Annotated in this window: 46 protein-coding genes, 2 tRNA genes and 1 other RNA gene (1 of these 49 only partly in view); 20 read left to right on the top strand and 29 right to left on the bottom strand. The window is 57.5% G+C overall.

Translation table 11 applies throughout. The features are described 5' to 3' along the window. The 11 genes from infB to rlmE form a co-directional block, all read right to left on the bottom strand. Window positions 1-2,096: the 5' portion of a translation initiation factor IF-2 gene (gene infB, locus CD175_RS25375; RefSeq protein ID WP_007973110.1), read on the bottom strand. 430 nt of this gene lie to the left of the window's left edge; 2,096 of the gene's 2,526 nt are visible here — the first part of the coding sequence; it begins with the start codon at window positions 2,094-2,096; its stop codon lies off the left edge, out of view. A 27-nt stretch (window positions 2,097-2,123) separates the two neighbouring features. Then, window positions 2,124-3,605 carry a transcription termination factor NusA gene (gene nusA / locus CD175_RS25370; RefSeq protein ID WP_007973112.1) on the bottom strand — a complete coding sequence of 494 codons (1,482 nt, stop codon included), beginning with the start codon at window positions 3,603-3,605 and terminating at the stop codon, window positions 2,124-2,126. Window positions 3,606-3,664: 59 nt separating this feature from the next. Continuing rightward, window positions 3,665-4,123 (bottom strand): ribosome maturation factor RimP, encoded by a 459-nt coding sequence (rimP, locus tag CD175_RS25365; RefSeq protein WP_007973115.1) that lies wholly within the window; start codon window positions 4,121-4,123, stop codon window positions 3,665-3,667. Window positions 4,124-4,261: 138 nt separating this feature from the next. Continuing rightward, window positions 4,262-4,338: transfer RNA gene (locus tag CD175_RS25360), tRNA-Met, on the bottom strand. 97 nt (window positions 4,339-4,435) lie between these two features. Next, window positions 4,436-4,521: transfer RNA gene (locus CD175_RS25355), tRNA-Leu, on the bottom strand. Between the two features lie 22 nt (window positions 4,522-4,543). Next, on the bottom strand, window positions 4,544-4,927 hold the full coding sequence (gene secG / locus CD175_RS25350) for a preprotein translocase subunit SecG (RefSeq protein ID WP_104450890.1): 384 nt from the start codon (window positions 4,925-4,927) through the stop codon (window positions 4,544-4,546). A gap of 4 nt (window positions 4,928-4,931) precedes the next feature. Then, window positions 4,932-5,687: a triose-phosphate isomerase gene (gene tpiA / locus CD175_RS25345; protein ID WP_095965943.1), complete on the bottom strand. Its 756-nt coding sequence runs from the start codon at window positions 5,685-5,687 to the stop codon at window positions 4,932-4,934. Window positions 5,688-5,753: 66 nt separating this feature from the next. Continuing rightward, window positions 5,754-7,091: a phosphoglucosamine mutase gene (gene glmM, locus CD175_RS25340; RefSeq protein WP_104450889.1), complete on the bottom strand. Its 1,338-nt coding sequence runs from the start codon at window positions 7,089-7,091 to the stop codon at window positions 5,754-5,756. A 16-nt stretch (window positions 7,092-7,107) separates the two neighbouring features. Next, the gene (folP, locus tag CD175_RS25335) at window positions 7,108-7,959 is read right to left on the bottom strand and encodes a dihydropteroate synthase (protein ID WP_102698876.1); all 852 of its coding nucleotides are present in this window, start codon (window positions 7,957-7,959) and stop codon (window positions 7,108-7,110) included. A gap of 8 nt (window positions 7,960-7,967) precedes the next feature. Next, the gene (ftsH, locus tag CD175_RS25330) at window positions 7,968-9,878 is read right to left on the bottom strand and encodes an ATP-dependent zinc metalloprotease FtsH (RefSeq protein ID WP_015093436.1); all 1,911 of its coding nucleotides are present in this window, start codon (window positions 9,876-9,878) and stop codon (window positions 7,968-7,970) included. 199 nt (window positions 9,879-10,077) lie between these two features. After that, a complete protein-coding gene (gene rlmE / locus CD175_RS25325) occupies window positions 10,078-10,710 on the bottom strand; it encodes a 23S rRNA (uridine(2552)-2'-O)-methyltransferase RlmE (RefSeq protein ID WP_007988685.1) in 633 nt (210 codons plus the stop codon). A 105-nt stretch (window positions 10,711-10,815) separates the two neighbouring features. On the opposite strand from rlmE, the gene CD175_RS25320 reads away from it, so the two are divergent. Next, window positions 10,816-11,124 (top strand): YhbY family RNA-binding protein, encoded by a 309-nt coding sequence (locus tag CD175_RS25320; RefSeq protein ID WP_007942889.1) that lies wholly within the window; start codon window positions 10,816-10,818, stop codon window positions 11,122-11,124. Between the two features lie 9 nt (window positions 11,125-11,133). On the opposite strand, the gene CD175_RS25315 is transcribed toward CD175_RS25320, so the two are convergent. From CD175_RS25315 to grpE, 8 genes are all read right to left on the bottom strand, one after another. Then, the gene (locus CD175_RS25315; protein WP_104451051.1) at window positions 11,134-11,538 is read right to left on the bottom strand and encodes an MFS transporter; all 405 of its coding nucleotides are present in this window, start codon (window positions 11,536-11,538) and stop codon (window positions 11,134-11,136) included. Window positions 11,539-11,566: 28 nt separating this feature from the next. After that, window positions 11,567-12,043, bottom strand: coding sequence for a transcription elongation factor GreA (gene greA / locus CD175_RS25310; RefSeq protein ID WP_032829443.1), 477 nt, complete (start codon window positions 12,041-12,043; stop codon window positions 11,567-11,569). A gap of 2 nt (window positions 12,044-12,045) precedes the next feature. Further along, a complete protein-coding gene (gene carB / locus CD175_RS25305; RefSeq protein ID WP_102698878.1) occupies window positions 12,046-15,267 on the bottom strand; it encodes a carbamoyl-phosphate synthase large subunit in 3,222 nt (1,073 codons plus the stop codon). A 117-nt stretch (window positions 15,268-15,384) separates the two neighbouring features. Next, entirely contained in the window at window positions 15,385-16,521 is a 1,137-nt protein-coding gene (carA, locus tag CD175_RS25300; protein WP_095965946.1) for a glutamine-hydrolyzing carbamoyl-phosphate synthase small subunit, read from the bottom strand. Window positions 16,522-16,780: 259 nt separating this feature from the next. Continuing rightward, a complete protein-coding gene (dapB, locus tag CD175_RS25295; protein ID WP_104450888.1) occupies window positions 16,781-17,584 on the bottom strand; it encodes a 4-hydroxy-tetrahydrodipicolinate reductase in 804 nt (267 codons plus the stop codon). 10 nt (window positions 17,585-17,594) lie between these two features. Further along, complete coding sequence (dnaJ, locus tag CD175_RS25290) at window positions 17,595-18,719, bottom strand: molecular chaperone DnaJ (protein WP_104450887.1); 1,125 nt, start codon at window positions 18,717-18,719, stop codon at window positions 17,595-17,597. A gap of 296 nt (window positions 18,720-19,015) precedes the next feature. Beyond that, window positions 19,016-20,932 carry a molecular chaperone DnaK gene (gene dnaK, locus CD175_RS25285; protein WP_104450886.1) on the bottom strand — a complete coding sequence of 639 codons (1,917 nt, stop codon included), beginning with the start codon at window positions 20,930-20,932 and terminating at the stop codon, window positions 19,016-19,018. A 102-nt stretch (window positions 20,933-21,034) separates the two neighbouring features. Next, window positions 21,035-21,601 (bottom strand): nucleotide exchange factor GrpE, encoded by a 567-nt coding sequence (gene grpE / locus CD175_RS25280; protein ID WP_007973134.1) that lies wholly within the window; start codon window positions 21,599-21,601, stop codon window positions 21,035-21,037. Window positions 21,602-21,841: 240 nt separating this feature from the next. Between grpE and recN the strand changes: the two genes are divergently transcribed. Next, window positions 21,842-23,515, top strand: a complete 1,674-nt coding sequence (recN, locus tag CD175_RS25275) for a DNA repair protein RecN (RefSeq protein WP_104450885.1) — start codon at window positions 21,842-21,844, stop codon at window positions 23,513-23,515. A 191-nt stretch (window positions 23,516-23,706) separates the two neighbouring features. On the opposite strand, the gene fur is transcribed toward recN, so the two are convergent. After that, on the bottom strand, window positions 23,707-24,111 hold the full coding sequence (fur, locus tag CD175_RS25270) for a ferric iron uptake transcriptional regulator (protein WP_003197684.1): 405 nt from the start codon (window positions 24,109-24,111) through the stop codon (window positions 23,707-23,709). 97 nt (window positions 24,112-24,208) lie between these two features. Here fur and CD175_RS25265 point away from each other — a divergent pair, with 97 nt between their 5' ends. Continuing rightward, window positions 24,209-24,736, top strand: a complete 528-nt coding sequence (locus CD175_RS25265) for an outer membrane protein assembly factor BamE (protein WP_007973139.1) — start codon at window positions 24,209-24,211, stop codon at window positions 24,734-24,736. A gap of 61 nt (window positions 24,737-24,797) precedes the next feature. On the opposite strand, the gene CD175_RS25260 is transcribed toward CD175_RS25265, so the two are convergent. The 3 genes from CD175_RS25260 to CD175_RS25250 are packed head-to-tail and all read right to left on the bottom strand — an operon-like array spanning window position 24,798 to window position 26,950. Next, window positions 24,798-25,112 carry an RnfH family protein gene (locus CD175_RS25260; protein ID WP_104450884.1) on the bottom strand — a complete coding sequence of 105 codons (315 nt, stop codon included), beginning with the start codon at window positions 25,110-25,112 and terminating at the stop codon, window positions 24,798-24,800. Continuing rightward, window positions 25,105-25,539 carry a type II toxin-antitoxin system RatA family toxin gene (locus CD175_RS25255; RefSeq protein ID WP_104450883.1) on the bottom strand — a complete coding sequence of 145 codons (435 nt, stop codon included), beginning with the start codon at window positions 25,537-25,539 and terminating at the stop codon, window positions 25,105-25,107. Before CD175_RS25255 ends, CD175_RS25260 begins: the two co-directional genes overlap by 8 nt. A gap of 7 nt (window positions 25,540-25,546) precedes the next feature. Continuing rightward, window positions 25,547-26,950, bottom strand: a complete 1,404-nt coding sequence (locus CD175_RS25250) for a sodium-dependent transporter (protein WP_104450882.1) — start codon at window positions 26,948-26,950, stop codon at window positions 25,547-25,549. Window positions 26,951-27,068: 118 nt separating this feature from the next. On the opposite strand from CD175_RS25250, the gene smpB reads away from it, so the two are divergent. After that, complete coding sequence (gene smpB, locus CD175_RS25245; protein ID WP_104450881.1) at window positions 27,069-27,551, top strand: SsrA-binding protein SmpB; 483 nt, start codon at window positions 27,069-27,071, stop codon at window positions 27,549-27,551. A gap of 119 nt (window positions 27,552-27,670) precedes the next feature. Here the strand turns inward: smpB and CD175_RS25240 are convergent, their stop codons facing one another. Then, window positions 27,671-28,438, bottom strand: a complete 768-nt coding sequence (locus CD175_RS25240; protein ID WP_015093426.1) for a GntR family transcriptional regulator — start codon at window positions 28,436-28,438, stop codon at window positions 27,671-27,673. Between the two features lie 261 nt (window positions 28,439-28,699). Between CD175_RS25240 and CD175_RS25235 the strand changes: the two genes are divergently transcribed. From CD175_RS25235 to CD175_RS25160, 15 genes are all read left to right on the top strand, one after another. After that, window positions 28,700-30,394, top strand: coding sequence for a lactate permease LctP family transporter (locus CD175_RS25235; RefSeq protein ID WP_104450880.1), 1,695 nt, complete (start codon window positions 28,700-28,702; stop codon window positions 30,392-30,394). 151 nt (window positions 30,395-30,545) lie between these two features. Then, on the top strand, window positions 30,546-31,370 hold the full coding sequence (locus CD175_RS25230; RefSeq protein WP_104450879.1) for a (Fe-S)-binding protein: 825 nt from the start codon (window positions 30,546-30,548) through the stop codon (window positions 31,368-31,370). Further along, window positions 31,367-32,821, top strand: coding sequence for a LutB/LldF family L-lactate oxidation iron-sulfur protein (locus CD175_RS25225; RefSeq protein WP_104450878.1), 1,455 nt, complete (start codon window positions 31,367-31,369; stop codon window positions 32,819-32,821). The genes CD175_RS25230 and CD175_RS25225 overlap by 4 nt, the downstream gene beginning before the upstream one ends. Then, complete coding sequence (locus CD175_RS25220) at window positions 32,821-33,492, top strand: LutC/YkgG family protein (RefSeq protein ID WP_104450877.1); 672 nt, start codon at window positions 32,821-32,823, stop codon at window positions 33,490-33,492. The genes CD175_RS25225 and CD175_RS25220 overlap by 1 nt, the downstream gene beginning before the upstream one ends. Next, window positions 33,489-36,299, top strand: coding sequence for an FAD-binding and (Fe-S)-binding domain-containing protein (locus CD175_RS25215; protein ID WP_104450876.1), 2,811 nt, complete (start codon window positions 33,489-33,491; stop codon window positions 36,297-36,299). Before CD175_RS25220 ends, CD175_RS25215 begins: the two co-directional genes overlap by 4 nt. Before the next feature lie 189 nt (window positions 36,300-36,488). Beyond that, the gene (locus CD175_RS25210; RefSeq protein ID WP_104450875.1) at window positions 36,489-36,764 is read left to right on the top strand and encodes a PA2433 domain-containing protein; all 276 of its coding nucleotides are present in this window, start codon (window positions 36,489-36,491) and stop codon (window positions 36,762-36,764) included. A 173-nt stretch (window positions 36,765-36,937) separates the two neighbouring features. After that, window positions 36,938-37,216, top strand: coding sequence for a PA2433 domain-containing protein (locus CD175_RS25205; RefSeq protein ID WP_104450874.1), 279 nt, complete (start codon window positions 36,938-36,940; stop codon window positions 37,214-37,216). Window positions 37,217-37,310: 94 nt separating this feature from the next. Beyond that, window positions 37,311-37,704: a transfer-messenger RNA gene (gene ssrA / locus CD175_RS25200) on the top strand. A 187-nt stretch (window positions 37,705-37,891) separates the two neighbouring features. Then, the gene (locus CD175_RS25195; protein ID WP_104450873.1) at window positions 37,892-39,148 is read left to right on the top strand and encodes an integrase domain-containing protein; all 1,257 of its coding nucleotides are present in this window, start codon (window positions 37,892-37,894) and stop codon (window positions 39,146-39,148) included. 732 nt (window positions 39,149-39,880) lie between these two features. Further along, window positions 39,881-42,895, top strand: a complete 3,015-nt coding sequence (locus CD175_RS25190; protein WP_104450872.1) for an RNA-directed DNA polymerase — start codon at window positions 39,881-39,883, stop codon at window positions 42,893-42,895. 906 nt (window positions 42,896-43,801) lie between these two features. Next, window positions 43,802-45,202 (top strand): YfjI family protein, encoded by a 1,401-nt coding sequence (locus CD175_RS25180; RefSeq protein WP_104450871.1) that lies wholly within the window; start codon window positions 43,802-43,804, stop codon window positions 45,200-45,202. Beyond that, window positions 45,186-45,545 (top strand): hypothetical protein, encoded by a 360-nt coding sequence (locus CD175_RS25175; protein WP_104450870.1) that lies wholly within the window; start codon window positions 45,186-45,188, stop codon window positions 45,543-45,545. The genes CD175_RS25180 and CD175_RS25175 overlap by 17 nt, the downstream gene beginning before the upstream one ends. Then, window positions 45,523-46,503 (top strand): integrase domain-containing protein, encoded by a 981-nt coding sequence (locus tag CD175_RS25170; protein ID WP_104451050.1) that lies wholly within the window; start codon window positions 45,523-45,525, stop codon window positions 46,501-46,503. The genes CD175_RS25175 and CD175_RS25170 overlap by 23 nt, the downstream gene beginning before the upstream one ends. Continuing rightward, complete coding sequence (locus CD175_RS25165; protein WP_092407946.1) at window positions 46,500-46,781, top strand: hypothetical protein; 282 nt, start codon at window positions 46,500-46,502, stop codon at window positions 46,779-46,781. Before CD175_RS25170 ends, CD175_RS25165 begins: the two co-directional genes overlap by 4 nt. Window positions 46,782-46,922: 141 nt before the next feature. Beyond that, window positions 46,923-48,713 (top strand): TIGR04141 family sporadically distributed protein, encoded by a 1,791-nt coding sequence (locus CD175_RS25160; RefSeq protein ID WP_104450869.1) that lies wholly within the window; start codon window positions 46,923-46,925, stop codon window positions 48,711-48,713. 279 nt (window positions 48,714-48,992) lie between these two features. Here the strand turns inward: CD175_RS25160 and CD175_RS25150 are convergent, their stop codons facing one another. From CD175_RS25150 to CD175_RS25130, 5 genes are all read right to left on the bottom strand, one after another. Further along, entirely contained in the window at window positions 48,993-52,043 is a 3,051-nt protein-coding gene (locus CD175_RS25150) for a type I restriction endonuclease subunit R (RefSeq protein ID WP_104450867.1), read from the bottom strand. A gap of 2 nt (window positions 52,044-52,045) precedes the next feature. Further along, window positions 52,046-54,811, bottom strand: a complete 2,766-nt coding sequence (locus CD175_RS25145; RefSeq protein ID WP_104450866.1) for an N-6 DNA methylase — start codon at window positions 54,809-54,811, stop codon at window positions 52,046-52,048. Beyond that, window positions 54,804-54,983 (bottom strand): hypothetical protein, encoded by a 180-nt coding sequence (locus CD175_RS25140; RefSeq protein WP_240629027.1) that lies wholly within the window; start codon window positions 54,981-54,983, stop codon window positions 54,804-54,806. Before CD175_RS25140 ends, CD175_RS25145 begins: the two co-directional genes overlap by 8 nt. Beyond that, on the bottom strand, window positions 54,980-56,479 hold the full coding sequence (locus CD175_RS25135; RefSeq protein WP_092407956.1) for a type I restriction-modification system subunit M: 1,500 nt from the start codon (window positions 56,477-56,479) through the stop codon (window positions 54,980-54,982). Before CD175_RS25135 ends, CD175_RS25140 begins: the two co-directional genes overlap by 4 nt. Before the next feature lie 152 nt (window positions 56,480-56,631). Beyond that, complete coding sequence (locus CD175_RS25130) at window positions 56,632-56,847, bottom strand: hypothetical protein (RefSeq protein WP_104450865.1); 216 nt, start codon at window positions 56,845-56,847, stop codon at window positions 56,632-56,634. Window positions 56,848-56,961: 114 nt separating this feature from the next. Here CD175_RS25130 and CD175_RS25125 point away from each other — a divergent pair, with 114 nt between their 5' ends. Next, window positions 56,962-57,423 (top strand): isochorismatase family protein, encoded by a 462-nt coding sequence (locus tag CD175_RS25125; protein ID WP_104450864.1) that lies wholly within the window; start codon window positions 56,962-56,964, stop codon window positions 57,421-57,423. The last annotated feature ends 248 nt before the right edge of the window (window positions 57,424-57,671 follow it).

Here is a 57,671-nt window from a genome sequence, read left to right as displayed (position 1 = left end):
TTGAAGCCGAACAGTACAGCGTTGGAGGCCAGTGCCAGGTTGGCATCGGATTCGGTGATACCACCGACGCCGCCACCGACCACACGCACTTGCACTTCGTCGTTACCCAGGCCGTTCAAGGCGCCGTTCAACGCTTCCAGCGAACCACGGACGTCGGATTTGAGGACGATGTTGAGCGTCTTCTTCTCTTCCTGACCCATGCTTTCGAAGATGTTTTCCAGCTTGCCGGCGTGAGCGCGAGCCAGTTTGACTTCGCGGAACTTGCCTTGACGGAACAGAGCCACTTCACGGGCTTTCTTCTCGTCGGCAACCACGCTCATCTCGTCGCCAGCGTCCGGGGTACCGTCCAGGCCGAGGATCTCGACAGGGATGGCCGGACCGGCTTCCTTGATTGGCTTACCGTTCTCGTCGAGCATGGCACGCACGCGGCCATAGTTCGAACCGACCAGGACCATGTCGCCCTGACGCAGGGTACCGTCTTGAACCAGCACGGTAGCCACCGGGCCACGGCCCTTGTCCAGGCGGGATTCAACCACGACACCACGGCCAGGAGCCGATGGGGTTGCAGTCAGTTCCAGGACTTCGGCTTGCAGCAGAACGGCTTCGAGCAGTTCGTCTACACCGGTACCCATCTTCGCCGAAACCGGTACGAATGGAGTGTCGCCACCCCACTCTTCCGAGGTCACGCCGTGTACCGACAGTTCGCTACGGATGCGATCGAGGTCAGCACCTGGCTTGTCGATCTTGTTCACCGCGACAACCAGCGGAACGCCAGCAGCCTGGGCGTGCTGAACAGCTTCGATGGTTTGCGGCATTACGCCGTCGTCCGCTGCAACCACCAGGATCACGATGTCGGTCGCCTTGGCACCACGGGCACGCATCGCGGTAAACGCGGCGTGACCAGGGGTGTCGAGGAACGTCACCATGCCACGGTCGGTCTCAACGTGGTACGCACCGATGTGCTGGGTGATACCACCGGCTTCGCCAGCAGCAACCTTGGCACGACGGATGTAGTCGAGCAGGGAAGTCTTACCGTGGTCAACGTGGCCCATTACGGTCACGACGGGGGCACGGGAAACTGCTTCGCCTTCAAACTTCAGGGACTCGGCCAGGGAATCTTCCAGGGCGGTGTCGCTGACCAGGGTCACTTTGTGGCCCAGCTCTTCGGCAACCAGCTGGGCAGTTTCCTGATCCAGTACCTGGTTGATGGTCGCTGGAGTACCCAGTTTGAACATGAACTTGATGATTTCAGCAGCCTTGACCGACATCTGCTGGGCCAGATCGCCCACAGTGATGGTCTCGCCGATCTTCACTTCGCGCACGACAGGGCCGGTTGGGCTCTGGAAACCGTGGGCGTTGCGCTTCTTCAGCTTGGCCTTGCCGCGACCACCACGACGGAAGCCATCGCTTTCTTCGTCGGTGGTACGTGGGGCAACGCGTGGCGCTGGCGCCTTTTCCTTGACCGAAGCACGATGCGGAGCGTTTTTGCGCTCGCCATCGCCGCCACCGCGACGATTGTTGTCGTCGGCACGTGGCTTGTCCGGACGGCGTTGCTCGTCACGCTTGCGAGTGTCTGCCGCAGGTGCCGGAGCGGCTGCCACTACCGGTGCGCTTTCACGCACTGGCTCGGCTACCACAGCAGGCGCTGCAACAGGTTCGGCTGGAGCGGTCGGCGCAGCAGCAGGCTGGCGACGCGCTTCTTCTTCGGCGCGACGCTTGGCTTCTTCTTCAGCCTTCTGACGTGCAGCATTTTCTACTGCGCGACGTTCATCCAGTTCACGCTTGCGCTCGGCTTCGATTTCTTCCGGGCTGCGCTGTACGAAGACTTTCTTCTTGCGTACTTCAACGCTGATGCTTTTGCTGCCAGCAACCCGCAGGGTGCTGGTGGTTTTACGCTGCAGCGTAATCTTGCGTGGTTCTTCCACTTTCGCCTTGTGGCTGCTTTTCAAGTGAGTCAGCAACGATTGCTTCTCACTGTCAGTCACACTTTCTTCGGCGGCGGTGTGCGGCAGACCTGCCTCACGCATCTGCTGCAACAGGCGCTCTACCGGTGTTTTGACCTCATCGGCCAGTTGTTTCACCGTGACTTGCGTCATGCACTTCTCTCCTCAGGCCGCGCCTAATTACTCGAACCAGTGGGCTCGGGCGGCCATGATCAACTTGCCGGCACGATCATCGTCAATGCCGTCGATGTCGAGCAGGTCGTCAATAGACTGCTCGGCCAGGTCTTCGCGGGTAACTACGCCGCGCACCGCCAGTTCCATCGCCAAATCCTTGTCCATACCCTCAAGCGAGAGCAGGTCTTCGGCCGGATGGGCGTCTGCCAGCTTTTCCTCAGTAGCGATGGCTTTGGTCAACAAGCGATCCTTGGCACGAGCGCGAAGCTCGTTGACGATTTCCTCGTCAAAGCCGTCGATGTTGAGCATTTCTTCCAGCGGTACGTAGGCAATCTCTTCCAGGCTGGTGAAGCCTTCATCTACCAGCACCTGAGCCAGTTCTTCGTCGACTTCCAGCTCGTCGATGAAGTTGCGCAGGATGTCGCCGGTTTCTGCTTGCTGCTTAGCCTGGATGTCCGATTCGGTCATCACGTTCAGGGTCCAGCCAGTCAACTGGCTGGCCAGACGCACGTTCTGACCACCGCGACCAATGGCCTGAGCCAGATTGTCTGCGCCAACGGCGATGTCCATTGCGTGGGCATCTTCGTCAACGATAATTGCCGCAACCTCGGCCGGGGACATGGCGTTGATCACGAACTGAGCCGGGTTGTCGTCCCACAGAACGATGTCAACACGCTCACCACCCAACTCACCCGACACTGCCTGGACGCGCGAACCGCGCATACCGATGCAAGCGCCTTGCGGGTCGATGCGTTTGTCCTTGGAGCGGACGGCGATCTTGGCGCGGGATCCCGGATCACGGGACGCAGCCATCACTTCGATCAGGCCTTCGGCAATTTCCGGCACTTCGATGCGGAACAACTCGATCAGCATTTCCGGCGCGGTACGCGACAGGATCAGCTGCGGGCCGCGGTTCTCGGTGCGGATTTCCTTGAGCAGCGCACGCAGACGCACGCCAACCCGGAAAGTTTCGCGAGAAATGATGTCTTCACGGGCCAGCAACGCTTCAGCGTTGTTGCCCAGATCAACGATCACGTTGTCGCGGGTGACTTTTTTCACGGTGCCGGAGATGATTTCACCCAGGCGCTCGCGATAAGCGTCAACAACCTGAGCGCGCTCGGCTTCGCGAACTTTCTGCACGATGACTTGCTTGGCAGTCTGTGCAGCAATGCGGCCGAATTCGATGGACTCGATTTTCTCTTCGACAACGTCACCGACCTTGGCGCCAGGATGCGTTTCAGCAACCTTGCTCGGCCAGGTTTCGATGGCCGGATCGTCCAGGTCTGCCTCTTCGACGACCGTCCAGCGACGGAAAGTCTCGTAGGCACCCGTGTGGCGGTTGATTTCCACACGCAGATCAACTTCGTCTTCGAAACGCTTTTTGGTCGCAGTGGCCAGGGCCAGCTCCAGCGCTTCAAAAATCACGTTTGCCGGTACACCCTTTTCGTTGGATACCGACTCAACAACCAGCAGTACTTCTTTGCTCATCGTACGCCTCGCCTTTCGCAAGCCATTGGATCCGCGGGATCCGCAGTATCTGGCACGCCTCAGTCAAAACTGGGAATAATGTTGGCCTTGTCGATCATATCGATCGGCAACAGGAACTCATGGTCTTCTACCTGCACCACGACATCCTGTTCTTCTACGCCGCGCAGAAGGCCCTGAAAGTTGCGTCGTCCTTCAAAAGGCGAGCGCAGCTTGATCTTCACTTGTTCACCGGCAAATTTTGCAAACTGCTCAAGAGTGAACAGAGGGCGTTCCATGCCAGGCGAGGAAACTTCAAGGGTGTATTCAACGGAAATTGGATCTTCAACGTCCAACACACCGCTGATCTGACGGCTGACGATGGCACAATCGTCCACCAGCACGCCGCCTTCTTTATCGATATAAACGCGCAACATCGAGTGACGACCCTGAGCCGAAAACTCGATACCCCAGCATTCATAGCCTAGGGCCACGACCACCGGGGCCAGCAAGGCCTGCAACTCTTCTAGCTTGCTCGACACCTGAACCCCCTAGTGCATGTATGTGCATGCTATGCAAAATAAAAAAATGGGCGAAACGCCCATCCTTGAAACGCCGTCGAACAGCGGCGTAGAAAGTGTCCAGCTAACAAAAAGCCCCTTAAAAGGGGCTCCTTAAACTGGTTGCGGGGGCCGGATTTGAACCGACGACCTTCGGGTTATGAGCCCGACGAGCTACCAGACTGCTCCACCCCGCGACAAAGCTGGGGCGGAAGTATACGACCGATCCCCTACAGGGTCAATGTAACCTTCCACCTGCAAGAAAGCCCGCAACAGCGGGCTCTCCTGACTAATTGGTACCGAGAAGGGGACTCGAACCCCTACACCCTATGGGCACAACCACCTCAAGGTTGCGTGTCTACCAATTCCACCACCTCGGCAATACTACGTTTGAAACCCTTCTTACTTCTGCTTTTGAGCTGGAGGTACGTCAGTCGCTGGAGTAGCCGACTTTTGCTCTTGAAGCACCGGGACATCATCAGAAGCCGGTTGTTGCTTTGGAACTTCCAGTACCGCTGGATTTGGGAGACCTACTTGAGTCAGCTGGTGAGCCTTCTCTTTAGCAAAGTAACCTAACCCCAAGCTGGTTATGAAGAAACCTGCGGCAAGTATAGCAGTAAACTTACTAAGAAAGGTAGAGGAACCTTGGCTTCCGAACACAGTATTTGAAGCACCTGCTCCGAAAGACGCGCCAGCGTCCGCACCTTTACCCTGCTGCAGCAAAACCAGAGCTACTACGCCCAATGCACCCAGCAGATGAAAAACGACTACGACTGTTTCCAGCATTTTTTCAGTTTCCCGCGGCGCGACAAATCGCACCGAACTCATCTGCATTCAGGGAAGCCCCACCAATGAGGCCCCCATCGATATCCGGCATGCCGAACAGTTCGACCGCATTGGCCGCCTTCACGCTGCCGCCGTATAGAAGCCGCACACCTTGTGCGACTTCAGAATTCTCTGCCGCCAACTGGGCGCGAATGGCTGCATGCACATCCTGCGCCTGTTGTGGCGTTGCAGTCAGCCCGGTGCCAATGGCCCAGACCGGCTCGTAAGCGATCACTGCCTTGGCAAAGGCACCGACACCCAGCTCCTCAATGATACTGCCCAGCTGACGCGAGACAACCTCAAGAGTCTTTCCGGCTTCACGCTGCTCAAGGGTTTCCCCTATGCACAACACCGGAATCAAGCCACATGCCTGTGCCGCTGCGAACTTGCGGATCAGCATTCCGTCCTGCTCGCCCATGATCTGGCGGCGTTCGGAGTGCCCGACAAGCACCAGGGAACAACCTGCATCCACCAACTGACTCGGTGCAACTTCACCGGTCAACGCACCTTGCCCGGACTCCACTGCAGAATTCTGCGCGCCGACCGAAATCGACTTTCCTTTCAAGCCATCAATCACTTGATTGATATGCAGGAAAGGCGGGAATACCGCGACATCAACACCGCTCGGCAAGGCCAAGTCACGAAGGCCGTTGATCAGCTCAGCGACGCTGGCGCGGGTACCGTGCATCTTCCAGTTACCAGCTACCATAGGGCGACGCATGCTGTACCTCGTCGGTCAAAGTGGGCGCAGATGTTACCCAACACAATCAAGGCTGGCAAGCCGAATTCAGGCAGAAACTTCAGTAACCAGTTTTGCCAGCTCTTCGGCATAGGCGCGAACCAGGGTTTCGTCTTCGCCTTCGACCATCACACGCACCAACGGCTCGGTTCCGGACTTGCGCAACAGCACACGCCCCCGACCTGCCATGGCCTTGGTCACACGCTCGCTGGCTTCCTTGACCGATGGATGATCGAGAGGGCTTGCGCCGCCGCCGAAACGCACATTGATCAACACCTGAGGGCACTTGCGCAGCGCCTGTCGGGATTGCGCCAGGCCTTCGTCACGCCTGCTCAGCGCCATCAACACCTGCAGCGCCGCAATAATTGCATCACCCGTAGTGGTGTGGCTGAAGCACACGATGTGCCCGGAATTTTCACCACCCACGATCCAGTTGCGCTCCAGTAGCTCGGCAATGACGTAGCGGTCACCGACATTGGCACGCACGAATGGAATACCCAGATCAGCCAGGGCCAGCTCCAGCCCCAGGTTACTCATCAAGGTTCCGACCACGCCGCCCTGCAGCTTGTTGCGCTCATGCAGGTCACGGGCAATGATGAACAGCAACTCGTCGCCATCGACCACCGCCCCCGTGTGGTCGACCATCTGAACGCGATCGCCGTCACCATCGAAGGCGATACCCAGATCGGCATGCTCAGCCACGACGGCAGCCTGCAGCGGACCCATGTGGGTCGAACCGCAATTGTCGTTGATGTTCAATCCGTTCGGCTGCGCCGACAGCACGACGACTTCCGCGCCCAGCTCACGGAAGACACTCGGCGCCACTTTATAAGTCGCACCGTGAGCGCAGTCGATCACGATCTTCATGCCGGTGAAGCTGGTGCCGGTGGGCACACTGCTCTTGCAGAACTCGATGTAGCGTCCCGATGCGTCATTGATTCGCGACACCTTGCCGATCTTGCTCGATTCCACCACGGTCATTGGCGTATCGAGCAATTCTTCGATCATCAGCTCAACCTCATCCGGAAGCTTGGTGCCTTTGCCGGAGAAGAACTTGATGCCATTGTCATCATGGGGATTGTGCGACGCACTGATCACGATGCCGGCCTCGGCATGAAAGGTGCGCGTCAGGTAGGCAATCGCCGGGGTCGGCATTGGACCCAGGAGCATTACATCGGCACCTGCGGAAGTGAGCCCCGCCTCAAGTGCAGACTCGAACATGTAGCCGGAGATCCGGGTGTCCTTGCCTACCAATACCTTGCAGGCGCCCATCTTGCGGAACGCCATGCCGGCAGCCCAGCCGAGCTTGAGCATGAAATCAGGAGTAATCGGGTATTCACCGACACGCCCACGAATACCATCGGTACCAAAATATTTTTTGCTCATAAGTGCTCCATCATTCTTATTCGGCTGATTCCACTGCGGCGATCATCCGCACCACATCCACTGTTTCGGCTACATCATGGACGCGCAATATACGCGCACCTTTCGCCGAAGCCAGCGCCGCGAGCGCCAAACCACCATACAGCCGGTCTCCCACCGGACGATTCAATGCCTGGCCAATCATGCTCTTTCGCGAGACCCCGACCAACAGGGGCCGCCCCAGGGCATGCAGGGCTTCCATATGTTTGAACAAACTCAGATTGTGCTGCAAGGTCTTGGCGAAACCAAAGCCGGGGTCAAGAATGATCCGCTCCGCTGGAATACCCACCAACGAACACTGAACCATGCGCTCGGCGAGAAACTCACCGACTTCCCTTGTAACGTTCTGATACTGCGGATTGTCCTGCATATCGCCTGGCTCGCCCAGCATATGCATCAGACAAACCGGCAGACCGGTGGCCGCCGCGGCATCCAGCGCACCATCGCGACGCAACGAACGCACGTCATTGATCAACCCGGCACCCAGACGCGCCGTTTCACGCATGACGGCTGGCGTCGAGGTGTCGACCGAGATGATGACGTCCAGCTCGCGTGCAATGCGCTCGACAATCGGCGCTACGCGCTCCAGCTCCTCCAGCGGCGACACCGCCCTGGCACCAGGACGAGTAGATTCGCCACCGACATCGATCAGCGTCGCGCCGGCCGCCACCATGGCTTCGGCGTGGCGCATGGCCGCGTCGAGCTGGCTGTATTGGCCACCATCGGAGAACGAATCTGGAGTGACATTGAGGATACCCATGACATGCGTCTGGGCCAAATCAAGAACCCGGTTGCCGCAAGGCAACCGGGTCGAGGACTGAACAGAAGTCATTTCAAACCTTATACGTCAGCAGCAGGACCGCCGATCGGTGTTTCCGGACGCTCATCCTGTACCACCGGCGGGGTGCCGGAAGTACCCGTGCCACCCGACCAGTCCCGCGGCTCGCGAGGCGTACGACCCGCCATGATGTCGTCGATCTGCTCGGCATCGATGGTTTCGTACTTCATCAAGGCATCAGCCATGGCATCGAGCTTGTCACGGTTGTCGGTGAGGATCTGCTTCGCCGTGCCGTAGCACTGATCGATGATGCTGCGCACTTCGGAGTCGATCAGCTTGGCTGTCTCACCGGAGAAGCTTGCACTTTGACCGCCACCGCCGCGACCGAGGAACACTTCACCCTCTTCTTCGGCATACATCAACGGACCGAGTTTTTCCGAAAGACCCCACTTGGTCACCATGTTTCGCGCAATCTGGCTGGCACGCATGATGTCGTTGGATGCACCGGTGGTCACGCCATCGAAGCCCAGGGTCATTTCTTCAGCGATACGACCGCCATACAACGAGCAGATCTGGCTGATCAATGCACGCTTGGACAGGCTGTAACGATCCTCTTCCGGCAGGAACATGGTGACACCCAACGCGCGACCGCGCGGGATGATCGACACCTTGTACACCGGATCATGCTCAGGCACGACGCGCCCCACAATGGCGTGACCCGCTTCGTGATAAGCCGTGTTCTGCTTTTCTTTCTCGGACATGACCATGGACTTGCGCTCGGCGCCCATCATGATCTTGTCTTTCGCCAGTTCGAATTCTTTCATTTCGACGATGCGCTTGCCGGCACGGGCAGCGAACAACGACGCCTCGTTCACCAGGTTGGCCAGATCGGCACCGGAGAAGCCTGGGGTACCACGAGCGATCACGGCCGGAGCAACGTCGTCACCCATTGGCACTTTGCGCATGTGAACCTTGAGAATCTGTTCGCGGCCACGAATATCCGGCAGACCGACCACAACCTGACGGTCGAAACGGCCTGGACGCAGCAACGCAGGGTCCAGCACGTCAGGACGGTTGGTCGCGGCAATCACGATGATGCCGTCATTCATTTCGAAGCCGTCCATCTCGACCAGCAGCTGGTTGAGCGTCTGCTCGCGTTCGTCGTGACCACCTCCCATGCCAGCGCCACGATGGCGACCGACCGCATCGATTTCGTCGATGAAGATGATGCATGGAGCGTGTTTCTTGGCCTGTTCGAACATGTCGCGAACACGGCTGGCACCCACACCGACGAACATCTCGACGAAGTCGGAGCCGGAAATGGTGAAGAAAGGTACTTTGGCTTCGCCGGCGATAGCCTTGGCCAGCAGGGTTTTACCGGTACCCGGAGGACCGACCATCAGCACACCGCGAGGAATGCGGCCACCCAGGCGCTGGAACTTGCCCGGATCGCGCAGGAACTCGACCAGCTCACCGACTTCTTCCTTGGCTTCGTCGCAACCGGCAACGTCAGCCAGGGTGGTTTTCACCTGATCCTCGGAGAGCAGGCGTGCCTTGCTCTTGCCAAAGCTCATCGGCCCGCCCTTACCACCGGCACCGCCCTGCATCTGCCGCATGAAGAACATGAACACGGCGATGATCACCAGGATCGGGAAGCTGGCGACCAGGAGTTGGGTCCAGATGCTTTGCTGCTCAGGCTGCTTGCCTTCGACCACGACGTGGTTGTCCACCAGGTCGCCGATCAGGCCGTTGTCCTGGATCGCCGGGCGAATGGTCTTGAAGCTGTCGCCGTCGTTGCGCTTGCCGGTAATCACGTAGCCATCAACCGCCACGCGCTCGACCTTGCCATCCTTGACCTGCTGGATGAAGTCGGAATAGTTGAGGGTCTGCGGCTCGTTAGGGCTGGAGAAGTTGTTCATCACCGTCACCAGGACAGCCGCGATGATCAACCACAGGATCAGATTCTTTGCCATATCGTTCAATTAACTACCCTCTGAAGCAAGCTCCGCTACTGGCGCGCGCTTCGCATGATATTCACCGGCCTAACTTACTACATTACCTACAACTTGGCAGGCGCCGTCTGTAACCCTTTGTGAAACACTTCCTACACAATATTCGCTAATTCTGACAAGGCGTAATACAAAAATCCTATCACCCCGATCGAAAATTCACTCATTCCTCACTGCGACCGCGGAAACCGCGGCCCAGCAGGTACTGCTCGCGAGAACGGTCGCGCGACGAGGTCGGCTTGCGCATCTGCACCTTCTCGAACTGCTGGCGAACGCTCTTGTGGAATTCGTCGAAACCTTCGCCCTGGAAGATCTTGATCAAAAAATCACCACCGGGCTTGAGCACCCGCGTCGACAGATCCAGTGCCAATTCGCACAGGAACATCGCGCGCGGCATATCAACGGCCGGCAATCCACTCATATTGGGGGCCATGTCGGAAATCACAAGGTCTACTTCTTTATTTCCGACGGCGTCGAGGATCTGGGCCAGCACGGCATCCTCGGTAAAGTCGCCTTGAATAAAGGTGACGTCGGGGATGCTGTCCATTTCAAGAATGTCAGAAGCGATCAGTGTGCCCTGCCCGCCAATCAGACGACTGGTCACCTGCGACCAGCCACCCGGAGCCGCACCCAGGTCGATTACGCTCATGCCAGGGCGGATCAAACGGTCCTTTTCCTGGATCTCCAGCAGTTTGTAGCTGGCGCGGGAACGGTACCCGTCTTTCTGTGCCATTTTGACGAATGGGTCGTTGAAATGTTCTTGCAGCCACTTAAGGCTTGTCTTGGAACGGGCCACGGGATACCTCGGAATTAAAACGGGTCGTGATTAACTGGGCGGTCCCGGACTCGCTCGGGTAAACTGGCCGCCGCTTTTTACAAGATCAGACGCAGGGGTCAGATTATGCCGCTCACTCAAGAGCAGAAGAAACAGTACAAATCCATTGGCCACCATCTGAAACCGGTTTTGATTGTGGCAGACAATGGTTTGACTGAAGGTGTGTTAGCCGAACTCGAACGCGCTTTGGCGGATCACGAGCTGATCAAGATCAAGCTCAACATCCTCGATCGCGAATCGCGCCTGGCGTCCATTGCAGAGCTCTGCAAGGTCGGCAAAGCGGATCTGGTTCAGGTCATCGGCAAGATGGCGCTGATCTACCGCAAGAACTTCAGCGTCAACAAGCAGTTGTCGAACGTCCATCGCTTCAAGTGATGGCAAGGGTCAAGGGTGTGCCTGGCGCACCCTGCCACTCCACCCCGGCACCGGCTGCAACACCAGCACCAACCCGGAAAAGCCCAGAACAAGATAGCTGAACGCCTGCCAACGCAGCGCATCCGGCCACCCGAAGCGCACCACGAAGTACATCGCGCACGCATACAGTGCCATCAACAGCAGTTGTCCGCGTATATCCCGCCATAGACTGACGAGGCCCTCGGCCTTAATCAGCACCAAAGCCTGAAAAATCAAACACGCCGTAGCCAATCCCACTACCAACGTATTGAACGTGCCTGCAATTTCGTCGATCAGCAGCGGCGCCAGGCCAATTCGGCCCAGCACCGGCAACAGACCAACTTGTAACAGCCACAAGCCACCGACCCACAACATCTGGGTCAGTTGCCAAAGCATGGCGCCCGCACGAAACGGGCGCCGGCCTTCAGACGTGACGAACTTCGACAATCTCGTACTCGATAACACCGCCAGGCGTTTTCACAGCGACCACATCCCCCTCTTCCTTGGCAATCAAGGCGCGAGCGATCGGCGAACCGACGGAAATCTTGCCGAGCTTGATGTCAGCCTCGTCCTCACCAACGATCTGGTAAGTCACGCTTTCATCGGTTTCGACGTTGGCGATTTCGACGGTGGTGCCGAAAATCACCTTGCCGGTGTGAGGAATGGTCGTCACATCGATGATCACCGCGTTCTGCATGCGGCCTTCGATGTCACGGATCCGCGCCTCGACCATACCCTGCTGCTCGCGGGCAGCGTGGTATTCGGCGTTTTCCTTCAAGTCACCCAACTCGCGGGCCGTACCGATGTCCTGGCTAAGCTTCGGACGAACGACCTTGGTCAGGTGAGTGTGCTCTTCTTCCAGGGCGCGAGCGCCCTGAACGGTCATTGGGTACTTCGTTATGCTCATGCCTTCAATCCTGCGTGTAGATCCTGCAAGCGGCGCACGGTCTTCTCGGGACCGAACTTCAGCGCTTCGCAGATGGCTTCGCCAGCAGCAATGGTGGTGGTGCAGTAAATCTTGTGCTGCAGGGCATTACGACGAATGGAGTACGAATCAGCGATCGACTGACGACCTTCGGTGGTGTTGATGATCAGCGTGACTTCGTCATTCTTGATCATGTCGACCACGTGCGGACGACCCTCGGTCACCTTGTTCACACGGCGCACTTTCAGGCCAGCAGCCTCGATCAGCTTGGCAGTCCCGGCAGTGGCAACCACTTCGAAGCCCAAGTTGATCAGATCACGGGCCACGCCCGCAACCAGCGGCTTGTCGTCGTCACGTACGCTGATGAACGCAGTACCGCCGGTCGGCAACACTTCGCTGGCACCCATCTGGGCCTTGGCGAACGCTTCACCGAAGGTGTCGCCCACGCCCATCACCTCACCGGTCGACTTCATCTCTGGGCCGAGGATCGGGTCAACGCCAGGGAATTTGGCGAACGGGAACACCGCCTCTTTCACACTGTAGAAGTTCGGGATGATTTCCTTGGTGAAACCCAGTTCTTTCAGGGTTTTACCGGCCATCACGCGCGCTGCGATCATCGCCAGGGAAACACCGATGCACTTGGACACGAACGGTACGGTACGGGAAGCACGCGGGTTGACTTCGATGACGTAGATGTCTTCGCCTTGCAGCGCCAACTGCACGTTCATCAGGCCGACCACGCCCAGTTCCAGGGCCATTTTCTTGACCTGTTCGCGCATCTCGTCTTGGATGTGCGCCGGCAGCGAGTACGGCGGCAACGAGCACGCGGAGTCACCGGAGTGAACGCCGGCCTGCTCGATGTGCTGCATGATCGCACCGATTACCACGTCTTTGCCGTCGCAGACCGCATCCACGTCCATCTCGATGGCGCAGTTGAGGAAGTGGTCCAGCAGCACCGGGCTGTCGTTGGACACTTGAACCGCTTCGCGCAGGTAGCGCTTGAGTTCTTCTTCTTCGTAGACGATTTCCATCGCACGTCCGCCCAGTACGTAGGACGGGCGCACCACCAGCGGGTAACCGATCTTGGCGGCGGCACGAATGGCTTCGTCTTCGCTGCGCACGGTGGCGTTTGGCGGCTGACGCAGGTTCAGGCGCTGGACCATTTGCTGGAAGCGCTCACGGTCTTCGGCACGGTCGATGGCGTCCGGGCTGGTGCCGATGATCGGTACGCCGGCAGCTTCCAGGGCGCGGGCCAGTTTCAGCGGGGTCTGGCCGCCGTACTGGACGATCACGCCTTTCGGCTTCTCGACGCGAACGATTTCCAGCACGTCTTCCAGGGTCACTGGCTCGAAGTACAGGCGATCGGAGGTGTCGTAGTCGGTGGAAACGGTTTCCGGGTTGCAGTTGACCATGATGGTCTCGTAACCGTCATCGCGCAGGGCCAGTGCCGCGTGTACGCAGCAGTAGTCGAACTCGATGCCCTGGCCGATACGGTTCGGACCGCCACCCAGGATCATGATCTTGTCGCGACCCGATGGAGCGGCTTCGCACTCTTCTTCGTACGTCGAGTACAGGTATGCGGTGTCGGTGGCGAACTCGGCAGCGCAAGTGTCGACGCGCTTGTAGACCGGGAAGATTTCCAGCTTGTGACGGTGAGCACGCAGAGCCTTCTCGGTCACACCCAGCAGCTTGGCCAGGCGCATATCGGAGAAGCCCTTGCGCTTGAGGCGGAACATCAGGTCACGGTCGATGCTGGTCAGACCCAGGGTCTTGACCTTCTCTTCGTCCTTGATCAGGTCTTCCATCTGCACCAGGAACCAAGGGTCGATCATGGTCATGCCGAAGATGTCTTCAACGGTCATGCCGGCGCGCATGGCGTCCGCCACGTACCAGATACGCTCGGCGCCCGGCACGGTCAGCTCGCGCTTGAGCACGCTCATGCTTTCCGGGTTGCTCAGGTCAACCTTCTCGTCCAGGCCGCAAACACCGACTTCCAGGCCGCGCAGGGCTTTCTGCAGGGATTCCTGGAAGGTACGACCGATGGCCATGACTTCACCGACCGACTTCATTTGCGTGGTCAGGCGCGCGTCAGCCTTGGAGAACTTCTCGAAGGCGAAACGTGGCAGCTTGGTCACGACGTAGTCGATGGACGGCTCGAAGGACGCCGGGGTCTTGCCGCCGGTGATGTCGTTCGACAGCTCGTCGAGGGTGTAGCCCACGGCCAGCTTGGCCGCGACCTTGGCGATCGGGAAGCCGGTGGCTTTCGAAGCCAGCGCTGAGGAACGGGATACGCGCGGGTTCATTTCGATCACGACCATGCGGCCGGTGTTCGGGCAGATACCGAACTGAACGTTGGAACCACCGGTTTCCACGCCGATCTCGCGCAGCACCGCCAGGGAGGCGTTACGCAGGATCTGGTATTCCTTGTCGGTCAGGGTCTGTGCCGGAGCCACGGTGATCGAGTCACCGGTGTGCACGCCCATCGGGTCGAAGTTTTCGATGGAGCAGACGATGATGCAGTTGTCCTTCTTATCGCGGACAACCTCCATCTCGTACTCTTTCCAGCCGATCAGCGATTCGTCGATCAGCAGCTCTTTGGTCGGCGACAGGTCCAGACCACGGGCGCAGATTTCTTCGAACTCTTCACGGTTGTAAGCGATACCGCCACCGGTGCCGCCCATGGTGAAGGACGGACGGATGATGCACGGGAAGCCGAGCTTCTCGAGGACCGCGTTGGCCTCTTCCATGCTGTGGGCGATACCGGAACGCGGGCACGCCAGGCCGATGGACTTCATCGCCTTGTCGAAACGCGAACGGTCTTCAGCCTTGTCGATGGTGTCGGCGTTGGCACCGATCATCTCTACGCCGAACTTCTCCAGAACGCCTTCGCGCTCCAGGTCCAGGGCGCAGTTCAGGGCGGTCTGGCCACCCATGGTCGGCAGCAGCGCGTCCGGACGTTCTTTCTCGATGATCTTGGCAACGGTCTGCCACTTGATCGGCTCGATGTAGGTGGCGTCGGCCATGGCCGGGTCGGTCATGATGGTGGCCGGGTTGGAGTTCACCAGGATGACGCGGTAACCCTCCTCGCGCAGGGCTTTACAGGCCTGGGCGCCGGAGTAGTCGAATTCGCAGGCCTGGCCGATCACGATCGGGCCAGCGCCGAGAATCAGGATGCTTTTAATGTCTGTACGTTTTGGCATGGGTTTGTCACTCAAATCCGCAGGTCAGTCGGCAAGCCGTCTTGTTCAATCTCTGAAGCCTTGAGGGGGCCGCCGGTGCGGGGCCACCCTCAAGCTTTGCTACATCAAGGCGAGCGATCAGCGTCGCTTGGCCATCTCGTTGATGAAGCGATCGAACAATGGCGCTACGTCGTTCGGGCCAGGGCTGGCTTCCGGGTGACCCTGGAAGCTGAAGGCGCTCTTGTCGGTACGCTCGATCCCTTGCAGGGTGCCGTCGAACAGCGATTTGTGGATCGCACGAACGTTGGCTGGCAGGGTGGCTTCGTCTACCGCAAAACCGTGGTTCTGGCTGGTGATCATCACCACACCGGTGTCCAGGTCCTGGACCGGGTGGTTGGCACCGTGGTGACCGTGACCCATTTTCAGGGTCTTGGCACCGGAGGCCAGGGCCAGCAGTTGGTGACCGAGGCAGATACCGAAGACCGGGATCTCGGTTTCCAGCACGTCCTTGATCGCCTGGATCGCGTAGTCGCATGGCTCCGGATCACCAGGGCCGTTGGACAGGAACACGCCGTCCGGCTTCAGCGCCAGCACATCGGCAGCAGGGGTTTGCGCCGGCACTACGGTCACGCGGCAACCGCGCTCGACCAGCATGCGCAGGATGTTCACCTTGACGCCGTAGTCGTAGGCAACAACGTGGTACGGCAGCTCGGAGGCTTCGATGGTCGCGTGGCTGTCGGTTTTCAGATCCCAGACAGTCGAACGCCATTCGTAGCTGTCCTTGGTGCTGACAACCTTCGCCAGATCCATGCCTTTCAGACCAGGAAAACCCTGGGCGGCGGCGATGGCGGCTTCTTCGGAAATATTGTCACCGGCCATGATGCAGCCGTTCTGCGCACCTTTTTCACGCAGGATGCGCGTCAGGCGGCGGGTGTCGATACCGGCGATGGCCACAACATTGTTGGCCTTCAGGTAGTCGGACAGGGACATCGTGTTACGCCAGTTGCTCGCCACCAGTGGCAGGTCACGGATGACCAGGCCAGCGGACCAGACGCGGTTGGACTCGGCGTCTTCAGGCGTGGTGCCGGTGTTGCCGATGTGCGGATAAGTCAGGGTAACGATCTGTTGGGCGTAGGAAGGATCGGTAAGGATTTCCTGATAGCCGGTCATTGCGGTGTTGAACACCACCTCACCAACGGTCTGACCGTCGGCTCCAATGGCTTCGCCGCGAAAAATGCTGCCATCAGCAAGGGCGAGTATGGCTGGCTTAGTCAAGAAGACCTCCCGTAAATAAAGCCTGAAAGGGCGATCGCAGGTTGTAAAAAAGCGGAGTGACGTATGGACACGTCACCCCGCTTCTTCACTGAATTATTCTGCGCGCTTTTAGTGGACACACTAAAGCTGTAGCTTACAGAAAAAGGCCTTTTTGGTCTACCGCCAATGAGCCTTAAAGGCTGGAGAATGCGACAGGACGTCGCTTGGCGGAACAAAACCGGGCTCAAACGCTGTGCGCGAGCCCGATTTCGGGTGCATCTTAACGCAGATCGAGCACGTCTTGCATGTCGTAAAGGCCAGGCTCGCGCCCGTCCAGCCACAATGCAGCACGTACCGCACCCTTGGCGAAGGTCATGCGACTGGACGCCTTGTGGGTGATCTCGACACGCTCACCGTCGGCGGCGAACAGCACGGTGTGATCACCGACGATGTCGCCGGCACGCACAGTGGCGAAACCGATGGTTTCACGATCACGCGCACCGGTCTGGCCTTCACGGCCATACACCGCCACTTTCTTCAGGTCGCGACCCAACGCATCGGCAATCACTTCACCCATGCGCACGGCAGTGCCGGACGGCGCATCGACTTTATGCCGATGGTGAGCCTCGGTGATCTCGATATCGACGTCGTCACCCAGTACGCGAGCAGCCGTGTCGAGCAACTTCAGGCACAGGTTGACCCCGACACTGAAGTTGGCCGCGAAGACAATCGGGATGTCCTTGCCCGCTTCCGCCAGCAACTGCTTTTCTTCAACACTGAAGCCAGTGGTCCCAATGATCATGGCCTTGCCGTGTTTACGGCAGAAAGCCAGGTTCTTCAGGGTCACCGTCGGGTGCGTGAAGTCGATCAGCACGTCGAACTCGTCGACCACCCGGTCCAGATCGCCAGACAGCGGCACGCCGATGCGACCGATAGCCGCCAGTTCACCGGCATCCGCACCGACCAACGAGCTGTCAGGACGATCCACTGCCGCCGTCAACCCGGCGCCTGGCGCCTGCTGCACCGCTTCAATCAGGGTCTTGCCCATGCGCCCGGCGGCGCCCATCACTGCAATACGTCGCATGCCTGTCTCCTTACAAATCGCCGAAGAAGCGTTTCACGCCTTCGAACCAGCCGGTGGTCTTCGGCGAATGACTGTTGTCGTCCGCCAGCGAACTGCGGAATTCCTCGAGCATTTCGCGCTGGCGACGGCTCAGGTTGACCGGCGTCTCGACCGCCACACGGCACATCAAGTCGCCCGCACCACCGCCACGCACAGGCGCGACACCTTTGCCACGCACACGGAACTGCTTGCCGGTCTGGGTCCCCTCGGGGATCTTCAACTTGACCCGGCCATCAAGGGTCGGAATCTCCAGCTCGCCACCCAGCGCCGCATCGACGAAGCTGATCGGCACTTCGCAGAACAGGTGCTTGCCATCACGCTGGAAGATCGAGTGCTCGCGCACGTTGATCACCACGTACAGGTCGCCGGTCGGGCCACCCTGGGCACCCGCCTCGCCTTCGCCGGACAGACGAATGCGGTCACCGGTATCGACGCCGGCCGGCACTTTCACCGACAGGGTCTTGTACTCTTCGACGCGACCTTCGCCGTGGCAGGAGTCGCACGGATCGGAAATGATCTTGCCCTGGCCATGGCAGCGCGGGCAGGTCTGCTGCACCGAGAAGAAGCCTTGCTGCATGCGCACCTGGCCGATACCGCCGCACGTCGGGCAGGTCACCGGCGAAGAACCTCTCTTGGCACCGGAGCCATCGCACGGTTTGCAATTGACCAGCGTCGGGACGCGGATATTCACGGTCGTGCCGCGTACCGCTTCTTCAAGGTCCAGCTCCAGGGTGTAGCGCAAGTCACTGCCGCGCTGAGCGCCGCCACGGGAACCGCCGCGACCGCCACCGAAGAAGTCACTGAAGACGTCGCCAAAGATGTCGGAGAAGTTCTGGCCACCGAAACCGGCACCGCCGCCACCCATGCTCGGGTCGACACCGGCATGGCCGTACTGGTCGTACGCCGCGCGTTTGCTGGAATCGGACAGCACTTCGTAGGCCTCGTTGGCCTCCTTGAACATCTCTTCCGACGCCTTGTCATCGGGATTACGGTCCGGGTGGTGCTTCATCGCCAGGCGACGGTAAGCCTTTTTCAGGTCCGCTTCGCTTGAGCCACGCTCAACACCCAACACTTCGTAATAGTCACGCTTTGCCATAAGTCTTTGCACTCTTGAGGACGTCCGGCAAAACCCTCCTGAGTTTGCCGAACTCGTTGAGCCCCAATACAGGCCCGGACCCAACTCACGTCAATTCAACGATCCTGGTCTTTGTTTCAAAGTGGCACTTTCGGCTCGGAAAGCAGGAGCATTCCCGGCCATGCCAGCAGCATCCGAACTTCGTCGCATACTGTAAAAATTCGCGTATTCCAGATACGCCAACGCGGGAGCAAGCTCCCGCGCGGCGACATCCTACCAGTCACCGCCTAAAGGCAGTCAACCGGCCGACCAACAACTTACTTGTGGTCTTTGACTTCTTCGAACTCGGCATCGACGACGTCATCAGCCTTTTCAGCCGACTCAGCGTGCGGTGCCGCGCCTTCAGCAGGCTGAGCCTGTTCGGCGTACATCTTCTGCGCCACCGGAGCGGAGACTTTCGACAGCTCTTCAACCTTGGCGTCGATAGCAGCCTTGTCGTCGCCTTTGACGGCGGCTTCCAGGGCAACTACGGCAGCTTCGATTGCAGTCTTCTCTTCGGCAGTCACTTTATCGCCGGCATCGGTCACCATTTTGCGCGTCGAGTGAACCAGTGCGTCGCCCTGGTTACGGGCAGCGGCCAGCTCTTCGAACTTGCGGTCTTCCTCGGCGTTCGCCTCGGCATCACGCACCATGCGCTCGATTTCCTCGTCGGACAGACCGGAGTTGGCCTTGATCACGATCGACTGAGTCTTGCCGGTAGCCTTGTCCTTCGCACCTACGTGCAGGATGCCGTTGGCGTCGATGTCGAAGGTTACTTCGATCTGTGGCACACCACGTGGAGCCGGTGGAATGTCGGCCAGGTCGAACTTGCCCAGGGACTTGTTCTGAGCAGCTTGCTTACGCTCGCCCTGCAGCACGTGAATGGTCACGGCGCCCTGGTTGTCGTCGGCAGTCGAGAACACTTGCGATTTCTTGGTAGGAATCGTGGTGTTTTTCTCGATCAGCGCGGTCATCACGCCACCCATGGTTTCGATACCCAGGGTCAGCGGGCTGACGTCGAGCAGCAGAACGTCTTTCACGTCGCCGGCCAGTACCGCGCCCTGGATGGCAGCACCCATGGCAACCGCTTCGTCCGGGTTGACGTCTTTACGCGCTTCTTTGCCGAAGAACTCGGTGACCAGCTTCTGAACCAGTGGCATACGGGTCTGACCGCCCACCAGGATCACGTCGTTGATCGCGCCAACGTCGATACCGGCATCTTTCATTGCGATGCGGCAAGGCTCGATGGTGCGCTGAACCAGGTCTTCCACCAATGCTTCCAGCTTGGCGCGGGAGATCTTCACGTTCAGGTGCTTAGGACCGGTGGCGTCTGCAGTGATGTACGGCAGGTTCACGTCGGTCGACTGGCTCGAGGACAGTTCGATCTTGGCTTTTTCAGCGGCTTCTTTCAGGCGCTGCATCGCCAGCGGGTCACCTTTGAGGTTCATGCCGCTTTCTTTCTTGAATTCGTCGACGAGGTAGTCGATCAGACGAATGTCAAAGTCTTCACCGCCCAGGAACGTGTCACCGTTGGTGGCCAGTACTTCGAACTGGTGCTCGCCATCGACTTCAGCGATCTCGATCACGGAAACGTCGAAAGTACCACCGCCCAGGTCGTAAACGATCACGGTGTGATCGCCCTTCGCCTTGTCCATACCGTAAGCCAGAGCAGCGGCGGTCGGTTCGTTGATGATACGTTTTACGTCCAGACCGGCGATGCGGCCGGCGTCCTTGGTCGCCTGGCGCTGACTGTCGTTGAAGTAGGCCGGAACGGTGATCACCGCTTCAGTCACGGTCTCGCCGAGGTAGTCTTCGGCGGTCTTCTTCATTTTCTTCAGGATTTCAGCCGAGATTTGTGGCGGCGCCATTTTCTGGCCGTTCACTTCAACCCAGGCGTCGCTGTTGTCAGCCTTGACGATCTTGTAAGGGACCATCTGGATGTCTTTCTGCACGACTTCTTCGTCGAAACGACGACCGATCAGACGCTTCACCGCGTACAGGGTGTTGTGCGGATTGGTCACAGCCTGACGCTTGGCCGACTGGCCAACCAGGATTTCGCCATCGTTGGCGTAAGCGATGATCGACGGCGTGGTACGCGCGCCTTCAGCGTTTTCAATAACTTTTGCCTTGCCGTTTTCCAGCACGGAGACGCAGGAGTTGGTAGTCCCCAGGTCGATACCGATAATTTTGCCCATGTTCACTCTCCCGAAACTTTGGATTTGGTTGCCGCAGCAGTGGTGGCTAACTGCGGTAGCACTTAAACGCTTGACTTATAAATGGGGGCCTTGCGGCGGATTTCAAGCCTGCTCGTCAATCGAAGGCGAAACCGGCGCAGGCGCCTTGCTGACCACGACCATCGCCGGGCGCAGCAGGCGACCATTGAGCTGATAGCCCTTCTGGAACACCTTCAGAACGCTGTTCGGCTCGACATCGGCGCTTTCCTGCATGGCCATCGCCTGATGGTGAACGGCGTTGAACGGTTCGCCATGCGGGTCGATCGCTTCAAGCTGATAACGCTTGAGGGTGTCGTGGAACATTTTCAGGGTCAGCTCGATGCCTTCGCGCATCGGACGGATGCTTTCGTCGTCCGGGCTGGACAGCTCCAGGCCGCGCTCCAGGCTGTCGACGATCGGCAGCAGGTCGCCGGCGAATTTTTCCAGCGCGAACTTGTGAGCCTTCTCCACATCCTGCTCGGCGCGACGGCGGACGTTCTGCAGATCGGCGGCTACACGCAAAGCCTGATCCTGAGCGCCTGCCAGTTGCTCTTCGAGCACTTGTACACGAGCCGCCAGGTCTTCACCCGAAGCCTCGGGCGCCTGGTTGGCGTCTGGGTTTTGCGTATCCACTGTCTGTTCGTCAGCCATAGATTTCTCCTTTCAATATCGTCCGCGAGCTCAACTCGCGCTTCTGCCCAGCTATATGGGGCCGCAAAATCCGGCTTCAAGGGGCGCCAATGATTAACCCTACAAAAAACAATCGCATTGTCATGCCAGCTCGCGATATGGGATTCGTCAGACCAATCGAATCGAGCTAACGAGGGGCATTGTCAGCCAGAAACAAAACACTGTATAAATAACCAGACTTAACACCTGGGAGCGGCCCATATGCTGGTGCACCTGTCCGTACACAACTACGCCATCGTTGAACATCTCGATCTCGAACTCGATCGCGGGATGAGCGTGATCACCGGGGAAACCGGCGCGGGCAAGTCGATCATGCTCGACGCGCTGGGCCTGACCCTGGGCGATCGCGCCGACAGCGGCGTGGTCCGCCCCGGCGCCGACAAGGCCGATATCCTGGCCACCTTCGATCTGGCCGACATTCCGGAAGCCAGCGCCTGGCTGGCCGAACGCGACCTCGAAAACGACGGCCCGTGCATCCTGCGCCGGGTGATCACGTCCGAAGGTCGCTCGCGCGGCTACATCAACGGCACGCCCTGTCCGCTCGGTGATCTCAAGGCGCTGGGCGAACTGCTGATCGACATTCACAGCCAGCACGAACACCAATCCCTGCTCAAGACCGACACCCACCGTCGCCTGCTCGATGAATATGCCGGCGCGACGGATCTGGCCCGCCAGGTTCAACTGGCCGCCCAACGCTGGCGCCAGACCCGCCAGGAACTGGAGCGGCTCTCCAACTCCGGCGACGAGCAACGCGCCCGCCATCAGTTGCTCAGCTATCAACTCGAAGAGCTGGAGAACCTTGGCCTCGGTGACAACGAGCTGGAGCAGCTGGAACAGGAACACAAGAACCTGACCAACGCCGAAACCCTGCTGGGCATTTGTCGGCAAGTCGTCGAACAGTGCAGCGAAAGTGATTCCGGAAATGTCCTCAACGCCCTCACCGCCAGCCTCAACCGCCTGTCGAGCGTGAACAGCTCGATCGGTGCCCTGGGCGAAGCCAGCAGTTTGCTGACCAGCGCACAGATCCAGGTTGAAGAGGCCGTGGGCGAACTGAACCGTTTCCTCGACAATTTCGATGCCGATCCATCGCGCCTTCAATACCTCGAAGAACGCCTCGATGCGATCTACACCCTGGCGCGCAAACACCGCATCCAGCCGACTGAAGTGGCCGAGATGCAGCAGAAGCTGCTGGATGAAATCGAGACCCTGAACGCCAACGACGAATCCATCGAGCGCCTGAGCGATGAGCTGTCGTCCTATGCCCGGCACTACCAGGAAAAGGCCCGGGAGCTGAGCGATCTAAGGCATCAAGCCTCGAACAGCCTGGCCAGCGCCGTGGAGCAGGAAATCCAGCGACTGGGCATGCCCGGCGGCCGCTTCACCATTGAACTGCGCCCGAACAGCGGCAACGAACTGCTGCCAAACGGGCTCGAACAGGTAGAACTGCTGGTCAGCGCCAACCCCGGCCAGCCACTGAAGGCCCTGGCGAAAGTGGCGTCCGGCGGCGAACTGTCGCGGATCAGCCTGGCGATTCAGGTGATCACCGCACAGACCTCCCGTATACCGACCCTGGTGTTCGACGAAGTCGACGTCGGCATTGGCGGCCCGACCGCAGAAATCGTCGGCCAGTTGCTGCGCAGGCTCGGCGAACGTGGGCAGGTTCTGACCGTGACCCACTTGCCGCAAGTGGCAGCGCAAGGTCATCAGCATCTATTTGTGCATAAAGTGCGCGGCGAAGATGCCACCCGCACGGCGGTTTCCAAACTGAGCAAAAACGAGCGCGTCGAAGAAGTCGCACGGATGCTGGGCGGCATCGATCTGACCAAGGAGTCCCTGGCGCACGCCAAGAAAATGGTCGTCACTGCAAAAATCTAAAGCGAACCCTGTAGGCGCTGCCGCAGGCTGCGATCTTTTGACTTTGCCCTTTCTAAAAGCACAGATCAAAAGATCGCAGCCTGCGGCAGCTCCTACAGGAACCATGTGCAAACCACCACACCGCAGAAAGCACGAAGGCGACCCTGGGGTCGCCTTCGCTCGTTTCGCGAACGGATGTTCGCGCGACATGCTTACTTTTTCTTGCGCACGTACAGCACCAGATTGTGATCAACCATCTCGAAGCCATACTTGTCGACGATTGCTTTCTGAAGCCGCTCGATTTCTTCGTCGAAGAATTCGATCACTTCGCTGGTTTCGACGTTGACCATATGGTCGTGATGCTTTCCGTCGTCCAGTTCGAAGACCGCATGGCCTCCGTCGAAGTTGTGCCGCACCACAAGGCCAGCTGCCTCGAACTGGGTCAGAACACGGTAAACCGTGGCCAGACCGACGTCCTCACCAGCCTCCATAAGGGCCTTGTAGACATCCTCGGCACTCATGTGGCGTTGCTCGGCGGAATCGAGCATTTGCAGAATTTTGACCCGTGGCAGGGTCACTTTGAGGCCGGCTTTGCGTAGTTCGCTATTTTCAACCATGGTCAGCTTTCTCGCGATGCTGCTTCGCAGCTTCTCTTAATGCGGGTATGATCGGCGTTTACGTTGTCCCAGCCAAGATAGTGGAAGTCGCCCACCGATGCAAAACACCAAGCTCTTGCTAACCAGTTTCACCTTTGTGGGACTGCTCGCACTCGCCGGTTGTTCATTCCCCGGGGTTTACAAAATCGACATCCAGCAGGGCAATGTCGTCACGCAGGACATGATAGACCAGTTACGCCCGGGAATGACCCGCAAGCAAGTACGGTTTATCATGGGCAACCCTCTGCTGACTGACACGTTCCATGCCGATCGCTGGGATTATCTGTACAGCTTGCAACCGGGTGGCGGTGAACGCCAACAGGAACGCATCAGCGTTATCTTCAACCCAAATGATCAGCTTGTCAGCCTCTCTGGCGATTTCATGCCAGGCGTGAGCCGTGACGAAGCTATTCTCGGCAAGGACAGCGGCACGACAGTGGCTGCCCCGGCAGAAAACGTCGAGAAGCCAAAACCGGAAAAGCCGGTCAAGCCAGGTTCGTTGCTGGACCAGATCCAGAAGGACGTCGACGGCGTAGAAACCGTGCCGGTCCCGACGCCGCAACCACTGGACACCTCGCCGCAATAATTTGCGACGCAATAAAAAGCCCGGCATGCCCGGGCTTTTTATTGTCTGGCGTTCAAGCCACTCACTGATTCCGCGCCTTGGCCTCGGCAGCTTTTGCCGCGCGCAGTCGGCGCACCTCTTTCGGGTCGGCCAGCAACGGGCGGTAAATCTCGATACGATCCCCGGCCTGGACTGCCCGACTCTCCGGGTCAGCTACCACCTTGCCGAAGATCCCCACAGGGCAATGGGTCAGATCCAGTTCCGGAAACTCTTCAGCCACGGTCGACCTGAGCAAGGCCGCACGCACGGACGTTCCGACAGGCACAGCCACTGTCAGCAGCACCTGACGGTCTACCGCCGCGTAGACCACTTCGATTTCAATCATGACCTCAACCATGTATCTGCTTGGCGCGCTGGCAGAACGCATCCATCAGGGTGTTGGCGGCCTGATTGAACAGCGGCCCCAAGGTGGCACGAACCAGTGGCCCGGCGTAATCGAACGACAGATCGAGGCTGATCTTGCAGGCTTTGTCGGTCAGCGCCTTGAATACCCAGATGCCATGCAATTGGGTGAAAGGACCCTCTTCGAGGTTCATTTCGATCGACTGCCCGGGAACCAGGGTGTTGCGCGTGACGAAATGCTGGCTGAGGCCGCCCTTGGCCACCCCAACGCTCGCCCGCATATGCTCAGGGGAGCTCTCCAGGACTTCGGCCGACGAGCACCACGGCAGAAACTCCGGGTAGCGCGCCACGTCGTTGACCAGGTCATACAGCGCTTGTGCCGGGTACGGCAGCAAGGCCGAACGCGAAATGTGTGTCGTCATGTCAGCGTCACTTCCACAGCTGGGCGGCAAACACTACGAGGATGCCGATGGGCGCCACATAGCGCATCAAGAACAAGGACAGACCAAACAGCGCAGGGTTGCGGATCGACAACTCGTCGCGCACCGCTTCACGCCCCATGATCCAGCCCGCAAACACCACGAAACACAAACCGCCAAGCGGCAACATGAGTCGCGAGGTGAAGAAATCGATCACGCCAAAGAAGTCGAGACCACCGGTTGCTCCCCATTGGTAGAGGTGGAACATCCCGCCTTCGTTCACGAAGAACTTGGCCTCCTTCCAGATATTGAAGGAGAACACCGTACCCAGGCCGACGAACCAGCAGCTGAAAGCCAGCCAGAAGGTGACCCAGGCACGACTCACTTTAGTGCGCTCGACCAGATAGGCCACCATCGGCTCAAGCAGGGAAATCGCCGAACTCCAGGCAGCGACCGCCACCAGCACAAAGAACACCACCCCCATCAATTGCCCGAACGCCACGTTACCGAAGGCAAACGGCAGGCTGACGAACATAAGCCCCGGCCCTTCGCTCGGGTTCAGACCCGCCGCGAAAACAATCGGAAACAATGCCAGGCCGGCCACCAGGGAAACGAAGGTGTCGAGCAGCGCCACACCAACGACAGTCCCCGATATCGACGAATTCTTCGGCATGTAGGCGCCATAGATCATGATCGAGCCGACGCCGACGCTCAGGGAAAAGAACGCATGCCCCATCGCGGGCAACAAGCCGTCAAGGACCTTTTCCGGGTGGAAGTCGAACATGAAATGCACGCCCTCCATGAAATGGCCGGTGGTCATGCTGTAGCCCAGCAGCACCAGGACCATCACGAACAACAACGGCATCATGATGCGCAGACTGCGCTCAAGCCCGGCGACCACGCCCTTTGCGATCACCACCGCTGACAGCAGCATGAAAATCGTGTGCCAAAGTGTCAGGCGCCAGGGATCGGCAATGACATTGCCGAAGTAAGCCCCGACCTGATCCGCCGTCACACCCTGAAAATCGCCACGCCCCATGTCGATGATGTAATCCAGCGACCAGCCGCCCACCACACTGTAGAACGACAGGATCAGCAGCGCCGTGATCATTCCGGCAAATGCGCCCCAGGACCATTTGCCCGAGTGCCCCGCCTCGACCGCCAGCGTCTTCAAGGCGTTGGCCGGGCTCTGCCGTGCACGCCGGCCGATCAGCGTTTCGGCGAGCATGACCGGCACGCCAATCAGCGCGATGCAGGCCAGGAACATCAGCACGAAGGCACCGCCGCCATAGACGCCGACCATGTACGGGAATTTCCAGATACTACCCAGCCCCACGGCCGAACCGGTCGCGGCGAGTATGAAGACCCAGCGGCTAGCCCAACTGCCGTGGACAGAAACCTTGTCTGTCGACATCGTTATCACGCCCAAGCGTTCAAAAAAGAGGCCGCATTGTCCGGGATTCAATCAACCTGCTCAAGCACGTAGCAACCCCGTAGCCGACTCTGTTGTAACTCCCTATAATGCCGCCCCTATGGCTAAACAGAAGAAACACCCAACAGGGACCATCGCGCAAAATAAAAAGGCGCGACACGATTACTTCATCGAGCACAAGTTCGAGGCTGGTCTGGTCCTGGCCGGCTGGGAAGTAAAAAGTCTGCGGGCAAGCAAGCTGCAACTGGTTGACAGTTATGTCCTGCTCAAGGATGGCGAAGCCTGGCTGCTCGGCAGTCACATCACGCCCCTGACGACCGCCAGCACCCACGTCATCGCCGACCCGGTCCGCAGCCGCAAGCTGCTGCTCAACCGTCGCGAGCTGGACAAGCTGTCCGCTGCGGTGCAGCAAAAGGGTTACGCCTGCGTGTGCCTGTCCTGGTACTGGAGCAAGCACATGGTCAAGTGCGAAATCGCTCTGGGCAAGGGCAAGAAGGAATACGACAAGCGTGATACCGAGCGCGAACGCGACGCAGGTCGCGAGTTGCAGCGTGCGGTGCGCAACAAGGGCAAGGAAGAGTAATTCTTCAGCCTGAGTTTTTTTGTGGCGTCAGCGAAATGATCGCAGCCTGCGGCAGCTCCTACAGGGAATGCATTCCAATGTAGGAGCTGCCGAAGGCTGCGATCTTTTGCTTCAAAAGGTCACATCCCCTTGCGCCGCTCCGCCCGTGCCACGCGCTGCACTTCCTGACGCACTTCTTCCAGCACCTCCTGCACGTACAGAATGTGCCGACTGGAAACTTCCCGCGCCTGCTCCGCCCGCCCTTCGATAATCGCCTGGTACAACTCCCGATGCTGCGTGATCAGCATGTCGCGGGTTTCAGTGCGCTGCTTGTACATGCCTCCGATGTTGGTCACCACGTTGCGCTTGAGCAAGTCGAACAGCCCGCGAATGGTATGCAGCAGCACGGCATTGTGGCTGGCCTCGGCGATCGCCAGGTGAAAGCTTGCGTCCGCGGCCCCCTCTTCGGCACGACTCACCTCTTCGTGACGCGAATAGCAGTCCTGCAACTTGTTGAATGCCGCGGTCAGCCGCTCGCGATCCACATCAGTGGCGCGCAACGCAGCGTAGTAGGCGCAGGACGCTTCCAGCGTATGGCGAAACTCGAGCAGATCGCGCTGCGCCTCGGGGTTGCTTTCCAGCAGATGCAACAAGGGATCACTGAAGGTGGTACCCAGTGATTCCACTACATAGTTGCCGCCGCCCTGGCGACTGACCAGCAGCCCCTTGGCGGTCAGCTTCTGAATGGCTTCACGCAACGAAGGGCGGGACACGCCAAATTGTTCGGCCAACGCGCGCTCGGCCGGCAAGCGCTCTCCAGCCTTCAGCGTGCCCTCGAGGATCATGCCCTCAAGCTGCTCGACAATATCGTCAGACAAACGGCGCTGACGAATCTGATCAAACCCCATAACTCGATTTCTCCACGATCCGACGGCTCGCCGGGGCTCTATTCTGGCCTATCGGCGCCGCGCCAGCACCTGCCACAACGCATTTGGTCATACCAGACGGACCACCAGCGCACTTTGCATTCGACAAAAGTTTTAGGGCGGCAAATTGACACACCGCCTACAAGGCTTTTACCCTAGCCAACAGCGATTGTAAATTGGTCTTACCAATTATCCAAGAACGCTGATCAGTGCCTGACCAACAACAATTAGGGGCCACCCCATATGCAAACCTGGCAACAGCTCTATACCCCGCTCGGCAGCCTCGGCCTGTCCGCACTCGCAGCCGTCATCCCCATCGTGTTTTTCTTCCTGGCCCTGGCCGTGTTCCGCCTCAAAGGGCACGTGGCCGGCAGCATCACCCTGGCTTTGTCGATCCTGGTGGCGATCTTTGCTTTCCAGATGCCGGTCGATATGGCGCTCGCCGCCGCCGGGTATGGCTTCGCTTATGGCCTGTGGCCGATTGCCTGGATCATCGTGGCAGCGGTGTTCCTCTACAAACTGACGGTCAAGAGCGGCCAGTTTGAAGTCATCCGCAGTTCGGTCCTGTCGATCACCGATGACCAACGCCTGCAGGTGCTGCTGATCGGCTTCTGCTTCGGTGCATTCCTGGAAGGTGCCGCCGGTTTCGGCGCGCCGGTGGCGATTACCGCCGCACTCCTTGTAGGACTGGGCTTCAACCCGCTGTACGCCGCTGGCTTGTGCCTGATCGCCAACACCGCACCCGTAGCCTTCGGCGCCCTCGGCATTCCGATCATCGTGGCCGGGCAAGTGACCGGTATCGACGCCTTCAAGATCGGCGCCATGACCGGCCGCCAATTGCCGCTGCTGTCACTGTTCGTGCCGTTCTGGCTGGTGTTCATGATGGACGGCCTGCGCGGCGTGCGGGAAACCTGGCCGGCAGCGCTGGTGGCCGGCTTGAGCTTTGCCGTGACCCAGTACTTCACCTCGAACTTCATCGGCCCGGAACTGCCGGACATCACCTCGGCCCTGGCCGCACTGATCTCCCTGACCCTGTTCCTGAAGGTCTGGCAACCGAAACGCGCCGCCGGCCAGCACATCGTCGGCGCAGTCTCGGCCTCGGTAGTGAGCGCCAGCGTCGGTGGTTTCGGCCAGAAGCGCACAACCGTGGCTTCGCCCTACAGCCTTGGGGAAATCTTCAAGGCCTGGTCGCCATTCCTGATCCTGACCGTACTGGTCACCATCTGGACCCTGAAGCCGTTCAAGGCGATGTTCGCCGCCGGCGGTTCGATGTACAGCTTCGTGTTCAACTTCGCCATTCCGCACCTGGACCAGATGGTGATCAAGGTCGCGCCGATCGTGGCTACGCCAACGGCTATTCCGGCAGTGTTCAAACTGGACCCGATTTCTGCCACTGGCACAGCGATTTTCTTCTCGGCGCTGATTTCGATGCTGGTGCTGAAGATCAACGTCAAAATTGGTCTTACCACTTTGAAAGAGACCTTCTACGAACTGCGCTGGCCGATCTTGTCCATCGGCATGGTGCTGGCGTTCGCCTTCGTCACCAACTACTCGGGCATGTCCTCGACCATGGCCCTGGTACTGGCGGCGACGGGCGCGGCGTTCCCCTTCTTCTCGCCGTTCCTCGGTTGGCTGGGCGTGTTCCTCACCGGCTCCGATACTTCGTCCAACGCCCTGTTCAGTTCGCTGCAAGCGACCACCGCGCACCAGATCGGTGTCAACGACACCTTGCTGGTGGCGGCGAACACCAGCGGCGGCGTGACCGGCAAGATGATCTCGCCACAATCGATCGCCGTGGCCTGCGCCGCGACCGGCCTGGTGGGCAAGGAATCGGATCTGTTCCGCTTCACCCTCAAGCACAGCCTATTCTTTGCAACGATTGTCGGCTTGATCACCCTGGCTCAGGCCTACTGGTTCACCGGCATGCTGGTGCACTAAGGACTACAAGTAAAACGGTAAAAACCGACGCCGGGCCACGCCCCCGGCGTCCGCAATTCACACCCCGGTCTGTAAGGCTGCTGAAAGCTTCCGACTCTATATTCAGCGGCCTCAACAGACGAATAACCGGGACCACCCGGAGACACGCCTGATGAGCGAGCTTTTTTACAACGCTGTGCCGAATGCGACCCGTGTCGCCCCGCCACTGCCCGAGCCTCGGCAATACCCCAGCGAGAAACCGTCACGGGTCTACCTGTTCGGGACCTGCGTGGTCGATTTGTTCTATCCCGAAGCCGGGATGGATGCGATCCACCTGCTGGAACGCGAAGGCATTCGTGTCGAGTACCCGCAAGGGCAAAGCTGCTGCGGACAACCGGCCTACACCTCGGGTTACACCGAACAGGCACGGACCGTGGCGCGCTCACAACTGGCGTTGTTTGCCGGGGATTATCCGGTGGTGGTGCCGTCGGGCTCTTGCGCCGGGATGTTGCGCGAACACTATGCCGACTTGTTCAAGGACGAGCCGCACACGTTGAAACAGGTTCAGGCCCTGGCAGCCAGAACCTTTGAGCTGGCCGAGTTCCTGTTGTTTGTCTGCAAGGTGCAGTTCGAGGACAGCGGCGAGCCGGTGAAAGTGGCGCTGCACACTTCGTGTTCGGCACGCCGCGAAATGAACACCCACCTGCACGGCCGCGAATTGTTGTCGCAATTGAGCAATGTGGAGCGGGTCAATCACGATCACGAAAGTGAGTGCTGTGGCTTTGGCGGAACATTCAGCGTCCGTATGCCAGACATTTCCGGCGCGATGGTGGCTGACAAGACCCGGGCGTTGAAGGAATCCGGCGCGCACAAGGTATTGAGTGCCGATTGCGGCTGCCTGATGAACATCAACGGCTCATTGGAAAAACAGCAGGAAGCGCTGCGCGGTCAGCATCTGGCCAGCTTCCTCTGGCAGCGTACCGGAGGTGCCCGATGAGCACCTCCACGATTATTCCTACGGTTGCCGTAGAAGAAGATTTCCGCACCCGCGCCCACAACGCGCTGGGTGACGCGCAATTGCGAGGCAACTTTCGCAAGGCGATGGATTCACTGATGACCAAACGGGCAGCGGCGTTCAGCGATGCCCACGAAAGAGAACACTTGCGCGCACTGGGCAATGCAATCCGTGCTCGCGCGCTCTCCAAGTTGCCCGACCTGCTCGAGCAACTGGAACAGAACCTGACCCGCAACGGTGTGACAGTGCACTGGGCGGAAACGGTGGACGAGGCCAATGGCATCGTCCTCTCGATCATCCGCGCTCACGAGGGGCGGCAAGTGATCAAGGGCAAATCGATGGTCAGTGAAGAGATGGAGATGAACCATTTCCTGGCTGACCGGGGCATTGAATGCCTGGAATCGGACATGGGCGAGTACATCGTCCAGCTCGACCACGAGAAGCCTTCACACATAATCATGCCGGCGATCCACAAGAATGCCGGTCAGGTCGCGTCCTTGTTCCACGACAAACTTGGGGTGGAATACACCAAGGACGTTGACCAACTCATTCAGATCGGTCGCAAGGTCTTGCGGCAGAAATTCTTCGAAGCGGACATCGGCGTTTCCGGCGTCAACTTCGCCGTGGCCGAAACCGGCACCCTGCTGCTGGTGGAAAACGAAGGCAACGGGCGCATGACCACCACCGTACCGCCTGTGCACATCGCCGTTACCGGCATCGAAAAAGTCGTGGAAAACCTGCGCGACGTGGTACCGCTGCTGTCGCTGCTGACCCGCTCGGCCCTGGGCATCCCGATCACGACCTACGTCAACATGATCTCCGGCCCGCGCAAGGAACATGAACTCGACGGCCCGCAGGAAGTGCATCTGGTACTGCTCGACAATGGTCGTAGCCAGGCCTTTGCCGACAGTGAATTGCGCCAGACCCTGAACTGCATCCGCTGCGGTGCCTGTATGAATCATTGCCCGGTGTATACCCGAATCGGCGGCCATGCCTATGGGGAGGTTTACCCCGGCCCTATCGGAAAAATCGTCACCCCGCACATGGTCGGCCTGGCGAAAGTCCCGGATCACCCGAGCGCGTCTTCGCTGTGCGGTGCCTGCGGCGAAGTGTGTCCGGTGAAAATCCCGATCCCTGCGTTGCTGCGGCGCCTGCGCGAAGAAAACGTCAAGGCCCCGGACAGCCCCCATCAAGTGATGCGTGGCCAGGGCAGCAAGTATTCGCGCAAGGAGCGGTTCCTCTGGAACGCCTGGGCGAAGCTCAACAGTTCGCCGACGCTGTATCGCCTGTTCGGCTTCTTCGCCACCCGTTTGCGCGCCCTCACGCCGAGCAATGTCGGCCCGTGGACGCAAAACCACAGCGCACCGAAACCCGCCGCCCGCTCACTGCATGACATGGCCCGCGAGCATTTGGCCAAACAGGGAGACCGCTGATGAGCGCCAAGCAAAATATCCTCGCCAAACTGCGTAAAAGTCTGACAGGCACCACGCCGGTGGCCGACAACTTTGATGTCGATCTGGTGACCCAGCCTTACTCCTACGCGCCAGAGCAACGCATTCCACAGCTGCGCAAACTGATGGAAGCGGTACACACGGAAATCCACCTGACATCCGGCGAAGAGTGGCCGGTGCTGTTAGCGCAATTGCTGCGGGATCGCCAGTTGCCAAGCCTGCTGATCGCACCGACAACGCCCCACGGTCAACGCATCACACAGCATTGGGCGAATAATCCCGATCTGCCGACGCTCAAGGCCTACGACCGCCCGGTCGAAGAATGGAAAGCCGAGCTGTTCAACGACACCCCGGCGAGCCTGACCGGCAGCCTCGGTGCCATCGCGGCAACCGGCAGCCTGATCATCTGGCCGACCCGGGAAGAACCGCGCTTGATGAGCCTAGCGCCACCGGTGCATTTCGCCCTGCTCAAGGCCAGCGAAATCCGCGACAACTTCTATCAGGTGCAACAGGAGTTCGAATGGGCCCAGGGCATGCCGACCAATGCGTTGCTGGTGTCCGGCCCGTCGAAGACCGCCGACATCGAACAAGTGCTGGCGTACGGCGCCCACGGCCCGAAAGACCTGGTGGTGTTGATCCTGGAGGACCAATGAGTCTACCGGCCGCTTTCCTGCGAGATGCACAGCAACTGATTCCACAAGAGCGACGTTTCGACGACCCGCTGTCGACCCTGGCCTTCGGCACCGATGCCAGTTTCTATCGATTGATTCCGCAACTGGTGATCCGCGTCGAGTCCGAAGACGAAGTCGTGGCGCTGCTGCAATTGGCGCAACGCGATCAGGTGCCGGTGACCTTCCGCGCCGCCGGTACCAGTTTGTCCGGCCAGGCGATCAGCGACTCGGTGCTGATCGTGCTGGGGGACAACTGGAACGCGCGCGAGATCCGCGACCAGGGCACGCAAATCCGCCTGCAACCGGGTGTGATCGGCGCCCAGGCCAACGCCTGGCTGGCGCCGTTCGGACGCAAGATCGGCCCGGACCCGGCCTCGATCAATGCCTGCAAGATCGGCGGGATCGTCGCCAACAATGCCAGCGGCATGTGCTGCGGCACGGCACAAAACACCTATCACACTTTGGCCGGCATCCGTCTGGTGCTGGCCGACGGCAGTCGTCTCGACACTGAAGATGCCGCCAGCGTCGCGGCGTTTCGCCAAAGCCATGCCGCGCTGCTGGAGCGCCTGGCGACGCTGGGTCGCGAGACCCGCGCCAACGCTGATCTGGCTGCGAGAATCCGCCACAAATACCGTCTGAAAAATACCACCGGCCTGTCGCTCAATGCCCTAGTGGATTTCGACGAGCCTGTGGATATCTTGAGCCACTTGCTGGTGGGCTCAGAGGGCACGCTCGGGTTCATCAGTGCAGTGACCTACGACACGGTGATCGATCACCCGAACAAGGCCTCGGCCCTGATTGTTTTCCCGGATGTAGAGACCTGCTGCAACGCGGTCACCGTACTGAAAAGCCAACCGGTGTCGGCCGTGGAACTGCTGGACCGGCGCAGCCTGCGCTCAGTGCAGGACAAACCCGGCATGCCGCCTTTCGTACAGCATCTGTCGAACAATGCCTGCGCCTTGCTGATCGAATCCCGCGCAGCGTCGTCCGCCCTGCTGCATGAACAACTGGCGCAGATCATGGCGTCGCTGCAGGCGTTCCAAGTGGAAAAGCAGGTCGACTTCACGGAGGACCCACGGGAAAACGCCCGTCTCTGGGCCATCCGCAAAGACACCTTCCCCGCCGTCGGCGCGGTGCGCAAGACCGGCACCACGGTGATCATCGAAGACGTCACCTTCCCGGTCGAACAACTGGCCATCGGCGTCAATCGTCTTATCGAACTGTTCGACAAACATCACTACGATGAAGCGATCCTTTTCGGACACGCACTGGAAGGCAATCTGCACTTCGTCTTCACCCAAGGCTTCAACAACAAGGAAGAAGTCGCACGCTATCAGGCGTTCATGGACGACGTGGCGCAACTGGTGGCAGTGGAGTTCGGCGGTTCGCTGAAAGCCGAACACGGTACCGGACGCAACATGGCGCCGTTCGTCGAGCTGGAATGGGGCAGCGATGCCTACCAGTTGATGTGGCAACTCAAGCGCCTGCTCGATCCCAACGGGATTCTCAACCCGGACGTGGTGCTCAGCGAAGATCCGCAGATCCACCTCAAGCACCTCAAGCCCTTGCCGGCCGCCGACGAGATTGTGGACAAGTGCATCGAATGCGGCTTCTGCGAACCGGTCTGCCCATCGAAAGGCCTGACCCTGAGCCCACGCCAACGCATCGTGATCTGGCGCGATATTCAGGCGAAAAAACGCGCCGGCATCGATACCACCGAACTCGAAGCCGCGTACGAGTACCAAGGCATCGACACCTGCGCCGCCACCGGCCTGTGCGCGCAACGTTGCCCGGTCGGCATCAACACCGGCGAGCTGGTGAAAAAACTCCGTAGCCGCACGGCAACCCATACGAAAACCGCCAACTGGCTTGAAGGAAATTTCGCCACGGCGCTACAAGGGGCGCGATTCACCCTGCACGTCGCCAATGGCGCACGGATGTTGTTGGGCGCGCCACGCCTGGCAAAACTCTCGGCGACGCTGACGAAGCTGTCCAAAGGTCAGGTCCCGCAATGGACCAACGCCATGCCGCAGCCGGAAAAAGCCATCCGCTTCAGTCCTGCCGTGTCGGACGAACGCCCTCGGGTGGTGTACCTGGCGGCGTGTGTGTCGCGGGTCATGGGGCCAGCGGCGGGGGATAAAGAGCAGGTGTCGTTGTACGACAAAACCCGCGGACTGCTGGAAAAGGCCGGTTACCAGGTGGTCTTCCCGGACAATCTGGACAACCTCTGCTGCGGCCAGCCATTCGCCTCCAAAGGCTACGCCGAACAAGCCGAACACAAACGCCAGGAACTGATCGGCGCCTTGCTGCATGCCAGTCGCGGCGGGCTGGACCCGATTTATTGCGACACCAGTCCCTGTACGTTACGGCTCACTCAAGACCTTGGCGACGTTCGACTGGACCTCTACGACCCGGTGCGTTTCATCCGCACGCACCTGATGGATCGCCTCGACTTCACACCGCAGGAAGCGCCGATTGCAGTGCACGTCACCTGCAGCACTCAGCACCTCGGCGAAAGTCAGGCGCTGATCGATCTGGCGCGCAAATGCAGCAAAAACGTGGTCATTCCCGAAGGCATTCACTGCTGCGGCTTCGCCGGCGACAAGGGCTTCACCACGCCGCAGTTGAATGCCCATTCGCTGCGCACCCTCAAGGACGCGGTGCAACAATGCAGCGAAGGCATCTCCACCAGCCGCACCTGTGAGATCGGTTTGACGCAACATGGCGGCATTGATTACCACGGTCTAGTCTATCTGGTGGACCGCGTTACCCAGGCTAGGGTGCCCTGATAGCAGGACCCAAGGAAGGTGCATAGATGTACCTACTTGCCGGAATCGATAGCTCCACAGTAAAAAACAGAACCCTGAGGTGCCACCGCAGTCCACTGATCAAGTCCCGCCAATGCGGGACTCTCCCAACACTCGGTAGCTCGATTTGATGGCCAGCAATGCCTGGCCCTTCAGCTCAAGGAGATACACATGAATCGTTCTGTGCTGTTAGGTTTGTTTATTACTGCCTCTATGCTCGCCTCCCCCTCGTTTGCCGCCGAAAAAGATCAGTGCGCGGTCAATCTGCAAACCATCGAAAACGCAAAGGCACAGATTCCTCCGGAAATGACTGACCAGGTGAAAGCCTCCGTCGAGCAAGCCGAAGCTGACCATGCAAAAGGCACCAAGCAGGGCACTGATGATTGCATCGCCGAGACCAACGACGTCATCAAGGCCCTCACCGACGCGAAAAAAGGCGGGAAGTAATCCGATACGAAGCAAAACAAAACCCGCCAACGGCGGGTTTTTTTGCATCCGGGGTCTGGGAATGTGTAACCGCCCGCATCGCGGGAAAAGCTCGACACGTTGTCTGAAAAAACCGAATTCTTGCGTTGAATCGTAGTCTTTGAGGTAGGCCCCATCCGTTCAAGGTGATACCCATGAAGCGCACCACACTCGCTGGTCTGTTCATTTCCGCTGCAATGTTGGCCTCTCCTGCATTTGCTGCGGACAACAACCTTTGCACGAGCAAGCTGCAAGAGCTCAAAGGCAAAGTGAATGCGCTGCCGGCGACCTCCGGAAACACTGCAATGGAGATCAAGAGACTGATGTCCAGCGCCGAAGCCTCACAAGCCTCCGGAGACGACACAAAATGCGTCACCGAAGCCACCCAGGCATTGGCACTCGCTGACAAACAGCGCAACGAGCCCAACCCATGATGTGTGGTGGCCTACCTTCGGGTTGGCCTTCTGAGTCGCGTTGACGTACACTGTACAGGCTTGTTGCTCACTTGATTCACAGAGCACCAGGCTCGGGGCCGTTTAGGATTCGACGCCGGTTGCGAAACTTTAGGTGCATGCCGAGTTGGTAACAGAACTCGTAAATCCACTGTTGCAACTTCTTATAGTTGCCAATGACGAAACCTACGGGGAATACGCTCTCGCTGCGTAAGCAGCCTTAGCCCTTCCCTCCTGGTACCTTCGGGTCCAGCAATCATCAGGGGATGTCTGTAAACCCAAAGTGATTGTCATATAGAACAGAATCGCCGTGCAGTACGTTGTGGACGAAGCGGCTAAAACTTACACAACTCGCCCAAAGCACCCTGCCCGTCGGGTCGCTGAGGGTTAACTTAATAGACACGGCTACGCATGTAGTACCGACAGCGGAGTACTGGCGGACGGGGGTTCAAATCCCCCCGGCTCCACCACTTCATCATCTAAAGACGTCCACGGACGTCTTTTTTTGTGCCTGAAATCCAGCAAAATCAAGGGTTTAAGCGCTACTGGGCTCCGCAGAGGTTTTTTGAGTTCCAGCCGTTTGGGTATTCCAAATGGTATTCCAAGCCATCCGGTGCTATTTTTTGGAATACCAAAACGGTGTCAGAGGTAGCTCTCATGCCTGCTCCAGCCCTTCGCCTTTCCGACCGCCAGCTCAAGGCAATCAAGGCAAAAGACAAGGATTACGTCCTCAGCGATGGTGACGGCCTCCAGCTCCGAGTCAGGAGCAACGGCTCGATGCTGTGGAACTTCAACTACCGCGAGCCGGTAACCAAAAATCGTATCAATATGGGGCTGGGCACGTACCCAGAGCTCTCACTAGCGAACGCCAGGAAAAAAGTGGTGGAAGCGCGCGAGCTGCTTGCACAAGGCATTGATCCCAAGGTGCAACGCAATGCACAGGACGAAGCCAAACGAGCGGAGACGGAACATACGTTCGAGAACGTGGCCACCGCCTGGTTCGAGCTGAAGAAGGACTCCGTCACGCCGGCGTACGCCGAAGACATTTGGCGCTCGCTCACGCTGCATGTATTTCCAGACCTGAAAACAACGCCGCTCTCAAAAATCAGCGCACCGATGGTCATCGAACTGCTTCGCCCAATCGAGGCCAAAGGCAGCCTCGAGACAGTGAAGCGATTGAGCCAACGGCTCAACGAGATCATGACCTACGGGGTCAATTCAGGACTGATCTTTGCGAACCCCCTCAGTGGCATTCGCGCAGTATTCAAGAAACCCAAGAAACAGAACATGGCCGCGCTACGACCCGATGAGCTTTCCGAGCTCATGATCGAAATCGCAAACGCCAGCATCAAGCGGATCACCCGCTGCCTGATCGAATGGCAACTGCACACCATGACCCGCCCTGCCGAAGCGGCTACCACCCGATGGGCAGACATCGACTTCGACAAACGCATCTGGACCATCCCTCCGGAGCGCATGAAAAAGCGTCGTCCGCACACCATCCCACTGACCGAACAGGCACTCGCGTTACTGGAGACGCTCAAGCCCCACAGCGGCCACAGGGAATACGTGTTCCCGGCAGATAGAAATCCGCGCACCCACGCCAACAGCCAGACCGCCAACATGGCGTTGAAACGCATGGGCTTCCAGGACCGCTTGGTCAGCCACGGCATGCGCTCCATGGCCAGCACCATCCTGAACGAGCATGGGTGGGATCCGGAGCTGATCGAAGTCGCGCTGGCGCATGTCGACAAGGACGAAGTCCGAAGCGCTTACAACCGAGCTGACTACATTGAACGTCGGCGTCCGATGATGGCTTGGTGGAGTGAGCACATCCAAAAAGCGGCCACTGGCAACCTGTCAGCATCTGCGATCAATCAAACCAGAGACCACAACGTCGTGCCGATACGGTGAGCGTTCACTGGACGCCGCCAGTAACCGAGAATGACTCCCCGTATGGAGTGATAGTTGATTTGGCGACAGCGGCGACACCGGCGACAACCCAAGTAATACCTGGCCTGCAGCATGGCGACAGAAGTGGCGACTGTCGCCGCTGCAAGCCTCGCTCTTGGGGCTTTCTCGGCCAAGCCCACGCGAGCGGGAAGGCTCTGCATTCCCACTCGCGTGGGCTCTGCGTAATTGCATCTCACTTGACCACCTAATTGCATTGCCACTGACCATTTGTTTGCATCCGACTTGACCAGTCATTTGCATTCGCGCTGACCAGCCGTTTGCAGTTGATGGGGGTCAGCGGGTGCCACTCAGCGCGAGTGCGTCAGCCAAGCACTGAAGGACTGCAACCTGCCGATTGTGTTGAAAAAGTCGACCCGGCCGAGCTACCCATTTATCGAACGGTGAAAATGCCATTTTTGCACACCGCTACGTCAAATCTGAGCCTTGAATCCTCTGCGCAACGCACGAATTTCAATCTCGAGCGCGTACTTTTCTGCCGTAGAAACAGAAGTCGACTTTTTCAACAGAATCGGCCAAAAGCGGCCCGTTAAAGTGCCTACTAAACTAGGGGCGGCTCAGTAGTCCATTCATGACAATCAGTGAGTAGAGATAGAGCGCCTTGCAATGCTTTAGCCCACTCATGCTTGCTTTCGGTACTATCCGGGATATCTCAGGATTGCCGAAGGTTAAGAAATGAGTGTCATCCAGATGTCGGTATCGCTGCACGACCTTGGCCTCGCCTATCGCAAGGCCAAGGTTGACCTCTACTACTCAACCAACCCCTCGCTGTTCGACATTGCCAACTATGAAGACGACCTGAGCAAAAACCTCACTCGCCTGAAAGTGCAGATCGAAGCCATGAACGAGGATTGGGTGAAAGACCCTGCATTTCTCGGCACTTGGACGCTGGCCCCCAAAGAAATCCAGATTGCCAAAGGAAAGCAGGATCCAAGTCTGATCTTCGCCTCACCGGAAGCCGAGTGGGTAAGCGCGACTGAGGCCGGCAACCACCCCACCGCCGTATTCCGCCTCATGGCCCGCTGCAGCATCGACTTTCACGTGCTGTCATCGCTATGGATGATGGAAGTCGGCGATCTCTTCGACAAACAGCTCAGCAGCAACGTCTTTGGCAGCCGCCTGCGCCGTAACCGGCACGATGAGATCAGCACGTGGGCCCTTGGATCATTCAAACCCTATCTCAGACCCTTCCGTGAATGGCGCGACGGTGGCATCAAGGCGATGCGCACAGCCCTGAGCGAGAAGAAAAAAGTATTGGCACTGACAGCCGATGTAAGCAGTTTCTATCACGAGCTAAGCCCCGGCTTTATGCTCGACGACGGCTTCCTCAAATTAGCCAAAATTGAACTGAGCGAATCGCAGTCAAAACTGAACCGCCTGTTCATTTCCGCCTTGTTGGCCTGGGCACAAGAAACGCCACTAGGAAAAGGTTTACCCGTAGGGTTGCCTGCGTCTGCAGTGGTCGCAAACGCGGCACTAATCGGGCTCGACCAGTTCATCGAGCAACAAGTAGTGCCACTGTATTACGGCCGTTATGTGGACGACATTCTACTGGTCATGGAAAACGCCAGCGACATCAAAACCACCGAGCAGTTTTGGGAGTGGATCTTCAGTCGCGACGGCGGCAAGGACCTGCTTAAAAAAAATAACGGCAGCATCCTGTTCAAACCTGGCTATCTCAAAGAAGACCGCATCGCTTTTGAAAACAGCAAAAACAAGCTGTTCATCCTTGCAGGGTCTGCAGGTACCGCTCTGGTCAACGCCATTTCCGAACAGATCAACCAACGTGCAAGCGAATGGCGCGCGTTACCCGACCTGCCGAATTCGCCCAACACCGTGGCTACGGACCTGCTCAAAGCTACCAACCTTGCCGGAGAGCAAGCAGACAATCTGCGAAAGACCGATGCACTAACGCTGCACCGCGCCGGTTTTGCCCTCAGCCTTCGCAACTACGAAGCCTTCGAACGCGATATCCCCCCGGAGGATTGGCAAGTACACCGCCATGCCTTTTTCGCCGCAGTCATAGAGCATCTGCTCACCCCGATTAAGTTCTTCGAACTGGCTCAATACCTCCCGCGCATCATCCGCATGGCTACCGCCTGCGAAGACTTTGAATACCTAGACAAGATCATCAAAGCACTTGGTGGCCTGATCGTTAAAGTAGAGAACGACTGCACTTTAGCGATCAAAAGCCTAGCCGCTGCCAACGTGCCAGCCGAGGCCCGACATTTATGGAAGCGATCCATCTGGGAAGTAACAACGCAAAGCATCGTCTCTGCGTTTCCTCCCCGCCTAAGCAAATCGGGGGCTACCGCCTGGAAGAACCAGATGACCGGTCATATGGAGAGCCTTGCCTTCGTCATCTGGAGTAACTTCCTGGACAGGCCAATGAACATCACCACCCAGCACATACAGAAGCTTCAAGCTCGGCTGTTCAGCTTCGATCTCGCCCATATCCCCTTGCGCTTTACAGGCCTGCCTCAGGAAATGGTCAGCCAGCGCGGTATTCCACTCCGTAAAAACCTCGCTACTTTTGACGCAGAAGATCTATTGCCTGACGAGATGACCGACGGCATCGCCACACTGGCGAACTGGCTCAGGCTTAAACGCGGCACCCCGTCTGGTCTAACCTTTGCCACTCGCCCATTCAGTCTCAATGAGCTCTACCTCATAGCCCCCACCCCTTTTGCCGCCTCCAGCCGCAAGACACTGGGGTTGGTGGTGCAAGCACTGCGCGGTTTTGAGCTGACCGAGCACAAGATGCCCCACCTCGACAAAAAGCAGGTTTTGCATATCCCGGACGGAGAACCCAAAGCAAAACAGACCATCGCTGTGGCCAGTTTGGAAACCAAAGATGAAAGCTTTACCGCCGCCATCATGGGGTGGCCCGATCCGGACGGCCTGCACCGTTACCAACGCATCAATCGCCTGATTAACGAACTGATCTCTCGGCCTGACGGCGCTGGTTACTTGATCCTCCCAGAAGTGTCTTTACCACCCCAATGGTTTATGCGTATCGCCGACAAGCTCAAGGGCCGTGGCATATCTTTGATCACCGGGGTGGAGTACCTCCATGCACCGAGAAAGTATGTGCGCCACCAGGTTTGGGCTTCGCTAACCCACGACGGTCTTGGGTTCCCTTCGCTGATGCTCTATCGCCAGGATAAACAGCGTCCAGCATTTCATGAGGAGCAAGAACTCTTTCGCCTAGCAGGCCTGCAGATGCAGCCCACTCAAGAGCAACAGTGGCAAAAGCCTCCAGTCATCCAGCATGGTGATTTCCGCTTTGCCATCATGATCTGCAGCGAGCTAACCAATATTCGTTACCGCGCAGACCTACGCGGCCAGGTCGATGCGCTGTTTGTTCCAGAGTGGAACAGCGACACCGACACATTCAACGCACTGGTGGAGTCTGCCGCCCTTGATATTCATGCCTACATCATCCAATGCAACAATCGCCGCTTCGGTGATAGTCGTATCCGCGCACCTTATAAGGAGCGCTGGAAGCGCGACATATTACGAGTCAAGGGAGGTAACCACGACTACTGCATTACAGGTGAAATCGACGTACTGAGCCTGCGCCAGTTCCAATCCAGCCACCGCTCGCCGGCCTCAGGTTTCAAGCCTGTGCCAGATGGCTTTAACGAGGACATGGCATCGGATCGGAAAGTATTACCCAAAGGGGCTTAGACCTGACAAGTCGAATGAAAACGGTTGATCCGCACAACTGCAATTGACTGGTCAGTGACAGTGCAAATGGTCAAGTCCATGCAATTACGCAGGCTCACATTAAAACCCGACGAACGACCACCCGGCCATGGAGAACCACCGGGTTCCAAGGTCTTCCAGCACTACCGATTGGCGCAAGAGCCGCCCCCAAAATACTGTTGACCGCGAGCAGAACGAGCGCTAAACCAGAACTGTACAAGCGCTGTCCTCGACAGCACCCAGGTAGCTAGAACCTTTGAGGCTACGCCACATCGTGGTGGTTCACCCCAAGTGCGATTAGTGTCCGGCGGCTCGCACGGTCACAGCGATGTGATGGATGCCTACTTCTCAACTTTGCCCACTGCGGCAATTCAGGCCTTCTCCTGGCTGCCCTGCAGCAACTTATCCGCTTGGCCATTTCTTGCGCCAACCTGTTGCCCGTCTCTTTGCCGCCTAAAGAGACGGGCGCATATCAAACTGCTGCAGCCCTAATCGCACGGGCCTTTGCGGCTTTCCCCCTCGTGACAATCGGCGTGACAAACTCCGAACGCTCACTCGCCACAGCGATGCCGATGATGATGCCGCAGCCCACGCAATGGACTGCACCTGACTGACAGTCAGGCATGCCCCAGTCATCACCTCGCTGTCTTCACCCGACTCAGGATCTCGCGGAACCGGTCTCGTCAGCCAGTGCAGCCTCCACCCGCCCACCGCTATCGGTGTTCAGGAGGCCAGATCATGAGATGCCCAAGCTCCCGGTCGTAAGGAGCCGTCAGTCCCGCGTAAGTGGACAAACCTCACAGGTCGCAGGGGCCTTGATCCCTGATAACACTCAACAACCTTGGCGGGATGAGTGAGGACGAAGTCGATAATCTCAGGAGAAGTGCGATGCAACTGTGCGAAGCGTTCGAGCCACCACAACCGTTGCTGGAATACCAGCAGGCGCCACTGCCCTACCCGGTCGAAGCACTCGGGGATCTGCTGGGCCCTGCGGTCGAACGACTGGCCGAGGTGATCGGCGTGCCCTGCGCCATGGCCGCACAATCGGTGCTGGCCAGCGCTGCCCTGGTGAGTCAGGGTCATGCCAATGTCGAACTCGATGGCCGAACCTATCCATTGTCCCTCTACCTACTGACGGTGGCGTCCTCGGGTGATCGCAAAAGCGCGGTGGATCATCTGGCACTGAAGGCGGCGCGCGACTGGGAACGACAGCAGTGGACCCTTTATGCGGAAAAGCTCAAAGTCTATCGCGCCGCTACCAGCATCAGGGACAAACCCAAAACCTCAAGGAGACACGCGGAGGCGGAAGGCGGTGAGCCATCCGAGCCGGTACCGCCGAGACTGATCATTGCCGAACCCACCATTGAGGCCCTGGTCAAAAGTCTGTGCCATGGCTTGCCCAGCATGGGCTTGTTTAATGATGAAGGTGGCCAGTTCTTGGGCAGCAGCACCATGAGCAAAGAGAATCTGCTCAAGGCGATCACCACCTTGTCGACACTGTGGGATGGCAGCCCGATCGACCGGGCGCGCTCCATGACAGGCGAAAGTCTGCGGGCCTATGACCGCCGCCTCAGTCTGCATCTGATGCTGCAACCCTACCTTGCCAACCAGCTGTTCAAAGACCCGGTGATCAATGGCCAAGGCATCCTCGGCCGTTGCCTAATCAGTTGGCCCGAGCGCCTGGCCGGCCAGCGGCTCTACAAGGCGATCGACTTGAGCCGGGATGCCAGAGTCCAGCGCTACCAACAGCGGATCACCGCCCTGCTGCGACAGCCCTGGTCGCTTCACAAGGATGGCTCACTCAATCCCACCACGCTGGAGCTGACTCCCCGTGCCCGTCGTGCCTGGATTGATATTCACGACACCATCGAATGTCAGTCTGGCGAGTTCGGCGAGCTGGCCGGCGTCCAGCCTGTCGCAAGCAAAGCCGCGGCGAATGTACTGCGCATCGCAGGTGTGCTGGCCATGGTTGAAGAGGCCAGTTCGTTGGACGAAGCACACATCCAGCGCGCTTCCACTTTGATGGATTACTACCTGGCCGAGATCCAGCGCCTGACCGAACAGGAGCCGGTGAATAGCCGATGCGAAGAGGCGGATCGACTGCTGCGCTGGCTGGTGCAGAAAGGCTGGACTCACTTCGCCCTTCGCGATGTCAATCGCAACGGCCCGCGTTTTGCCCGCAAGAGCGCTGACCATACCGCCTCTCTATTGGTCGTGCTGATCACTCATCGCTGGCTGAGCAGCCGCGACGGAAAAACTTTCGAGGTCCGCCATGTTTCGCCTCAATGACGCGGTGCGCCGCTACCAAGCGCAACATCAACTACAACCTGAATCGCGTCGTGTCGCCGCAACTGTCGCCAGCCTGTCGCCACGCGTCAGGCCAGGAACGACGCGGGTTGTCGCCACTGTCGCCGCTGTCGCCACACCACCTCCTGAGCCTGCCCACATTGCCCTGCTGATCAAGCAACTGCGCGAAGAAGGGGCGCTGCTGCAACACCAGGAGAACACCCTCCTGGTCCGCCCGACACACTGGCAGCAGGTGGACAGGCTCAGCCCCCACTGGCAAGCCCTGCTGCTTTTTCTGCAAACAAACGAAAACGGTGATGACGATGGCCTTGGTCGGTCGGCGTGAGGGGCGCAACTTTGGCTACGGCCGCCAGCTGAGCTACGCAGGCCCACAAGCGCTCAAGGATCTGTTTGCCGGCGGCCACTTCGCCACGGTCAAAGCGCATAGTGATCGCTGGCAAGCGTTCGTACGTTGGTGTCGGTCAGAGGACGGTCCTGGTTACAACGATGCGCGCCAGATCGACCGACAGACGCTGCAGGACTACGCCGCTTATCTTCGTCAGCAGATTCAGCAAGGTGAACTCTGCATCGCTACTGCGCAGAACCGCCTGAGCAGCGTTAACCGCACCCTCGCCGCGCTGCGCGGTGATCAAGACGTGAGAATCGCCAGCCCGAGTCAGGCGTTGGGACAGCAGCGCTCGAGCGTACGCACCCACGCGGCGGATGGCCAAGACCACCAGCAGGTGCGGCGAGTACTCGAGGCGCTTGGCGAACAGCAACACGAGCGGGTGGCCGCGATAGTCCTGTTGGCCCGAGCTACCGGTATGCGCCTGCGCGAAGCGATCCTCGCTGATCTGCCACGTATCCAACGTGAAGCCAAGCACTTCGGTCGCATCAACATCCAGGACGGCACTAAAGGCGGCCGCTCAGGGGCATCAGCGCCGCGATGGATCAATGCTAATGAAGAGGTGAAGGTGGCGCTACAGTTCGCCCGAAATGCGTCGCCGCCCCGCAGCCGCAACTTGCTGGCCCGAGGCGAAAGCTACGCCGCATTCCTGCAACAGACCGTACTCCCCGCCCGCGAAGTCCTGCATGAACAAGGGCTGAAGGGCTTTCACGAACTGCGAGCGGCCTATGCCTGCGAGCGTTACGAACAGCTCACTAGCCACGCGGCCCCAGTCAATGGTGGCCACTGCTATCGAATTGACCGCGACCTTGATCAACGGGCGCGCCAACAAATCAGCCTTGAGCTCGGGCATAACCGGATTGATGTGGTTTCGGCTTACATTGGAGGTAGAGCGTGACCAAGCCCTTCGATATGGCGCTGTTCCTGAGCGGCGTACTGACCGGCTCGAAGATCACGCAGCAACGCCACCTACGGCAAGCCAAAATCATGCAAGCTGCCATTCAACAACGATGGCAGCGCGATAACCCCTGGTCCTGGCAACTGAAGCACGTGCATTGGTTTTTTGCTCATTATCTCAACGACCGTTCCGGATCTACTCAATATTATTATCGACTAACCGCCGCCCTGATCTGGATGAGGATGGGTAAAAGCCGAACGCACCTGATGATGGGGTAGACCTATCCATGAAAGCGAATACTGACAGTAGCTTCAGTTCTAACGTAAGCTAAGTCATGGCTATAGGCCACGCTCCAAATCTACGGAGCTATCAGGCCGAAGATAGCAATATACCGGTCGCAAAGCTTAGGAGGAGCGTTGATGAGCACAGGAAAGCCCAAAAGGATTACGCTGAACGTTTACTTACTCAAAGAGGCACCAAATTCGGCGTCTTACTGGACAGATAAAGATTTTATAGCGAGCCCCATAGGTCCGAACGGAAAGCCTAAACAAATTGGTACAGAACAGTATCCTCTTGGTCCTGAAGGGGAATATGGCACTCTCTTCATTCGGAAACCTTTTGTAGAGGCCGCTCCAGAATGGTTGAACTTCATTCAGAAGGGCCTAGATGAAGGAGTGAAAACTTCCAAGTGGAAAAATAAAAGCATCTCCGCCATTCTGATTGTGAAAAATGGCTCTCGCCAGTTTGCTATTTCTTTTGGATATGGGCGCTATCTGATTGAGCCGAGATTAATCGAAGATAGATTTGGTATAAAGGTCGTTTTAAACAGTGTCTCACCCGACAAGATAGCATCAATTGATCGTCAGACATTCGACGCGTCCCCACGACTAAGCAGGACACAAACGATCAAAGCAGCATCTGTGTCAGATTATATGATTAATGCTGAGCAGGATTTGCTTCGCGGACTAGTAGGACACACAAAAAGCGCTTACTCAGATATTTTTGGAAAAATAATTGCCGGCATTGATTCATTCAAGGCATCCGTAGCGATAGATCTCGCTGATCTAGGAAATTTCCTGCAACTGGCATTAGAGCGCTCCACCTCAAAAGACTACCTCGCTAAAGATGTAGACGGACATGCCAGTGAGTTTTCTTGGGTTGAGAATTTACTCCCGGTTAAAGACAAAGAGCTTTCCGAGGCTCTCGACATTCAACTTTGGAATTCTCTAATTTCTAATCAAACCAAAGACATGTGGCTCGCCATACCGGATCTAATTGACTGGACCTCCGTTACAGGATTCGCTTACAACCGAACCCCGGACAGTGATGATATTGATCCTGTGCTAGATTTGGGAAGATTTTTTTCTACGTTTAGGAAAGGAGCAACTTTAGATACGCTAAAGCGACGCGAAATTTTTCTGATTCTTTCAAGCGGCAGTCCTCCAAGACCATTCCCTGCGTTTAAATGTCTCTATGCGGAAGTCAAGCATGATGCAAATTTATATATTTTAAATGCAGGAAATTGGTTTAAGGTAGAAGCGTCCTTTCAGACGGCAGTAGAGAAGTATTTCGCGGAACTACCGAGAAAACAGTTCGCGCCACCTTTTACAGAGTATTCGCACGCCGGTGAAGGTCCGTACAATGAGTATGTTTGCGCCCAAGCGCAGAGCTCCCATGCAATGCTCGACAGACAAATGATCAAATTTGGTGGTAGCTACGATAAAATTGAGGTCTGTGACATTTACAGAGTGAAAACTCAAAACGAACGGGGTGAGTTTATTCATGTTAAACGCGGTCGTGGCTCATCGACGCTAAGCCATCTATTCGCGCAGGGTTTTGTGGCCTCGACCCTCATGGTAAGAGAGCCAGGCTTTGTAAAAGACGTAAACTTGCAACTGGCGAAGAATAAATTTGACGCAATTCCTGTTAATTTCGAAGCGCGTGGCAATGACGTTATCTATGCCATCATTGATGGAGCCGCCTCGACAGCTCTAGATATACCTTTTTTCAGTAAGGTAACACTACAAAACTACGGAAAGACCATCAACTCATACGGCTACGGGGTAAAGTTGATGCATATTCCGGAATCTGCCGCTCACCTTGCTAGTGTCGCCCAGAAAACTGCAGCAAAAGCTTCCAAAAAGAAAACAACAGTTACAAAGAAAAAAACAGACCGCAAGAAGACCGTCCAGCCAAAATCCGGAGTTTGACTTGAAGTGCCTGTTCCCAATGGCAAAAAGCCCTCTCTCAATCAGAAAACGCCCCTTTTACTTGTTCAAAGCGGGCGTAGTGGTCGGGGAGGCTTACGCGTCTTTCTTCGTGAAGCGCAGCTTTGGGTCGAAAACTGCCAGTTGTGACCCAAAGCTGCGCCTCAAAGCAGATGTAAGCATGCATTTCGTCGATGCAATGTAAGCGCTTCCTAAATCCCACCGTCTTCAAGGTGGGGGCGCTTAGCTAACTTCATCGCACGGCCGTACGTCATCATCGACTTAGTAATGTTCTTCAATATAGGCGTATGCCCTTTCAAATAGGTCCTTGTCTTTGCTTAGGCCAAACTGCGCCAGGGTCAGCATCAGTGCTTTCTGGATTTCGCGTGGACCACTGTTGGAGTTCTGCCAGCCCTCAAAGCGGGTAGCGTTCACAATTTTGTCGATCTGCTCGACCACATCACCAATCAGCTTCGGCGTTGTTTCCGGGCGGGTTTCCAGGAAGAGTTTGGTCAGCGCCTGCTTGTTGTCTGCCTCCGTTACTACAGGGTCACCGGTTTCACGCTCGGCCTGCACCGTATCTTTGGCGGCATCCAATAGGCCCTTGAGCCAGTCGATGGCCTTGATTACACCCGCTTCATATTCTCGGCGCAGTTTCTCCAGGCGCTCGCCCAGCTCGACGAACACAGCCTCGCCATGGCCGCGCAGACGCCCCATCAAGTCTATTTCCAGTCGGCGGGCACGTTTTTCCTGCTCTTTCTCGGTCAGGGTGAAGATTGCGTGTTCATCCATGATTAGCTCATCGATGTCATCGCGTATGCGACTGATATCGGTGTGCTCGTGAATCATCTTGATGGTCTCGGGCCCTAACGCGGCCCAGACCAGCGCCCCCGTTTGACCAACCGGGCGTACTGATTCATAGATTTGCGCCAGCCATTTGTAATCCTGGCGGTAGGGTGTCAGGAAAGGGTCGGGGTTGATGGCCGACCAGAGTTTGGCCAGCACGCCAAAGGCTGTGGCAAACTCATCGCGTTTTTTATTGTCCGGCAAGCATTCCTGTGCGGCCAGGATGCCGTCGAAGCCTGCCAGGGTGCGGTCCACGTTCGGGAAGAAGGCCAGACACAGCTTCAACTGCTCTGGCAGCAACTCCTTGAATTTCTCGATGCCTTCGACAATCCCGTCGATCTCTTCCGGGTTATAGGCCAGCGCCGTGCGCAGGTTTTCGAATACGCCCAGATAATCGATGATCAGGCCCATACGCTTGACCACCCCGTCCGCCTCATACAGGCGATTGGTGCGGCACATGGCCTGCAGCAAGGTGTGGTCGCGCAGCGGTTTATCCAGGTACATGCAGTAGCAGATCGGCGCATCGAAACCGGTCAGCAGCTTGGCGGTCACGATCAGCAGTTGTAGGGGTTGTTTCGGGTCTTTGTAGGTTTCCAGCAGGTTTTTCTGCGCCTGCTCTTCACCATCGAATTTCTGCCAGCGCTCAAAGTCGGCTTGCTTGATCGGTAGATCGAGCTCTTCCTTCCACTTGTTCCAGTCCTTGTTGAGCTTACCGTTCTCATCCTTCACCGGAGCCTGGTCGAGATTCATGACCACCTCCAGTGCGTCGAAACCCAGCATGTGACCAAGTAGGTAATACATCTGCACGCAGGCATCGCGGTCATAGACCACCACCATGGCCTTCATCTTTTTCGGCTTCACATGGCTGGTGAAGTGTTCGGCAATGTCGGCACTGATGGCCTCCATGCGCTTCGGTGCCTTGAGCATCACGGCCAGCTTGCCGGCGCGTTTGGACAAAGTGGCCTTTTCGTCCTCGTCCAGGTTGTTGTCTTTGACCAGTTGCTCGAACTCTTCGTTGATCGCCTCACGGTCGACCCGCAATTCGGCTAAACGGGGCTCGAACTTAACCGGGTTAGTGGCTCCGTCGCGGATCGACTGTTTGTAGCTGTAGCGGTTCATATAGCGGCCGGGATCTTCATCGGCGCCGAACAACTTGAAGGTATTGCGTTCGATACTGGAGATCGGGGTGCCGGTCAGGCCGTAGAAGTGGGCATTGGGCAGCGCCCAGCGCATCTTCTCGCCCAAGCCGCCTTCCTGGGTGCGGTGGGCTTCATCCACCAGCACGATGATGTTGTCGCGACTGTTTAGGCCCGCCAGGTTGTGCTCATCGATCTCAACATCTTTGAACTTGAAAATGGTGGTGATGAGGATGCCGCGGCTGTCCTGCTCGATATGTTCACCGAGCTTTTTACAGCTCTGCACCTTGATCAGGTTTTTCACATCGGCGCCGCCGAAGGTCTCGCTAATCTGGCTGTCCAGGTCGCGGCGATCGACCACGATCAGCACGGTGGGGTTTTTCAGCTCGTTGTCGGCCCGCAGCATCTTGGCAGCATAAAGCATCAGCAGCGACTTGCCCGAACCTTGGAAGTGCCAGATCAGGCCTTTTTTCGGGTAACCCTGTTTGACCCGCTCAACAATCTGCTTGGCCGTCTCGAACTGCGGGTAACGCGGCAGCAATTTGATGCGTTTGGGCGGTGTGTCTTTACCGGTTTTATGGGTAGAGAACAGCGCAAAAGAAGCCAGCAGTTGCAGCAGGGTTTGCGGGTTCAGTAGCCCTTCGGTGCTCGCCAGCACGGAGGCCAGGGTGTCGGGAATATCCTCACGCTGATCGGTGTGGTGCCAGGGGCCCCAATCTTTGACCCGGGCATTGATCGCTCCGTAGGCAAAGGTTTTGCCCTCACTGGCGAAGCACAGCAGGTTGGGTACGAAAAAGGCTTTTGCATGCTGCCAATAGTGTTTTTTGCCGCCCATAAAGTCAGCGGCACCGTCCTGCCAACTGACGCTGGGGCGAGTGGCGCTTTTCACTTCACCTACCACCAGCGGGATGCCGTTTACATACAGCACAATATCGAAGAACACCTCGCCAGCCGCGACATAGTGCACCTGCTGGGCCACTACAAAGTGGTTGTTGTCGAGGTTTTCGAAGTCGATCAGATTGATGGTGACATGTTCACCATTCTCACCAAAGGCCAAGGTTTTTTCGGCCAGCAGCCACGCCTGGAAATTCTCGTTGGCCCGGACCAGGCCACTGTGCGGGGCCTCCAGCATTACACCGCGCAGCTTATGAATTACCTCATCGGCGTAATCCGGCTGTTTGTCGATAGCTGGGTTTAACGAACACAACGCGTCTTTTAGCCACTCATCGACAAATATATCCTGCGCCTTCTTGGGCAGGCTCTCGCCGTGGCAGTAAGTCCACTTTCCCCCACTTAAATTTTTTAAGCGGTCGATAATTCCATTTTCGGTGACAGTATGCTCGTTAAACATTCTCAGGCCTGCCTAAGGAAATCTTCAAAAATAGATGTTCTTAACCTTCTCAGATCAGAAAGCTTGATTGATGCAATATTGATAGATTCCAAAAGCTCTCCAATGGAATTATTGATCAACTTCTGCTGCGTGTCTGAAGGGATCGCTATTTTCAGCTTGGAAAACGAACTCTTGTTAATTTTTTTCATACTCCCGCTTGTGCCAGCAGCTATCATTTTTATTTGAGATCTAGCGCATGGCGAAAGCAGATAATTTTTTAAGAACTCCTTCGACACAAGATTTTCCTTTACATTCAATCGCCACATTGTGTCAGGGAATATAGCACTCCTTTCAAGTTCATCTTTGTAAATTCCTGCAAAACCAACTAAATCCGCTGTGTTTGCCCTAGAAACCAATAGATCTCCATTGCCTAGCCTCAATTCTCTTGAAAACTTCTGAGCCTCTATAGATTTATATCCATTAGTTTGAAATCCGTGCCGGGTCAAGCAGTTTAGATTCAAGACATAAAAACCAGTATCTTTATCAACTGCAGAAACCGAGTCTCCGCTTTCTGGGGGACTCATCAAAATATCTTTAATTTGATAATTAATCCAGCCACCACCAAGTTCGCAGTTATTTTTTGCATCCACATCGGAACTGTCTTTGAATGCGTTCAATTGAACTGCACGCAAGCATTCTTCAAGGGCGAAAATTATAGATCTAATTGCCTCTTCTTGGTCAGCGACTCTCTGGAGGATCTTCAATATCCCCGCCTGCGCCTTAACATCAGGGATATAAAACTCATACCCTTCAATATCCGACCAGTTTATATATGGGTTTGTAGACCCCTTTGAGTTAACAACGGAATGTCGCGTGAATCCTTCGGACAACATGATGAATGGCAGTAGGCGCCCATCAAAAAACCCACAATCCGCTGGTTCTATGACATAAGTGGTGTTTGCGGTGACCCCATCAAAATCCGCTACAGCCACTTTCTTCAAATATGTTCGTCTTGAGCCATAGAGTATTTGACCTTTTCGAAATATGCGATGAAATGCGGGCCCCACATAGTCATCAGAGAAGGTGCCATACCTCCTCACTCTTAAGTCTTCGGTATCCATATGACCACCCTCTACATATCTTTCGAAGGGGTTATTCTCTCGATCTACAGATTCCTTACACTGCCTAGCGACATCGCTAAATTTTAATCTCTGCCAACCATCAGACAATGCTCTTTCAAATCGCTCGATTGCTGGACTCAAGGTTTTGGTGATAGATATTTCTTCTGAAGAAAAACCCAATTCAGCGAGGTTTTTTAACAATCTGCTAGTTTGCTTTTTCAAACGGACGCGACTGACTTTCCAGGCTTCAATGGCGTGTTCGATCTCATGCAAATCCCCATCGCTGGGGGACTGCACATAAAGCGGTATCGACAAATTGTGTTGGTTCTCGCGAATCGCTTCGATATCCACCAGCGCAGTAATGGCCGGAGATTTGTCCGGCGCGAAGTAGGCTTCGGTTAGTACGGCGAGGTCATCGTCCGAGAGTCGACTATGTGCGCGCTCGCGTGTGACATGTTCGATTCCATTGATAAACAGGATCTTGCCTTTGCGCTCAGTGGGTTTGTTGCAGTTGAGCACCACCACGCAGGATTCCATCGGCGAGTTATAGAAGAGATTGGGGCCAAGGCCAATCACTGCTTCGATAATGTCCGACTCGATCACCTGCTTACGGATGGCCTGTTCCGAGTCACGGAACAGCACGCCGTGGGGCCAGAGCATGGCGGCGCGGCCGGTGTCGGGCTTCAGGCTCTTGATGATATGGGTGTAAAAGCCATAGTCGGCGCAGCCCTGGGGTGGCACGCCGTAAAAGTTACGGCCATAAGGGTCGGCAGCGAACTTGTCGCGGTTCCATTTTTTGATGGAGTACGGCGGGTTAGCGAAGATCACGTCGAACTGTTTGAGCTGGTCGTTATCGATAAACTTGGGCTCGGCCAAGGTATCGCCGCGCAGCACTTCAAACTCTTCGATCTCGTGCAGGAACATGTTCATACGGGCTATGGCGGAGGTGAGCAGGTTCACTTCCTGGCCATAGAGTTTGACACTGCGCCATTCTTTACCTTCGTCCCGCAGGTCCATCACCGCATTGAGCAGCATGCCGCCGGTGCCGCAGGTGGGGTCATAGGCGGTTTCACCGGGTTTGAGACCCATGATGCGGGTCATCAGGTGCACCACGGTGCGATTGGTGTAGAACTCGGCGGCGGTGTGGCCAGAGTCGTCGGCGAACTTCTTGATCAGGTATTCGTAAGCTTCGCCCAGGTCATCCTGGGCCACCGACTTGATGCCAAGGGGGATCTTGCTGAAGTGCTGAATCAGGTCGGCCAGCAGGTGGTCGGGTAGACGCTCTTTGTTGGTCCACTGGGCATCGCCGAATACGCCGTGCAGGCGTTCGTTGTGGGTCTCGATCAGGCGCAGGGCATTCTGGATGGCTTCGCCAATGTTCTTGCTGGTATGGCGTACCTTTTCCCAGCGCGCCTCCTGGGGAATATGGAAGCGGTGAAACATGGGCATGACGGAATAGTCGGCATCGCCCTCGTTGACCTCCATGGCCTCGACATACTCTTCCAGGTAAACGTCGGATAGGCGTTTATAGAACAATAGCGGGAAGATGTACTGCTTGTAATCGGAGGCGTCGATCTGCCCGCGAAGAAACTCGGCCGCTCCCCAAAGGAGGTCTTCGAGTTTCTTTTTGCCAAGTTGAGAGGCTTGGTTTTTCTGGTACTCAATCATTCTTACGAGTCTTGTCTGATAGCTGGTGAGCAAGCTGGCTCAGGTCGGCGAGGCGTTTGTCTGCGCTGGTGGCAACTTCATGTTGGCGTTTCTGGTGAAACTGCTCGTACTGCGACTCGGCGTGTTGCTTGATGAACTGCGAGGTGTTGCTGTCAGCGCTATCCATGCTCATAGCTCAAACCCTTCCTTGATCAGCAGTTCTTCCAGCTCCTGCTCGGCCTGCTCCAGTGCGGCCAGTTTCTGCTGAAAGTCTTTCAGCGCCTCTTCGACGGTGATTGTTTCTTCTTCCAGTGGCTTTTGCACATAGCGAGCAATGTTCAGGTTGAAGTCGTTTTCGGCAATTTCACCCAGCGGCACCCAGCGCGCTACTCCTTCCAATGCTATGGCAGAGGGGCCTTGCTGATACTGCTCTAGGTAGATCTGGTAAATCTGATCCGCCTGGGCATTGCTCAGGGTGTTTTGCGCGCGGCCTTTGGTGAAAATCTCCTCGGCATTGATGATAAGTACATGGTCACGATGCTCATCAGGGCGCTGCTTGCGCAGCAACAGGATGCAAGCCGGGATAGCGGTGCCGTAAAACAGATTGGGCGCTACGCCGATAATGGCTTCGATGCGGTTTTCTTGGAGCAGGCTGGTGCGGATTCGGCCCTCTGCCGCACCACGGAACAGCACGCCATGGGGCAACACAACCGCCATTCGCCCATCGGCATTGAGGGAGGCGAACATGTGCTGTACCCAGGCAAAGTCACCGTTGGTTTTCGGGGCCAGGCCGTGACTGTTGCGGCTGTAGGCGTCCGCCGCCCATTGTTCATGACCCCACTCACTGAGGCTGAACGGTGGATTGGCGATCACACAATCAAAGGTTTCGAGCCGGTCGTAGATCAGAAACTTAGGCTCACGCAGGGTATCTCCACGAACAATCTCAAAGTCTTCCTGGCCGTGGAGAAACAGGTTCATGCGGGCAATGGCTTCAGTGGTCAAGTTCTTTTCCTGACCTTTGAGCTTCAGCAGCCGGGGATCACCCGTGTTTTCTCGAACGTGGTGAATGGTCTCCAGCAACATGCCGCCCGTACCGCAAGCCGGGTCATAAACGCTTTCGCCCGCTTTGGGGTCAAGAATGTTGACCATCAGCCGCACAATGGTGCGCGGGGTGTAGAACTCACCGGCTTTCTTGTTGGCTTTGTCAGCAAAGCGCTTGATCAGGTATTCGTAGGCGCGCCCCATATCGTCGTTACGAACGCTGGCAACCCCTAGATCGACTTTGTTGAAGTGGTTGAGCAGCGTGGCTAGCAGCTCATCCGGCAAGCGCTCTTTATTGGTCCAACTGGCATCGCCGAAAATGCCATGCAACTGGGTGTTGGCTTGCTCTATGCCTAGAAAAGCATCCTTAAGTGCCTTGCCGATATCGTGGGACTTGGCAAACACGTCATCCCAGTGGCTGCCAACAGGAACCTCGATGCGATGGAAGATTTTCTCGCGCGCCAGCTCCGCGCTTCCGACCTTGGCCAGCACCTCTTCAAACTCTTCGTCATACACATCGCAGATCCGTTTGAAGAATAGGATCGGGAATATGTAGGTTTTGTAGTCGGAGGCGTCGATGGGGCCGGTGATGATGTGTGCGGCGTGCCATAGGTGCGCTTCAAGGTCTTTTAATTTAATCAGGGTCATTTTTACTCGAAAAAAAACTTGAGCAGCTGTTCGGGTAGCCTGCTCCGCTGGCAGGCTAGAGATGGGGCAAGTGTACTGGATATCACTGAATCGAAGGTCCGCATGTCGAAACTACGGAGGCCTTAGCGCTGTGAGGGTGGAAGCGCTTCAGCTTAGTCAAGAAATTTGGCAGGGATATCGCTGAAAATCCCAACAACCTGCGGAAACCTCTGGTATTCCAAAAGGTATTCCACATAAATCTCTAAAAGAAAATTACCTATCAAAATCAGAAAGTTACCAATCCTGTTCAACTTACCCCGGCCCACCAACCAAAGCTGACAAGGCCCGCCCAGTGCGGGCTTTGTTGCATCTGGGGTTTGATCATTCATGCCTCACACCGCACCCTGTGGGAGCAGGCTTGCCCGCGAAGAGGCCAGCGAAACCGCCCGGATGTTTTCCAACCTCAGGTCCCCGCGTCACCGCCCTCTCTCCCGGAGAAGCCCATGCGCCAAGCCCTCCTGATCATCGACGTACAACCCGGCTTCGCCCCGCCCGAGTGGCTGGTCGACGGCATCCGGGCACTCATCGGCACCCTGCCCAGTGTCGCCACGGTCGAGCGTCACGACGAGTCCATAACCCCCTTCGAAAAACAGCTTGGCTGGCACCCCGCGCCGGACGATGACAGCCTGATCCCCGCCGACCGGATTTTCATCAAGCACGGCTACGCCCCCACGCCGCAAACCATCGACTACCTGAAAAGCCTGAACCTCGAGCGCGTGCTGGTGTGCGGCCTGCAGACCGAAACCTGCTGCCTGGCGGCGGGGTTTGCGCTGTTTGATGCGGGTTTGCAGCCGACCTTGATTACGGATTTGACGGTGGGGTCGTCACTGGACCGGACGGGCGGGTTGGGGGTGAGGCTTTGGGAGCATCATTTCAAGCACACGGTGAGATCGAGCGACCTGTGACTTCACCGCGTCCTAGGACATTTCCCGCAAAACGCATCGCCTTTCATGAACTGGCGGGGGCTGCTTCTCGACGATAGCCTTCAGGGGTCGCTGCACATCAGCGATCGGCTTTGACAGGCTGAAGAGCAACCTTCCACTCCTACTGATAAAACGGCATGCTTCCGCGCGTTCTGTCTTTATGGTGGCTGTGCGTGGGGCATCTTCGGATGCACCGGTTTTGTGCTCTCCGGTCTGTCAACCCGCGTACA

Origin of the sequence: Pseudomonas laurylsulfatiphila, from assembly GCF_002934665.1 — a bacterium.
GTDB classification, from domain to species: Bacteria; Pseudomonadota; Gammaproteobacteria; order Pseudomonadales; family Pseudomonadaceae; genus Aquipseudomonas; species Aquipseudomonas laurylsulfatiphila.
Note: the sequence above shows the minus strand (reverse complement) of the source record. Positions and strands in the feature narration are given on the sequence as shown.

Bases quoted from the DNA above. Each gene is read 5' to 3' on its own strand.
- tpiA (WP_095965943.1), bottom strand. From the start codon at position 5,687: ATGCGTCGCCCTATGGTAGCTGGTAACTGGAAGATGCACGGTACCCGC.
- CD175_RS25235 (WP_104450880.1), top strand. From the start codon at position 28,700: ATGCAAACCTGGCAACAGCTCTATACCCCGCTCGGCAGCCTCGGCCTG.
- fur (WP_003197684.1), bottom strand. From the start codon at position 24,111: ATGGTTGAAAATAGCGAACTACGCAAAGCCGGCCTCAAAGTGACCCTG.
- CD175_RS25130 (WP_104450865.1), bottom strand. From the start codon at position 56,847: ATGAATGATCAAACCCCAGATGCAACAAAGCCCGCACTGGGCGGGCCT.
- dapB (WP_104450888.1), bottom strand. From the start codon at position 17,584: ATGCGACGTATTGCAGTGATGGGCGCCGCCGGGCGCATGGGCAAGACC.
- CD175_RS25190 (WP_104450872.1), top strand. From the start codon at position 39,881: ATGAGTGTCATCCAGATGTCGGTATCGCTGCACGACCTTGGCCTCGCC.
- CD175_RS25170 (WP_104451050.1), top strand. From the start codon at position 45,523: ATGGCCTTGGTCGGTCGGCGTGAGGGGCGCAACTTTGGCTACGGCCGC.
- CD175_RS25195 (WP_104450873.1), top strand. From the start codon at position 37,892: ATGCCTGCTCCAGCCCTTCGCCTTTCCGACCGCCAGCTCAAGGCAATC.
- CD175_RS25140 (WP_240629027.1), bottom strand. From the start codon at position 54,983: ATGAGCATGGATAGCGCTGACAGCAACACCTCGCAGTTCATCAAGCAA.
- CD175_RS25125 (WP_104450864.1), top strand. From the start codon at position 56,962: ATGCGCCAAGCCCTCCTGATCATCGACGTACAACCCGGCTTCGCCCCG.
- CD175_RS25210 (WP_104450875.1), top strand. From the start codon at position 36,489: ATGAATCGTTCTGTGCTGTTAGGTTTGTTTATTACTGCCTCTATGCTC.
- CD175_RS25240 (WP_015093426.1), bottom strand. From the start codon at position 28,438: ATGGGGTTTGATCAGATTCGTCAGCGCCGTTTGTCTGACGATATTGTC.
- CD175_RS25180 (WP_104450871.1), top strand. From the start codon at position 43,802: ATGCAACTGTGCGAAGCGTTCGAGCCACCACAACCGTTGCTGGAATAC.
- CD175_RS25320 (WP_007942889.1), top strand. From the start codon at position 10,816: ATGCCGCTCACTCAAGAGCAGAAGAAACAGTACAAATCCATTGGCCAC.
- CD175_RS25255 (WP_104450883.1), bottom strand. From the start codon at position 25,539: ATGACGACACACATTTCGCGTTCGGCCTTGCTGCCGTACCCGGCACAA.
- ftsH (WP_015093436.1), bottom strand. From the start codon at position 9,878: ATGGCAAAGAATCTGATCCTGTGGTTGATCATCGCGGCTGTCCTGGTG.
- folP (WP_102698876.1), bottom strand. From the start codon at position 7,959: ATGACTTCTGTTCAGTCCTCGACCCGGTTGCCTTGCGGCAACCGGGTT.
- dnaJ (WP_104450887.1), bottom strand. From the start codon at position 18,719: ATGGCAAAGCGTGACTATTACGAAGTGTTGGGTGTTGAGCGTGGCTCA.
- CD175_RS25230 (WP_104450879.1), top strand. From the start codon at position 30,546: ATGAGCGAGCTTTTTTACAACGCTGTGCCGAATGCGACCCGTGTCGCC.
- carB (WP_102698878.1), bottom strand. From the start codon at position 15,267: ATGCCAAAACGTACAGACATTAAAAGCATCCTGATTCTCGGCGCTGGC.
- nusA (WP_007973112.1), bottom strand. From the start codon at position 3,605: ATGAGCAAAGAAGTACTGCTGGTTGTTGAGTCGGTATCCAACGAAAAG.
- CD175_RS25145 (WP_104450866.1), bottom strand. From the start codon at position 54,811: ATGATTGAGTACCAGAAAAACCAAGCCTCTCAACTTGGCAAAAAGAAA.
- secG (WP_104450890.1), bottom strand. From the start codon at position 4,927: ATGCTGGAAACAGTCGTAGTCGTTTTTCATCTGCTGGGTGCATTGGGC.
- CD175_RS25160 (WP_104450869.1), top strand. From the start codon at position 46,923: ATGAGCACAGGAAAGCCCAAAAGGATTACGCTGAACGTTTACTTACTC.
- CD175_RS25175 (WP_104450870.1), top strand. From the start codon at position 45,186: ATGTTTCGCCTCAATGACGCGGTGCGCCGCTACCAAGCGCAACATCAA.
- recN (WP_104450885.1), top strand. From the start codon at position 21,842: ATGCTGGTGCACCTGTCCGTACACAACTACGCCATCGTTGAACATCTC.
- CD175_RS25225 (WP_104450878.1), top strand. From the start codon at position 31,367: ATGAGCACCTCCACGATTATTCCTACGGTTGCCGTAGAAGAAGATTTC.
- CD175_RS25315 (WP_104451051.1), bottom strand. From the start codon at position 11,538: ATGCTTTGGCAACTGACCCAGATGTTGTGGGTCGGTGGCTTGTGGCTG.
- CD175_RS25205 (WP_104450874.1), top strand. From the start codon at position 36,938: ATGAAGCGCACCACACTCGCTGGTCTGTTCATTTCCGCTGCAATGTTG.
- CD175_RS25265 (WP_007973139.1), top strand. From the start codon at position 24,209: ATGCAAAACACCAAGCTCTTGCTAACCAGTTTCACCTTTGTGGGACTG.
- CD175_RS25250 (WP_104450882.1), bottom strand. From the start codon at position 26,950: ATGTCGACAGACAAGGTTTCTGTCCACGGCAGTTGGGCTAGCCGCTGG.
- CD175_RS25150 (WP_104450867.1), bottom strand. From the start codon at position 52,043: ATGTTTAACGAGCATACTGTCACCGAAAATGGAATTATCGACCGCTTA.
- dnaK (WP_104450886.1), bottom strand. From the start codon at position 20,932: ATGGGCAAAATTATCGGTATCGACCTGGGGACTACCAACTCCTGCGTC.
- CD175_RS25135 (WP_092407956.1), bottom strand. From the start codon at position 56,479: ATGACCCTGATTAAATTAAAAGACCTTGAAGCGCACCTATGGCACGCC.
- glmM (WP_104450889.1), bottom strand. From the start codon at position 7,091: ATGAGCAAAAAATATTTTGGTACCGATGGTATTCGTGGGCGTGTCGGT.
- smpB (WP_104450881.1), top strand. From the start codon at position 27,069: ATGGCTAAACAGAAGAAACACCCAACAGGGACCATCGCGCAAAATAAA.
- grpE (WP_007973134.1), bottom strand. From the start codon at position 21,601: ATGGCTGACGAACAGACAGTGGATACGCAAAACCCAGACGCCAACCAG.
- CD175_RS25215 (WP_104450876.1), top strand. From the start codon at position 33,489: ATGAGTCTACCGGCCGCTTTCCTGCGAGATGCACAGCAACTGATTCCA.
- CD175_RS25260 (WP_104450884.1), bottom strand. From the start codon at position 25,112: ATGGTTGAGGTCATGATTGAAATCGAAGTGGTCTACGCGGCGGTAGAC.
- CD175_RS25220 (WP_104450877.1), top strand. From the start codon at position 32,821: ATGAGCGCCAAGCAAAATATCCTCGCCAAACTGCGTAAAAGTCTGACA.